This is a genomic window from Pantoea sp. AG702 (assembly GCF_003182295.1).
Lineage (GTDB): Bacteria > Pseudomonadota > Gammaproteobacteria > Enterobacterales > Enterobacteriaceae > Pantoea > Pantoea ananatis.
Genome location: NZ_QGTU01000001.1, coordinates 1,031,754 through 1,089,424, shown reverse-complemented (window position 1 = coordinate 1,089,424; position 57,671 = coordinate 1,031,754). Strand labels below are relative to the sequence as shown.

General features: G+C 55.0%; 53 protein-coding genes (2 of these 53 cut by a window edge). 28 read left to right on the top strand and 25 right to left on the bottom strand.

Annotated elements, in window-relative coordinates:
- The 3 genes from DFO57_RS05190 to DFO57_RS05185 all read left to right on the top strand — a co-directional run.
- On the top strand, nt 1-1,314 hold the 3' portion of the coding sequence (locus DFO57_RS05190) for a PTS transporter subunit EIIC (RefSeq protein WP_019105143.1). It extends 273 nt beyond the left edge of the window; the window shows 1,314 of its 1,587 coding nt (coding positions 274-1,587); its start codon lies off the left edge, out of view; its stop codon occupies nt 1,312-1,314.
- A gap of 256 nt (nt 1,315-1,570) precedes the next feature.
- On the top strand, nt 1,571-1,708 hold the full coding sequence (locus tag DFO57_RS22725; RefSeq protein ID WP_014605744.1) for a hypothetical protein: 138 nt from the start codon (nt 1,571-1,573) through the stop codon (nt 1,706-1,708).
- A gap of 271 nt (nt 1,709-1,979) precedes the next feature.
- Nucleotides 1,980-2,876: a LysR family transcriptional regulator gene (locus DFO57_RS05185; RefSeq protein WP_033765953.1), complete on the top strand. Its 897-nt coding sequence runs from the start codon at nt 1,980-1,982 to the stop codon at nt 2,874-2,876.
- Here DFO57_RS05185 and DFO57_RS05180 read toward each other — a convergent pair.
- The 7 genes from DFO57_RS05180 to sapA form a co-directional block, all read right to left on the bottom strand.
- On the bottom strand, nt 2,873-3,988 hold the full coding sequence (locus tag DFO57_RS05180; RefSeq protein WP_110015152.1) for an oxidoreductase: 1,116 nt from the start codon (nt 3,986-3,988) through the stop codon (nt 2,873-2,875). The two genes, DFO57_RS05185 and DFO57_RS05180, sit on opposite strands and share 4 nt — an antisense overlap.
- A 189-nt stretch (nt 3,989-4,177) precedes the next feature.
- On the bottom strand, nt 4,178-4,966 hold the full coding sequence (gene fabI / locus DFO57_RS05175) for an enoyl-ACP reductase FabI (RefSeq protein WP_014605755.1): 789 nt from the start codon (nt 4,964-4,966) through the stop codon (nt 4,178-4,180).
- 141 nt (nt 4,967-5,107) lie between these two features.
- Nucleotides 5,108-5,911: a putrescine export ABC transporter ATP-binding protein SapF gene (gene sapF, locus DFO57_RS05170; RefSeq protein ID WP_014605756.1), complete on the bottom strand. Its 804-nt coding sequence runs from the start codon at nt 5,909-5,911 to the stop codon at nt 5,108-5,110.
- Between the two features lies 1 nt (nt 5,912).
- Nucleotides 5,913-6,908, bottom strand: coding sequence for a putrescine export ABC transporter ATP-binding protein SapD (gene sapD, locus DFO57_RS05165; RefSeq protein WP_110015151.1), 996 nt, complete (start codon nt 6,906-6,908; stop codon nt 5,913-5,915).
- A complete protein-coding gene (sapC, locus tag DFO57_RS05160; RefSeq protein ID WP_072136807.1) occupies nt 6,908-7,798 on the bottom strand; it encodes a putrescine export ABC transporter permease SapC in 891 nt (296 codons plus the stop codon). Before sapC ends, sapD begins: the two co-directional genes overlap by 1 nt.
- On the bottom strand, nt 7,785-8,750 hold the full coding sequence (sapB, locus tag DFO57_RS05155) for a putrescine export ABC transporter permease SapB (RefSeq protein WP_014605757.1): 966 nt from the start codon (nt 8,748-8,750) through the stop codon (nt 7,785-7,787). Before sapB ends, sapC begins: the two co-directional genes overlap by 14 nt.
- A complete protein-coding gene (gene sapA, locus DFO57_RS05150; protein ID WP_110015150.1) occupies nt 8,751-10,379 on the bottom strand; it encodes an ABC transporter substrate-binding protein SapA in 1,629 nt (542 codons plus the stop codon).
- A gap of 188 nt (nt 10,380-10,567) precedes the next feature.
- Here sapA and DFO57_RS05145 point away from each other — a divergent pair, with 188 nt between their 5' ends.
- On the top strand, nt 10,568-11,017 hold the full coding sequence (locus DFO57_RS05145; protein WP_110015149.1) for a GNAT family N-acetyltransferase: 450 nt from the start codon (nt 10,568-10,570) through the stop codon (nt 11,015-11,017).
- A gap of 303 nt (nt 11,018-11,320) precedes the next feature.
- Here the strand turns inward: DFO57_RS05145 and pspF are convergent, their stop codons facing one another.
- Complete coding sequence (gene pspF / locus DFO57_RS05140) at nt 11,321-12,334, bottom strand: phage shock protein operon transcriptional activator (RefSeq protein WP_015700227.1); 1,014 nt, start codon at nt 12,332-12,334, stop codon at nt 11,321-11,323.
- A gap of 162 nt (nt 12,335-12,496) precedes the next feature.
- Here pspF and pspA point away from each other — a divergent pair, with 162 nt between their 5' ends.
- The 7 genes from pspA (at nt 12,497) to tyrR (ending at nt 18,339) form a co-directional block, all read left to right on the top strand.
- Nucleotides 12,497-13,162: a phage shock protein PspA gene (gene pspA / locus DFO57_RS05135; protein ID WP_014605758.1), complete on the top strand. Its 666-nt coding sequence runs from the start codon at nt 12,497-12,499 to the stop codon at nt 13,160-13,162.
- Between the two features lie 37 nt (nt 13,163-13,199).
- Entirely contained in the window at nt 13,200-13,427 is a 228-nt protein-coding gene (pspB, locus tag DFO57_RS05130; RefSeq protein WP_013025903.1) for an envelope stress response membrane protein PspB, read from the top strand.
- On the top strand, nt 13,424-13,774 hold the full coding sequence (gene pspC, locus DFO57_RS05125; RefSeq protein WP_014593793.1) for an envelope stress response membrane protein PspC: 351 nt from the start codon (nt 13,424-13,426) through the stop codon (nt 13,772-13,774). The genes pspB and pspC overlap by 4 nt, the downstream gene beginning before the upstream one ends.
- 57 nt (nt 13,775-13,831) lie before the next feature.
- Nucleotides 13,832-14,080: a phage shock protein PspD gene (gene pspD / locus DFO57_RS05120; protein ID WP_014605759.1), complete on the top strand. Its 249-nt coding sequence runs from the start codon at nt 13,832-13,834 to the stop codon at nt 14,078-14,080.
- Nucleotides 14,061-15,458 carry a YcjX family protein gene (locus DFO57_RS05115; RefSeq protein WP_110015148.1) on the top strand — a complete coding sequence of 466 codons (1,398 nt, stop codon included), beginning with the start codon at nt 14,061-14,063 and terminating at the stop codon, nt 15,456-15,458. The genes pspD and DFO57_RS05115 overlap by 20 nt, the downstream gene beginning before the upstream one ends.
- Nucleotides 15,455-16,522 carry a YcjF family protein gene (locus DFO57_RS05110; protein ID WP_013025899.1) on the top strand — a complete coding sequence of 356 codons (1,068 nt, stop codon included), beginning with the start codon at nt 15,455-15,457 and terminating at the stop codon, nt 16,520-16,522. Before DFO57_RS05115 ends, DFO57_RS05110 begins: the two co-directional genes overlap by 4 nt.
- A 251-nt stretch (nt 16,523-16,773) precedes the next feature.
- Nucleotides 16,774-18,339 (top strand): transcriptional regulator TyrR, encoded by a 1,566-nt coding sequence (gene tyrR / locus DFO57_RS05105; RefSeq protein ID WP_024471800.1) that lies wholly within the window; start codon nt 16,774-16,776, stop codon nt 18,337-18,339.
- A gap of 37 nt (nt 18,340-18,376) precedes the next feature.
- On the opposite strand, the gene tpx is transcribed toward tyrR, so the two are convergent.
- Entirely contained in the window at nt 18,377-18,880 is a 504-nt protein-coding gene (gene tpx / locus DFO57_RS05100; protein ID WP_013025896.1) for a thiol peroxidase, read from the bottom strand.
- Nucleotides 18,881-19,030: 150 nt separating this feature from the next.
- Between tpx and ycjG the strand changes: the two genes are divergently transcribed.
- Nucleotides 19,031-20,014: an L-Ala-D/L-Glu epimerase gene (gene ycjG / locus DFO57_RS05095; RefSeq protein WP_013025895.1), complete on the top strand. Its 984-nt coding sequence runs from the start codon at nt 19,031-19,033 to the stop codon at nt 20,012-20,014.
- On the opposite strand, the gene mpaA is transcribed toward ycjG, so the two are convergent.
- Nucleotides 19,965-20,696 carry a murein tripeptide amidase MpaA gene (mpaA, locus tag DFO57_RS05090; protein WP_013025894.1) on the bottom strand — a complete coding sequence of 244 codons (732 nt, stop codon included), beginning with the start codon at nt 20,694-20,696 and terminating at the stop codon, nt 19,965-19,967. The two genes, ycjG and mpaA, sit on opposite strands and share 50 nt — an antisense overlap.
- Nucleotides 20,697-20,848: 152 nt before the next feature.
- Here mpaA and DFO57_RS05085 point away from each other — a divergent pair, with 152 nt between their 5' ends.
- From DFO57_RS05085 to DFO57_RS22990, 3 genes are all read left to right on the top strand, one after another.
- Nucleotides 20,849-22,468, top strand: a complete 1,620-nt coding sequence (locus DFO57_RS05085) for an ABC transporter substrate-binding protein (RefSeq protein WP_110015147.1) — start codon at nt 20,849-20,851, stop codon at nt 22,466-22,468.
- Between the two features lie 117 nt (nt 22,469-22,585).
- The gene (gene zntB / locus DFO57_RS05080; protein WP_013025892.1) at nt 22,586-23,569 is read left to right on the top strand and encodes a zinc transporter ZntB; all 984 of its coding nucleotides are present in this window, start codon (nt 22,586-22,588) and stop codon (nt 23,567-23,569) included.
- A 290-nt stretch (nt 23,570-23,859) separates the two neighbouring features.
- On the top strand, nt 23,860-23,988 hold the full coding sequence (locus DFO57_RS22990; protein ID WP_022623200.1) for a hypothetical protein: 129 nt from the start codon (nt 23,860-23,862) through the stop codon (nt 23,986-23,988).
- 54 nt (nt 23,989-24,042) lie between these two features.
- On the opposite strand, the gene ttcA is transcribed toward DFO57_RS22990, so the two are convergent.
- Nucleotides 24,043-24,978: a tRNA 2-thiocytidine(32) synthetase TtcA gene (ttcA, locus tag DFO57_RS05075; protein ID WP_028715185.1), complete on the bottom strand. Its 936-nt coding sequence runs from the start codon at nt 24,976-24,978 to the stop codon at nt 24,043-24,045.
- A 440-nt stretch (nt 24,979-25,418) separates the two neighbouring features.
- Nucleotides 25,419-26,075, bottom strand: a complete 657-nt coding sequence (locus DFO57_RS05070; RefSeq protein WP_013025890.1) for an MgtC/SapB family protein — start codon at nt 26,073-26,075, stop codon at nt 25,419-25,421.
- Nucleotides 26,076-26,257: 182 nt separating this feature from the next.
- On the opposite strand from DFO57_RS05070, the gene DFO57_RS05065 reads away from it, so the two are divergent.
- Nucleotides 26,258-26,533: a DUF333 domain-containing protein gene (locus DFO57_RS05065; RefSeq protein WP_014605765.1), complete on the top strand. Its 276-nt coding sequence runs from the start codon at nt 26,258-26,260 to the stop codon at nt 26,531-26,533.
- A 33-nt stretch (nt 26,534-26,566) separates the two neighbouring features.
- Here the strand turns inward: DFO57_RS05065 and DFO57_RS05060 are convergent, their stop codons facing one another.
- Entirely contained in the window at nt 26,567-27,559 is a 993-nt protein-coding gene (locus DFO57_RS05060) for a 2-hydroxyacid dehydrogenase (protein WP_015700235.1), read from the bottom strand.
- A gap of 142 nt (nt 27,560-27,701) precedes the next feature.
- Here DFO57_RS05060 and DFO57_RS05055 point away from each other — a divergent pair, with 142 nt between their 5' ends.
- From DFO57_RS05055 to DFO57_RS05045, 3 genes are read left to right on the top strand one after another with little or no spacing between them, the layout of a single operon-like run.
- Complete coding sequence (locus DFO57_RS05055) at nt 27,702-30,335, top strand: YdbH family protein (RefSeq protein WP_110015146.1); 2,634 nt, start codon at nt 27,702-27,704, stop codon at nt 30,333-30,335.
- Complete coding sequence (locus DFO57_RS05050) at nt 30,332-30,520, top strand: YnbE family lipoprotein (RefSeq protein WP_014605768.1); 189 nt, start codon at nt 30,332-30,334, stop codon at nt 30,518-30,520. Before DFO57_RS05055 ends, DFO57_RS05050 begins: the two co-directional genes overlap by 4 nt.
- Nucleotides 30,521-30,531: 11 nt before the next feature.
- On the top strand, nt 30,532-30,852 hold the full coding sequence (locus tag DFO57_RS05045) for a YdbL family protein (protein WP_013025885.1): 321 nt from the start codon (nt 30,532-30,534) through the stop codon (nt 30,850-30,852).
- A gap of 71 nt (nt 30,853-30,923) precedes the next feature.
- On the opposite strand, the gene azoR is transcribed toward DFO57_RS05045, so the two are convergent.
- Nucleotides 30,924-31,523, bottom strand: a complete 600-nt coding sequence (gene azoR / locus DFO57_RS05040) for an FMN-dependent NADH-azoreductase (protein WP_013025884.1) — start codon at nt 31,521-31,523, stop codon at nt 30,924-30,926.
- Nucleotides 31,524-31,770: 247 nt separating this feature from the next.
- Between azoR and hrpA the strand changes: the two genes are divergently transcribed.
- A complete protein-coding gene (hrpA, locus tag DFO57_RS05035; RefSeq protein ID WP_110015145.1) occupies nt 31,771-35,670 on the top strand; it encodes an ATP-dependent RNA helicase HrpA in 3,900 nt (1,299 codons plus the stop codon).
- 89 nt (nt 35,671-35,759) lie between these two features.
- On the opposite strand, the gene DFO57_RS05030 is transcribed toward hrpA, so the two are convergent.
- The 5 genes from DFO57_RS05030 to rstA form a co-directional block, all read right to left on the bottom strand.
- A complete protein-coding gene (locus DFO57_RS05030) occupies nt 35,760-36,569 on the bottom strand; it encodes a serine protease (protein WP_013025882.1) in 810 nt (269 codons plus the stop codon).
- Nucleotides 36,570-36,847: 278 nt separating this feature from the next.
- A complete protein-coding gene (gene asr, locus DFO57_RS05025; RefSeq protein ID WP_013025879.1) occupies nt 36,848-37,345 on the bottom strand; it encodes an acid resistance repetitive basic protein Asr in 498 nt (165 codons plus the stop codon).
- A gap of 167 nt (nt 37,346-37,512) precedes the next feature.
- Nucleotides 37,513-39,000, bottom strand: a complete 1,488-nt coding sequence (locus tag DFO57_RS05020; protein WP_013025878.1) for a carboxypeptidase M32 — start codon at nt 38,998-39,000, stop codon at nt 37,513-37,515.
- Between the two features lie 18 nt (nt 39,001-39,018).
- Nucleotides 39,019-40,320, bottom strand: coding sequence for a two-component system sensor histidine kinase RstB (gene rstB / locus DFO57_RS05015; protein WP_013025877.1), 1,302 nt, complete (start codon nt 40,318-40,320; stop codon nt 39,019-39,021).
- Nucleotides 40,317-41,042 (bottom strand): two-component system response regulator RstA, encoded by a 726-nt coding sequence (gene rstA, locus DFO57_RS05010; RefSeq protein ID WP_022623195.1) that lies wholly within the window; start codon nt 41,040-41,042, stop codon nt 40,317-40,319. Before rstA ends, rstB begins: the two co-directional genes overlap by 4 nt.
- 174 nt (nt 41,043-41,216) lie before the next feature.
- On the opposite strand from rstA, the gene DFO57_RS05005 reads away from it, so the two are divergent.
- Complete coding sequence (locus DFO57_RS05005; RefSeq protein WP_013025875.1) at nt 41,217-41,627, top strand: hypothetical protein; 411 nt, start codon at nt 41,217-41,219, stop codon at nt 41,625-41,627.
- Here the strand turns inward: DFO57_RS05005 and DFO57_RS05000 are convergent.
- Nucleotides 41,624-43,012 (bottom strand): basic amino acid/polyamine antiporter, encoded by a 1,389-nt coding sequence (locus tag DFO57_RS05000; RefSeq protein WP_105076981.1) that lies wholly within the window; start codon nt 43,010-43,012, stop codon nt 41,624-41,626. The genes DFO57_RS05005 and DFO57_RS05000 overlap by 4 nt on opposite strands.
- A gap of 210 nt (nt 43,013-43,222) precedes the next feature.
- On the bottom strand, nt 43,223-44,176 hold the full coding sequence (ydgH, locus tag DFO57_RS04995) for a DUF1471 family protein YdgH (RefSeq protein ID WP_013025873.1): 954 nt from the start codon (nt 44,174-44,176) through the stop codon (nt 43,223-43,225).
- Nucleotides 44,177-44,709: 533 nt separating this feature from the next.
- Between ydgH and pntA the strand changes: the two genes are divergently transcribed.
- Both pntA and pntB read left to right on the top strand, forming a co-directional pair.
- Entirely contained in the window at nt 44,710-46,242 is a 1,533-nt protein-coding gene (pntA, locus tag DFO57_RS04990; RefSeq protein ID WP_028715180.1) for a Re/Si-specific NAD(P)(+) transhydrogenase subunit alpha, read from the top strand.
- A gap of 3 nt (nt 46,243-46,245) precedes the next feature.
- Nucleotides 46,246-47,634, top strand: a complete 1,389-nt coding sequence (pntB, locus tag DFO57_RS04985; protein ID WP_013025871.1) for a Re/Si-specific NAD(P)(+) transhydrogenase subunit beta — start codon at nt 46,246-46,248, stop codon at nt 47,632-47,634.
- A gap of 48 nt (nt 47,635-47,682) precedes the next feature.
- Here pntB and uspE read toward each other — a convergent pair whose 3' ends face one another.
- Both uspE and DFO57_RS04975 read right to left on the bottom strand, forming a co-directional pair.
- On the bottom strand, nt 47,683-48,636 hold the full coding sequence (gene uspE / locus DFO57_RS04980) for a universal stress protein UspE (protein WP_013025870.1): 954 nt from the start codon (nt 48,634-48,636) through the stop codon (nt 47,683-47,685).
- 119 nt (nt 48,637-48,755) lie between these two features.
- Nucleotides 48,756-49,496: an FNR family transcription factor gene (locus DFO57_RS04975; RefSeq protein WP_013025869.1), complete on the bottom strand. Its 741-nt coding sequence runs from the start codon at nt 49,494-49,496 to the stop codon at nt 48,756-48,758.
- Nucleotides 49,497-49,814: 318 nt separating this feature from the next.
- Here DFO57_RS04975 and smrA point away from each other — a divergent pair, with 318 nt between their 5' ends.
- The gene (gene smrA, locus DFO57_RS04970; protein WP_014593778.1) at nt 49,815-50,381 is read left to right on the top strand and encodes a DNA endonuclease SmrA; all 567 of its coding nucleotides are present in this window, start codon (nt 49,815-49,817) and stop codon (nt 50,379-50,381) included.
- Here the strand turns inward: smrA and DFO57_RS04965 are convergent.
- Complete coding sequence (locus DFO57_RS04965) at nt 50,378-51,298, bottom strand: LysR substrate-binding domain-containing protein (protein ID WP_013025867.1); 921 nt, start codon at nt 51,296-51,298, stop codon at nt 50,378-50,380. The two genes, smrA and DFO57_RS04965, sit on opposite strands and share 4 nt — an antisense overlap.
- Nucleotides 51,299-51,616: 318 nt before the next feature.
- Between DFO57_RS04965 and DFO57_RS04960 the strand changes: the two genes are divergently transcribed.
- Nucleotides 51,617-52,957: an aromatic acid/H+ symport family MFS transporter gene (locus DFO57_RS04960; RefSeq protein WP_013025866.1), complete on the top strand. Its 1,341-nt coding sequence runs from the start codon at nt 51,617-51,619 to the stop codon at nt 52,955-52,957.
- Nucleotides 52,958-53,024: 67 nt separating this feature from the next.
- On the top strand, nt 53,025-54,365 hold the full coding sequence (locus DFO57_RS04955; protein ID WP_029568809.1) for a VOC family protein: 1,341 nt from the start codon (nt 53,025-53,027) through the stop codon (nt 54,363-54,365).
- Nucleotides 54,366-54,398: 33 nt separating this feature from the next.
- Here the strand turns inward: DFO57_RS04955 and DFO57_RS04950 are convergent, their stop codons facing one another.
- Nucleotides 54,399-54,833, bottom strand: coding sequence for a DoxX family protein (locus DFO57_RS04950; RefSeq protein ID WP_014605776.1), 435 nt, complete (start codon nt 54,831-54,833; stop codon nt 54,399-54,401).
- 172 nt (nt 54,834-55,005) lie between these two features.
- Between DFO57_RS04950 and DFO57_RS04945 the strand changes: the two genes are divergently transcribed.
- Together DFO57_RS04945 and DFO57_RS04940 are read left to right on the top strand one after the other, a co-directional pair.
- Nucleotides 55,006-56,526: a carboxylesterase/lipase family protein gene (locus DFO57_RS04945; protein ID WP_110015144.1), complete on the top strand. Its 1,521-nt coding sequence runs from the start codon at nt 55,006-55,008 to the stop codon at nt 56,524-56,526.
- 196 nt (nt 56,527-56,722) lie between these two features.
- Nucleotides 56,723-57,671 carry the 5' portion of a methyl-accepting chemotaxis protein gene (locus DFO57_RS04940; RefSeq protein WP_013025862.1) on the top strand. It continues 722 nt past the right edge of the window, so the window shows 949 of its 1,671 coding nt (coding positions 1-949); its start codon is at nt 56,723-56,725; its stop codon lies beyond the right edge, outside the window.

Here is a 57,671-nt window from a genome sequence, read left to right as displayed (position 1 = left end):
GCCGCAGTTATCGGCTATATCGCCATGAATGTCGGCATTAACGCCACGCTGGCCGCCAGGGGCATTACCGCCGCCACGACCACACCTCAGGCGCTGCAGCAGGCCGGAATGGATCAAACCACGGCCATGATGACCTCGGCAGAATATATCCAGATGCTGGGCATCTTCACCTATAACATGAGCGTGCTGGGCGGCGTGATTGCCGGACTGCTTACCGTCATGTTGCATAACCGCTTTTATACGCAGCAACTCCCCACGGCGATCAGTTTCTTTGGCGGACGCCGTTTTGTGCCCATCGTGACGGTGGTTTTCCTGCCGCTGATCGGCGTGCTTCTGGCGCTCGTCTGGCCCACTATCGGTGAAGGTATTGCCTGGGTAGGACAGATGATCGGTCGGAGCGGGCAGTATGGTGCGTTCCTGCTGGGCGCTTCAGAACGTATTCTGATCCCGACGGGCCTGCATCACATCCTGAATGAAACCGTACGCTTTACGCCCATCGGCGGTATGGCCATCGTGGACGGGCAGACGATTGTTGGTGCGTTGAATATCTTCAATACCTCGCTGACCCATCCCGGGATGATTCCTGATGCGACGCTCCGCACCGCCACGCAGTTTCTGGCGCAGGGAAAAATACCGGTCATGATGTTTGGCCTGCCGGCCGCGGCCCTGGCGATCTATCACACCGCAAGGCCTGAGCATAAACAGCGCGTTAAGGCGCTGGTCATGGCCGGCGCGCTGACGTCCTTTACCACCGGGATCACCGAACCGCTGGAGTTCTGCTTTATTTTTGTTTCGCCGGTGCTCTATCTGCTGCATGCATTTCTAACGGGCCTGTCATTTATGCTGATGTCCATGCTACATCTGATGATTGGTAACGTGCAGGGCGGCATTATCGATCTGGTGGTCTTCGGCGTGCTGGGTGGCAGTAAAACCCACTGGTGGTGGACGCTGGTGCTTGGGGCAATCTACGCACCTGTTTATTACTACGCGTTTCGTTATGTGATTACGCGCATGCATGTCGAAACGCCCGGGCGGGAAACGGACGATGAAAAACCCCAGCTTGTTGAAGCCAGCGAGCGCACTAACGTGATCATCAGCGGACTGGGCGGGGCGGCCAATATAGAGGATGTCGATTGCTGCTTCACGCGTTTGCGGGTTCGCGTCAAAGACATGAAAGAAGTGGCGGATCAGACGTTAATGCGTACCGGCGCGAATGGTATTAACCGCGTGAGCGAACAGGATGTGCAGGTGATTTATGGCCCACAGGTTGAGAAAATCGCACAAGAGGTGAAATCAGCGTTGGGCGTCGGATAATCCCCCTTCACCCGGCAAAGGTGCGAGCACGGTGCCTTTGCCGTTTGTCACTCCTGTGCATTGCCCGCCTTCCTGCTCACTGTCCATTGTCCCCTTAAAGCGCGCCTCCGCGACAATCCGTACGCTTGTAACAAACTGGTCACAATATATAAGCATGGCTTTATGTTTCATTTTGTGAACGGGGCTTGTACTTTACCGGTAACACTCTAAGGTAAGAGGTGAAGGTCAAATACACGCAATCAAAAGGGGGTTATTAATGGCTAAACACAGTCTGATTAAAATCGTTGAAATATCAGCAATTATATTCTTTGCGTTGGTGGTGATTTATTTACTGGCTACCGGCGTCCTGTCTTCCACAGGGATTGATCACGCCTGGCCGTATCCCACGAAGTGAGTGTCGCAATACCAGGGAAACACCAATAAAAATTACAAATAATACAATGTTAAGATCAACAATAACCCCAATCTATTGCCCACATGGGGCGTTCTCCACTTGATTGTCTGATGTACCGCCGTCTTAATAGCGCTTCCACACTACGCCGCATGCACGAAACCGCAAGCGCCCGCGATCTCTTTACCACAATGCTATCTCCGACTGGCAATCTGTTAACCCATCGGCACATAATAGGTGTTCATTAGAACGGTGTGACGGCGGGTAAAAGAAAATCGATATCAAGCAACTCATCTATCTCTGCAATCTCGAACGCGAACGCCATTTTGGTCGTGCCGCCGAAGCCAGCTTTGTCAGCCAGCCAACCTTATCGATGCGGTTAAAAAACCTGGAGCGTGAACTGGGCCTGTCGCTGATCAACCGCAGTAACAACTTTGCCGGTTTCACGCCGGAGGGCGACAGGGTGCTGGCATGGGCACGGGAAATCGTTTCGGTTTATCAGGGGCTGAAGCTGGAGGTCGAGTCGTTAAAACACGGCGTGAACGGTACGCTTCGCCTCGGTGTGGTCCCGCAGTGCAGCGTTTCGTTGGCAGAGCTGTTAAAAGCGGTGCAGGCTCGCTATCCGCAGCTGGATTACCGCATTGCCGTGTTAAGTGCCGATCAACTGCTGGACGCGCTGAACAGCCACACGGTTGATGTCGGCATTGGCTTTTTTGAAATGGCGACGCTGCGGGAACTGCATTTTCAGGCATCGCTGCTGGCGGATAGCGGCGTTGAGGCGGTTTTTCATCCCGCCCATTTCCCCCCGTTATGCGCCCATGAAACGCTTGACCTGCCAACGCTGGCGCAGCAGCCGCTGTGTCTGGCGGAGCCAACCCGTTATTTTCGCCGCTATCTGGATATGACGTTTCGCGATGCTGCGCTGGTGCCGCGCGTGGTGGTTGAAAGCGCCTCTGTCATGCAGCTGTTGCAGTGTACCCAGGTCGGTCTGGGTGTTCTGATCTCGCCACGGGGCCATTTGCTGCCTGAATCCTTACACGGCCTGGAAAAGCGCACTATTTCGATGCCAAAAATGGCGCGTCAGGCCGCGCTGGTGATCGCAGAGCCTGGCCGGGCCACGCCGCTCGCACAGCATTTTTATGACGAAGCGCGAAGCTATCTGGCCAGCTAGCTGGCTTCACCACAGGCATAAAACAAACGGCTGTTCCAGTTGGCCAGCGCGATAGCCTGTATCACGCTGAACTGCCTGGCATGCGACCAGCCAGCTTGCGCCAGCGGTTGCAGATCGAGCGCACTGACGCGCTCTGGCTGGCGGGTGAGCTGAGCGGTTAGTGTAATGAGAGCCTGCTGCTCACTGTCGGTTTTCGCCTCGTCCGCCTGACTCATTCGCTTCTCTGCATCTGCAGCATGCTGCCAGACCCAGCGGCTGCCCAGTATCCGGGCGGCGGTCGCCTCCACGCTTGCGCTTGCGCCATCTTGCAGCTGTTGACGCAGGGCAAACCAGCTTTGCAGCAGCGCAGGCGCGTGAGCCAGCAGCCAGACTGTATCTTTGAGCACCGGCGCATGCTGACACGCGGCGACAGCGGCATGTTGCGCCTCGCTGGCATAGCGCGGCTCCAGCGGCGTCAGCACAGGCTGCCACGCGCAGGGCTGGGAAAACGTCGCCACATCGGCGTCAGGAGCCGGTGACATACCCGGCATCCAGCGCACCGGCCGTTCCAGCAGAGCATGAATCCCGGCGATGACGCGCGCCTGATAGCAGACAAAGCCCACCAGATGGTTAAGTGTGACGATATCGGCTTCGCTCAGCCCTACCGCATGCAGCGCGCGGATGCTCTCCGCCGTAATTAATGCGGGCTGCATCGCCAGCAGGCGGGCATATTGCGTAATTTGCGTCAGGCGATTGTTGCTTTCACGAGAGGAATCAGGACCCGGCAGGGGATTGAGGCGGGCGGAATAGTGGTTACACAGACGTTGAATGCCTGCCACCTGAGCCACCGTCAAGGCGGTGCTTAGCCGGTCATACAGCGTAAGCGTATGGGTCAGTGTGGTTTCAATCTGGTCGGGAAACAGCTGGTCAACAACGTGACGGGCGATCTGTATGGCGGGCTGGTCGGCCTGAAGTAAATGCTGAATAACAGAAGCGTCCTGTGCTAACCCCAGCAAAAACCGGTCATCGACATGTGCGGCTTCTGGAAAAAGCGGGGCAGCCTGTACGCTGCGCGGACTGGTCTGACTTTCATAAAACCAGTGGTCCTGGCCGGGATAGCGGCGTTGTTGCATCATCAGTCCTTTTGCAAAATCTGATGCGGCGCATGCGGTGATTCAGTCGCAGGCCGCAGGGCTGACTTATCGTCGCCCACGGGCAGGTCAGGGCAAAAGACCAATCGGTGATAATTAATAGCGATAAGGAATAACGCGGGGATCGGGCAGGGGGCGCGCAGGGCGAGCAACGCTCGCCCGTGAGGAAACTTATTTCAGTTCCAGTTCATTCATCGCAGCGATGCTGAAACCGCCGTCAACGTGAACGATTTCACCGGTGATCCCACCCGCAAGGTCGGAACACAGGAAGGCCGCAGAGTTACCCACGTCTTCAATGGTGACGGTACGACGAATCGGGGTAACCGCTTCACAGTGGGCCAGCATCTTACGGAAGTCTTTGATGCCCGATGCCGCCAGGGTACGAATCGGACCCGCAGACACGGCGTTAACACGCACGCCTTCAGGACCCATCGCGTTAGCCATGTAACGGACGTTTGCTTCAAGGGACGCTTTCGCCAGGCCCATCACGTTGTAGTTAGGGATAGCGCGCTCTGCACCCAGGTATGACAGCGTCAGCAGGGCGGAGTTAGGGTTCAGCATCGCACGGCACTCTTTTGCCATTGCAACAAAGCTGTAGGCGCTGATGTCATGTGCGATTTTGAAACCTTCGCGGGTTACGGCATTGACGTAATCGCCATCCAGCTGGTCGCCAGGGGCGAAGCCAATGGAGTGCACGAAACCGTCAAATTTCGGCCAGGTTTTTGCCAGCTCAACGAACAGGGATTTGATGCTTTCATCTTCTGCAACATCACATGGCAGCACAATGTCAGAACCCAAATCTTTGGCAAACTCTTCCACACGACCTTTCAGTTTGTCGTTTTGGTAGGTGAAAGCCAGTTCTGCGCCCTGTTTGCGCATCGCCTGTGCAATACCGTAGGCGATGGAAAGTTTACTGGCAACACCAGTAATCAGAATGCGCTTACCGGAAAGAAAACCCATAGCTGTAATCCTTATGGTCATGGTAGTTGGCGGTCGCGTTGTTTAAATAATAGACGACCGACGTTAATCGACGTGCGGATTCTAGCACGTCTGCTTGAAATCAGGAAAACCGCTCAGCGTTTTCCACAATATGCCGCAAAATCAACGCTCACGCCGCCAGGCTTCGGCGGTCAGCGCCTCGCCAAAATGGCTGTTGATCAGGCGTTTGGTCATCTCGTGCAGCGGCGAGGCGAGCACGTCTGCCGTTCCGCCGCGTTCCACCACTTCACCGTGATGCATGACGAGTACTTTATCGCTGATGTGCTTCATCATGCCAAGATGCTGGGTCACATAAATATAAGCAATGCCGTGTTTTTCCTGGAGTTCCAGCATCAGATTGACCAGTTGAGAGCGCATGGTCATATCCAGAGAGGCCAGCGCCTCGTCGGCCACAATCACTTTGGGCTGCAGGATCAAGGCCCGTGCCAGCCCAAGGCGCTGCTTTTGGCCCGGTGCCAGCATGTGGGGATAGTAACCCGCGTGATCGCGCAGCAATCCCACCTGACGCAGCGTTGCAATGATGCGTTTTTCCCGTTCCTCAGCATCCAGCCCGGTATTCAGGCGCAGCGGCAGATCCAGAATCTGGCTCACGCGCTGGCGCGGGTTGAGCGACGTTGACGGATCCTGAAAAATCATGCGAATGCGTTGGCTACGATAGCCGTAATCACCAAAGCTGAGCGGATGATCGTCAATGATGATCTCCCCGTCGCTGGGGGCAACGGTGCCGCTAAGCATTTTCGCCAGGGTCGATTTACCCGATCCGTTCTCGCCGATAATCGCCAGGGTCTGCTTTTCACGCAGCGTAAAGCTGACGGATTTAACGGCTTCAACGTGCTGGCGGCGAAACAGGCCGGTGCGGTAGCGAAAGGTTTTGCTGAGATTGCGGACTTCCAGCAACGTTTCCATGTTATTGGCCCTCAACGTTAAGCGGGAAGTGGCAGGCGTACAGGTGCGAGCGGGTGCCCGTCAGCCGCGGCGTTTCAATGCACTTACGCTGTGCGTAGGGACAACGTGGTCCCAGGCGACAGCCAATCGGCAGGCTCTCCAGCGACGGAATCGCGCCCGATAAGGTGTTCAGTCGGCTTTTGTGCGGCAGCGGACGACCAAAATCAGGCATGGCGCGAATCAAAGCCTGAGTATAGGGATGATGCGGGGTCGTCATCAGGTCTTCGCTTTGCGCCGTTTCGACCGTCTGGCCGCAGTACATGACGTTAATGCGGTCAGCCCACTGGCTCATCGTGCGCAGATCGTGGCTGATCAATAAAATGGTGGTGTTATTGTTCTGGTTAAGACGGCTCAGCAGGCGGAATATCTGCGCCTGGGTTGTAGGCTCCATCGCATTCGTTGGCTCATCCGCAATCAGCAGGCGGGGCTTATTCGCCAACGCGATGGCGATCATAACTTTCTGGCACTCGCCCTCGGTTAACTCATAGGGAAAGCTGCGCATAATGTCTTTATGATCCTTAATGCCCACCCGATGCAGCAGTTCAATCGCCCGGGTTTTACGCCAGAACCAAAAACGCTTCATCCACGGGCCTTTATAGGTCCAGCGCGGAATCGCCTGCATCAGCTGACGCCCGACACTTTCAGAGGGATCGAGACAGGATTGCGGCTCCTGAAAAATCATCGATACGTTATGACCCACGATGCGGCGGCGCTCACGGGCAGACAGACGCAGCAGATCAACGTCATCAAAGACCATGCGGTCTGCGGTAACGCGCCAGTTGTCGTTAGTCACGCCGCAAATCGCCTTGGCCACCAGGCTCTTGCCCGAACCGGACTCCCCGACCAGACCGCGAATTTCGCCTTCACTGAGGGACAAATTAACGCGATCGACCGCTTTAACCGGCCCGTCCGCGGTTATAAATTCAATCGTCAGATTACGAATATCCAGTAACGGCATTATTCCACTCCCGCCTCGACGGCCCGACGAATGCCATCACCGAGCAGGTTAACCACTAATACGCTTAGCATCAGCGCCGCACCGGGCAACATCACGGTCCAGGGGGCCACGTAGACCAGCTCCAGGGAATCGCCCAGCATCGCGCCCCATTCCGGAGAGGGCAACTGCGCGCCAAGGTCGAGAAATCCCAGGGCGGCAATATCAAGAATGGCCATGGAGAGCGCACGCGTAATTTCGCTGATCAGCATCGGTAACACGTTAGGGAGAATCGCATGCCACATAATATTAATGCTGGTCGCCCCATCGAGACGCGCCGCCACCACATACTCTTTTTCCAGTTCATCATGAACGGCGCTGTAAATTTCCCGCACCAGCCTTGGCATCAGCGCCAGCCAGACCGCCAGCAACGCATGTTCAAGGCGTGGGCCGAGAAAGGCCACCACGATGATGGCCAGCAGGAGAGAAGGAATTGACAGTAACGTGTCCAGCACGTGATTCAGCACGGCAGAGCGCACGCCGTGCGTCATGCCCGCCACGATACCGAGTACCAGTGCCCAGAAAGTGGCAAACAGCGTAACGACAATGGCTGAACCCACTGTCGGGGCCACGCCATTGAGCAGACGGCTGAGTAAATCACGCCCTAAATCGTCTGTTCCAAGGAAGAACGACACTTCACCGTAGCGTGACCAGGAGGGCGGTAACAGCTGGTAGCCCAAAAACTGCTGGTCGATGGGATAAGGTGCCAGGAAATGCCCAAACAGACAGAGCAGCAGCAGTGCGCCAAAGCCGTACAGGCCTATCATCGCAGGCATGTCGCTATAAAAATGGTGCCAGCTCTGACGAATTGCGCTCGGCAGGCGTTTTTCGGCGTAGATGTTATCGTAGGGCATACCATTCCTTATGTTTCAGCGGATTCAGCGCCGCACCGACAATGTCAGAGAGCACATTCACCACAATCACCACGCCGCCGGTCACCATCACACCGGCCGATATCGCCGCATAATCCTGCTGGCGGATAGCGTTAATCAGCCAGCGCCCCAGGCCGGGCCAGTTGAAGACCATTTCCGTGATCATCGCCAGCGTTAACATGCTGGAAAACTGCAGACCCAGGCGTGGAATGACGGGCGGAAGGGCATTATGCAGAACGTGACGGCGAATCACGGTAAAACGGGATAACCCACGGGTGGCGGCCGCCTTCACATAGCTTTTATCCACGACATCAATGGTGCTGATGCGCAATAAACGCACGATCTCGGTCGTTGGCGCCATGGCCAGAACGGTCACCGGCAAAATCAGATGCATCAGCACGCTAATCATCATTTCATGCCGCCACGGCGAGGGGCTGAGCCAGGCATCGATCAAGGCAAAGCCGGTAATGTTCTGGACCGGATAGAGCAAATCGTAGCGGCCGGAAACCGGCAGCCAGCCCAGCGTCAACGAAAAAAACAGCGTAAATAGCAGGGCAAGCCAGAACACAGGAATCGAGAACCCTAACAGGGCGAGAGCGCTGATCAGTTTATCCTGCCATTTATGCCGCATCGCACCGGCGCAAATGCCCAGCGGAATCCCGACGATCAGCGCTAAGCTAAAGGCCATCAGGCACAGCTCCATCGTAGCGGGAAACACCTCACGCAGCTGTACGCCAATTTCCTGCCCATTGGTGCTGGAAACCCCAAAGTCCAGCTGCAGCATGCCTTTAAACCAGAACCACCAGGCATCGAACAGCGATGCGCCTTCCAGCGGCGCGTTAGGGGTGAAATAGCTCAGGCTGAAACTCACCAGCGAAAGAAAAAACAAGGTAATCACCAGCAATACCAGGCGACGCAGGATATAGATGACCACTTAACGTTCCTCTCGCTCATCACGATACACGCCGGCAAATGATGCATTGCCAAACGGACTCAAAACCAGACCTTTAATATCATGCCGATAGGCTTGCAGACGCAAAGATGAAGCCAGCGGCAGAACGGGCAGCTCGCGCGCCAGAATCTGCTGGGCTTTATCATAATTTTCAATACGCCCCGACAGCTGCTGTGACAACAGGGCATTTTTCAGCGTGTCGTCAAACGTGGGTGAACACCAGTGAGCATAGTTGGTCTGCGAACTGATGGCGGCGCAGCTGAGCAGCGGACGAAAGAAGCTGTCGGGATCGTTACTGTCAGTTGCCCAGCCCGCCAGCGTCAGATCGTGGTTCATTGCCATCAGCTGTGCCTCCTGAAAACGCCCCTCAACCGGCACGATGGTGACCTGTACGCCAATTTGCGCAAGATCAGCCTGGATAAGCTCTGCCGTTTTCAGCGGTGCAGGGTTCCAGGACTGCGAGGCCGCGGGCACGACCAGGCGCAGATGAAGATCGTGGTCGCCAGCGGCTTCCAGCGCTTCTTTGGCCTTTTTGGGATCGTAAGGGGTAATGCTGGCATCGGTATCGTAAGCCCAGGACGCGCGAGGCAGTATGGATGCAGCCGTCTCGGCAGTGCCGTAATAGATAGATTCCATCAGACGCTCATTATTCATCGCCAGCGCCAGTGCGTGACGGACTTCCGGCCTGTCGAGCGGCGGTTTTCGGGTATTAAATGCTAAATAGGCGATGTTCATCCCGGGCCGCAGCGTCATGCGCAGTCGGGGATCGTCACGCAGAATGGATATTTGGCTGGCGGCAGGATAGGCGAGCACGTCGCATTCGCCCGTAAGCAGCTTCGATAAACGGCCTGTTCCGCCGGCTCCGAGGTCGATAACCACCTGCTGCAGGCGCGGCACGCCTTTCCAGTAATGCGGGTTACGCGCCAGACGAATATATTGCCCGCTGCGGTATTCGCTCAACTGGAAAGGACCGGTGCCGACAGGTAAACGATCCAGCTCTTCCTGGCGGCCCACTTTATCCAGGCTGTCAGCATACTCTTTCGACAAAACGGGCGCGTAGTGCGTCGCCAGGTGCCAGAGAAAAGAGGCGTCCGGACTATTCAGACGGAATTCGACGGTATCGTTATCGATTTTTTTAATGCTCTGAACGGAATCGGCGAACTGCAGGCTGTCGAAATAGGGGTAATAGCCACCGTTGACGTTATGCCAGGGATGTTTGCGATCGAACATGCGGGCAAAGCTGAATACCACGTCATCCGCATTCATGGCGCGGGTGGGTTTAAAGGTTGCGGTGTGCTGGAACTGCACCCCATGACGCAGGTGAAAACGGTAAGTGGCACCGTTATCACGCACGTCCCAACTGGCAGCCAGATCGGACTGCAACCGGTAGGTGTAAGGATCCACATCTAACAGGCGGTCGTACAGCTGCGCAGCCAGCGTATCCACCGTTAAACCACTGCTGGCCATCTGCGGATTGAAGGTATTCAGCGTGCCGTTAACGCAATAGACGAATCCGCTTTGACGGATATCACCCGCCAGCGTCGGCGCAGACCACACAGGCGCGCTCAACACGCTGAGACTCAGTAACAGCGAAGGAATTAGTTTTAACATAGAACTCAACGATTCTCAGGCATTAGGCAGAGTGTATCGCAAAGCGGGCCTGGCCCCAAATACGCATCAGCGATTGCCAGCTCTTTGCGCGCGCACCAGCGTAAAAGTGGGATTGGCTGGTGCCGATCGCGATCAGTTTTTACCCAGGCAGAACCTGTTTGTGTCGATGGCACAGGAGGAAAGCACCCATGACTATCGATGAAGTGACGGAAAATAAAAAAATCTACCTGCCGCTATTGCTGTTGGCCGATGAACAGGAAGATATGATTGACCGCTATCTTGCCAGCGGACGCATGTTCAGGCTGTGGGATAACGGAGTGAAGTGCATTGCCCTGGTGACGCGTTTAAACGAGACGGAATGCGAGCTTAAAAATATGGCGACCTGCCCGGCAGATCAGGGTAACTATGGCCGCGCGATGCTGGCTTATCTTGCAGAGACGTTTTTAAAAGCGTGTAAGACGATGTACGTCGGCACCGGGGACGTGCCAGGCATACTCCGTTTTTATCATAAAAGCGGTTTCCGCGAGTCACACCGGAAAAAGGATTTTTTCACGGACAATGATGACAAACCGATTATCGAAGAGGGCGTACAGTTACGTGACATGGTCTATTTACGCAGAGACACAAATGACGCGTAAGCACGCGGAGTTGCGTGAAAAATAAAGGCATAGCGTTGATGTGGAAATGAGAAAAGTTCTCAATAAGGCTTTACAGATGCGAACAGGAATGATTATTATTCAGTTGCGCTTCGACGGTGGCTCTACCGAAGAAGAGCACGACATTGCTCACATTGCTTCCAGTTGCCCGCTTCGGCGGGCCCTTTTTTAGGCTCCCGCCCGCTTTCTGTCTCACCCTCTTGTCTCAGTCGTATCGAAGAATCGCCCACGGCAAATGCCGCAGAAAAACAATGCCTTGCCACGTATCGGAACCGGCCAGATCCTTTATGCTTGTCCGTCTCGCGCCTGAATCCCGTGCTTTTTCATCATCGCTCTGAGCTGGTGGTAGGTCACACCCAGTAAGCTGGCGGCACGACGTTGATTGTACTTCGCCTGTTGTAAGCTGATTTCTACCACATCGTACTCCTGCTGATTCTGCCACTGACGCAGGTCAAGCGGTAAAGAAGGCAGGGCCGATGCCGCGTCCGGCACGTGGGCAGGCGGCGGGGCATCTTCGGGGGCGGTGCGTCGTTCAAACGGGTTGATAATGATGTTATCCAGAGGTTCATCGCTGGTGTTATGGCGATAGACCGACCGCTCAACGACGTTTTTTAGCTCACGCACGTTACCCGGCCACGGGTGTTCCAGTAAGGTTTGCTGAGCCTGCTGAGTAAAACCGGGAAACAGGGGCAAGGTCAACTCCCGGCACATCTGGATGGCGAAATGGTCCGCCATCACCAGAATATCGCTACGGCGCTCGCGGAGCGGCGGCAGTTGAACCACATCGAACGCCAGACGATCGAGCAGATCGGCACGAAACTTCCCGGCGGCGGCCAGCGCGGGCAGGTCTTCATTGGTGGCGCAAATCAGCCGCACATTCACCTGAAAAACGTGATTCCCGCCTACGCGTTCAAGCTGACCGTATTCAATAACCCGCAGGAGTTTTTCCTGAACCAGCATCGGGGCGGTTGCCAGCTCATCAAGGAACAGCGTGCCGCCGTCTGCCCGTTCAAAACGGCCCAGGTGACGCTTTTGCGCGCCGGTAAAGGCGCCTGCCTCATGTCCAAACAGCTCCGAATCCAGCAGGTTTTCATTCAGCGCGGCACAGTTGAGCGAGATAAAAGGGCCCTGCCAGCGATCGGACAGATAGTGCAGACGACTGGCGATCAGCTCTTTACCGGTACCGCGTTCGCCCACGACCAAAACCGGTTTTTCCAGCGGTGCGAGTTTCGATACCTGCTCCAGCACTTCCAGAAAGTTGTTCGATTCGCCCAGCAGGTTATCGTTGTTAGGAGACATGATGAATTTCGCCACTGATTAATCAATTTAACTATCTTAGAACAGATAAAAGAAACTGCAAAGCCAGCAATACAATAAAAATCAATAAGATAAAAGTTGGCACGCATCTTGAATTAATCCGTTCAGCAAGTTGAAACTATGACAATCAAGAGGAACATCATTATGGGTATTTTTTCGCGTTTCGCTGACATCGTTAATGCCAACATTAATTCCCTGCTGGAGCGTGCAGAAGATCCGCAGAAGCTGGTGCGCCTGATGATTCAGGAAATGGAAGATACGCTGGTTGAAGTCCGCTCCACCTCTGCGCGCGCCCTGGCAGAGAAGAAACAGCTGGCACGGCGGATTGAGCAGGCAGAGCTTCAGCAGGCCGAATGGCAGGACAAGGCTGAACTGGCTCTGCGTAAAGACAAAGAGGATCTGGCCCGCTCCGCGCTGATCGAAAAGCAGAAACTCACCGATCTGATCGCCACCCTGAAACAGGAAGTTGACCAGGTTGAAGAGACGCTGGCTCGAATGAAAGGCGAAATCACCGAGCTGGAGAAAAAGCTGAGCGAAACCCGCGCACGCCAGCAGGCTCTTACGCTGCGCCACCAGGCGGCATCGTCTTCACGCGATGTCCGCCGTCAGCTGGACGGCGGTAAAATTGATGAAGCGATGGCGCGTTTTGAATCCTTTGAGCGTCGCATCGATCACATGGAAGCAGAAGCAGAGAGCCACGGTTTTGGCAAACCGAAAACCCTGGATCAGCAGTTTACCGATCTGAAAGCGGATGACGAAATCAGTCAGCAACTGAACGCGCTGAAAGCCAAAATGAACCGCAGCGAATAAGACGCCGCTTTCTGCTGGACAGGATTAAGGAGAGTCAATGAGCGCATTATTTTTAGCCATTCCATTAACGATATTTGTGCTGTTTGTGGCACCCGTCTGGCTATGGCTACACTACAGTAACAAACGCAACGGGGGCACCGATCTGTCGCAGAGTCAGATGCAGCGTCTGCAACAGGTAACCAAAGATGCCCAGCGCATGCGGGAGCGCATTGAAGCGCTTGAAGCCATCCTCGATGCTGAACATCCTAACTGGAGGCAGCCATGATGAAAGGCCGCAAGTTATGGCGTAAGCCTGACGAAGGGAAGCTGATGGGCGTGTGTGCCGGTTTAGCCGAATACCTTGACGTTCCGGTACGACTGCTTCGCATCATCGTCGTCTTGTCACTGTTCTTTGGTCTGTTTGTGTTTACTGTGATCGCCTATTTCGTGTTGGGTTTTGTGCTGGACGTTAAACCGGCCGGCGTGGATAACGGAGAATACGCGCCCAGCGCCGGTGAACTGCTGGACCAACTGGAAACGACACTGCAACAGGATGAGCGTAATGTTCGGGATATTGAACGTTACGTCACCTCTGAAACCTTCAGCGTGCGCAGTCGTTTCCGTCAGATTTAATCGTTGTTCTGCAGCGGGCCAGTGTCTGGCCCGTTTGTGAACCGTTTGGAGGAAGTGATGACTGTTTCACGCACTGCGGCTTTTCGTCATCGTGCAACACCTGCGTTGAAGTCCGCCGCTAAATTTATCATTATCAATGCGATAACTTATGGTCCTGCGGGCGTGACCGGCTGGGCGGTGAAATCGGTGGCGCGTCGTCCGTTGCGTATTCTGTTAGGACTGGCGCTTGAGCCACTGCTGAAACGCGTGATGAACACTGTGGCATCACGCTTCATCAAGGAGAAAGATGAAAAGACTGCAAACTGAATTGCTGGCATTGATGAACCGCGGCGTCGATCGCCATCTTCGTCTGGCGGTAACCGGATTAAGCCGCAGTGGTAAAACGGCCTTTATTACCTCGCTGGTTAACCAGCTCCTGTCTGTTCACAGCGGTGCCCGACTGCCGCTGTTTTCCGTGGTGCGCGATGAGCGCCTGCTGGGCGTGAAACGCGTCCCCCAGCGGGACATGGGCACGGCGCGTTTTACCTACGATGAGGGGCTGGCGCAGCTTTACAACACACCGCCCGCCTGGCCAACCCCGACGCGAGGCGTGAGTGAAATGCGCCTGGCACTGCGTTATCGCCCCAACGATTCGTTACTCCGCCATCTCAAAGACACCGCCACGCTCTATCTTGAAATCGTCGATTACCCGGGTGAGTGGCTGCTCGATCTGCCTATGCTGGCACAGGATTACCTGACCTGGTCGCGGCAGATGAACGGCTTATTACAGGGCGATCGCGCCAACTGGGCCGCGCCATGGCGTGCACTGAGTCAAACACTTGATCCTTTTGCTCCGGCGGATGAGAACCGCCTGGCCGACATCGCTGCGGCCTGGACTGACTACCTGCATCGGTGTAAAGCGGAAGGGCTGCACTTCATTCAGCCGGGACGTTTTGTTCTGCCTGGCGATATGGCCGGTGCGCCAGCGCTACAGTTTTTTCCCTGGCCAGCTGACGATGAAGCCCAGGCGGCAAAGCTGGCGCAGGCCGATAAAGGCAGTAACTTTGCCATGCTGCAGCAGCGATTCAATTACTACTGCCAGCATGTCGTAAAAGACTTCTATAAAAATCATTTTCTGCGCTTTGATCGCCAGATCGTGCTGGTGGACTGCCTGCAACCGCTCAACAGCGGGCCGCAGGCGTTTAATGATATGCGGCTGGCATTAACGCAACTGATGCAGAGCTTTCATTACGGGCAGCGTACGCTGTTCCGACGACTGTTTTCACCCGTCATCGATAAGCTGTTATTTGCCGCGACCAAAGCCGATCACATCACCAGCGACCAGCACGGCAATATGGTCTCTCTGCTGCAGCAGCTTGTGCAGGACGCCTGGCAAAACGCCGCGTTCGAAGGCATCAGCATGGACTGTATTGGCCTGGCCTCGGTTCAGGCCACACAAAGCGGGCTGATCGATCACCGTGGCGAAAAGATCCCGGCACTTCGCGGTCATCGCCTGCAGGATGGCGAGGCATTAACCGTTTATCCGGGTGACGTTCCGCCCCGGCTACCGGGCCGCGCGTTCTGGCATCAGCAAGGCTTTCAGTTTGAGCAGTTTCGCCCACAGCAGCTGGATATCGATCGCCCACTGCCGCATATCCGCATGGATGCGGCGCTGGAATTTTTACTGGGAGATAAATTGCGATGAGCGATCCGTTAAAACCGCGTATCGATTTTGCCCACCCGCTGGAGGATAAGCCCGAAAGTGTGCTGCGGCCTGCTCAAACCTTTGAAGACGATGCCCAGGCCGCTTTTTTGGCTGTGCAAGACAGCGACGCGACGGTTGAAGAAGAAAGCGCAGGGGAAAGAGCCGTCGAGGCCGCGCTGAAACCTAAACGCAGCCTGTGGCGCAAAATGGTGGGCGCAGGCCTGGCGCTGTTTGGCGTCAGTGTTGTGGCGCAGGGCGTGCAGTGGAGCCACAATGCCTGGCTGGCGCAGGACTGGTTTGCGCTGGGCAGCGGCGTCGCCGGCGGACTGATTGTTCTGGCCGGTGTGGGCGCGCTGACCCAGGAATGGCGCCGCTTATATCAACTGCGGCAGCGTGCGGAAGAGCGCGATCGGGGCCGGGAACTGCTTAACAGCCACGGCGTGGGCCAGGGGCGGGCTTTTTGTGAAAAACTGGCGCGTCAGGCCGAACTGGATCAGGCTCATCCAGCGCTGCAACGCTGGCATGCCTCGCTTCACGAAACCCACAATGATGGTGAAACGGTCCGGCTCTATGCCCAACTGGTGCAGCCGGTTCTTGATCGCCAGGCCCGGCGGGAAATCAGCCGCCATGCTGCCGAATCGGCGCTGATGATCGCCGTCAGCCCGTTGGCACTGGTCGATATGGCCTTTATCGCCTGGCGTAACCTGCGGCTGGTCAACCGCATTGCGGCCATTTACGGTATTGAGCTGGGCTATTTTAGTCGACTGCGCCTGTTCCGACTGGTGCTGCTTAACATGGCGTTTGCCGGGGCCTCAGAGCTGGTGCGCGAGGTCGGAATGGACTGGATGTCGCAGGACATCGCGGCCCGCCTGTCGACGCGTGCCGCGCAGGGCATTGGTGCGGGGCTGCTCACCGCCCGGCTGGGTATCAAAGCGATGGAGCTGTGTCGGCCTTTACCCTGGCTGGAAAATGATAAACCTCGTCTCGGCGATTACCGCCGGGAGCTGTTAGGGCAATTGAAAGACGCGCTACAAAAGGGCGGGAATAAACATCCACAAAACTGACTTTAGATGGGGCCGTTATTTAACGTCCCCTGTTTAGCGCGCCAAATCTGCGGGGGACCGTTCCGGGATACTGGGAAGATTAACTGCGAAAGACGTCGAAAACTCAAGGTGTTATGGCGCGCTGCGCGCGACGGACGTTTAAAAAAAACGCGCTTGCGTTAACGCTGTCAACTTTTCCTGACAGCCCCCTTTCTGCGGACGGGCTGTTTAGCGTATTATCGCGACATATCAAACGGATTAAGGCCCACGCAATGCGTTTAGAAGTGTTTTGTCAGGACCGTATCGGACTGGCGCGTGAATTGCTCGACCTGTTGGTGGCGCGCAGTATCGATCTCCGCGGCATTGAAGTCGCCGCCTCAGGCCGTATCTATCTCAATTTCTCCACGCTTGAATTCGAACAGTTCAGTAATCTGATGGCGGAAATCCGTCGTACACCCGGCGTCACCGATGTCCGCACGGTCCCCTATATGCCGTCTGAACGTGAACATCGGGTACTCAGCGCCTTGCTGGTTGCCATGCCAGAGCCGGTATTTTCGGTTGATTTGAGAACGAAGGTTGAGCTGGCGAACCCGGCGGCGCAAAACCTGTTTAATCTTGATGAAAACAAGATCCGCAATTTTACCGCCGACCACCTGATTAACGGTTTTAATTTTGCGCGCTGGCTGGAGAGCGAACGCGTTCAGGCGCAGGCGCAACATGTGGTGATAGAAGGGCGCGACTTCCTGATGGAAGCACACCCGATTTACCTGTCAGAGGACAACGACCAGGCCGACCAGCTCGTCGGCGCAATGGTGATGCTGAAGTCTACTGCCCGTATGGGGCGACAACTGCAGAACCTGGTGGTGACTGATGAAACCGAGTTCGATCATATTGTCGCCGTTACGCCCAGGATGCGGCAGGTCGTGGAACAGGCGCGCAAGCTCGCGATGCACGATGCACCGCTGCTGATTATCGGCGACACCGGCACGGGCAAAGACATGCTGGCGCGGGCCTGTCATTTACGCAGCGCACGCGGAAAGATGCCTTTTCTTGCGCTTAACTGTGCATCGCTGCCGGATGACGTAGCGGAAAGTGAGCTTTTTGGTCACGCAGCCGGGGCCTATCCCAATGCGCTGGAGGGTAAAAAAGGCTTTTTCGAACAGGCAAACGGTGGCTCGGTGCTGCTGGATGAAATTGGCGAGATGTCACCCACCATGCAGACGAAGCTGCTGCGTTTTCTCAACGATGGCACTTTCCGCCGCGTCGGTGAGGAGCATGAGGTACACGTGAATGTCCGCGTGATCTGCGCCACCCAGAAGAACCTGTTTGAGCTGGTTCAGCGCGGCGAGTTCAGGGAAGACCTTTTCTATCGCCTGAATGTGCTTACGCTGAATCTGCCGCCGCTGCGCGAGCGCGTTCAGGACATTATGCCGCTGACGGAAATGTTCGTGGCGCGTTTCGCCGATGAACAGGGCATTCCACGGCCGCGTCTTTCCTCACAGCTGAATGCTTTTCTGATGCGCTATAACTGGCCCGGAAACGTGCGGCAGCTTAAAAATGCCTTGTATCGTGCATTAACCCAGTTGGAAGGCCATGAGTTACGGCCGCAGGATATCGTCTTGCCGGAACAGGCGCTGGATGTGTCACTGGGGGAAGAAGCGATGGAAGGCACGCTGGATCAGATCACCAGCCGCTTTGAACGATCTATTTTGACGCGGTTATATTTGTCTTATCCGAGCACGCGCAAACTGGCAAAACGACTGGGGGTTTCCCATACCGCCATTGCCAATAAACTGCGTGAGTACGGTCTGGGGCAGAAGCGCGGCGACAACGAATAAAACGCAGCGGATAAGTCTGGCTTATCCGCTGTGGCCATTATTTCAGCGCAGCGAGTGCGGCATCATAATCGGGTTCAGTGGTGATCTCATTCACCAGCTGGCTGTAAAGCACTTTGTCATGCTCATCCAGTACGATAACGGCACGGGCCGTCAGACCCTGAAGGGCACCATCAGCAATTTCCACGCCAAAATCTTTTTTGAATTCCCCGCCGCGCAGCGTTGACAGCGTAACCACGTTGTTGAGGTTGTCTGCGCCACAAAAACGCGATTGAGCAAAGGGCAGGTCGGCGGAAATACATAACACCACCGTGTTATTCAGTTCGCCCGCTAACTGGTTAAACTTGCGCACCGAAGAGGCGCACACGCCGGTATCGACGCTGGGAAAAATATTCAGAATCTTGCGTTTTCCTGCATACTCAGAGAGTGAAACGTTAGACAGGTTTTTCGCCACGAGGGTAAAAGCGTTAACGCTATCGCCCGGCTGCGGGAACTGACCTGCAACCGCTACAGGGTTGCCCTGAAAGTGAACAGTCTGAGACATAAGAATTCCTTCTAATGATGTTATCTGACAGAAAAGAAAGCGTCAGTACAGGTATAGCCATTGTTTATGACATAAATTTTAAGGGTTTACGAGAGCATTTGTTGCCTAAAGTTAAATGGCGATGATGAATCCCAGAGAAAAGGAGAGGTAATGAGAACGGTAAAATGTTATCCCGAAGCATGGCCGCTGCATACGCCGTTTGTCATTGCTCGTGGCAGTCGCACCGAAGCCAAGGTCGTTGTCGTCGAAATCGAAGAAGAGGGCGTGAAAGGGATCGGCGAGGCCACGCCTTACACGCGCTACGGCGAAAGCGAAGCCCTGGTGCTGGAACAAATTGCGACCGTTATGCCTCAACTGCAGCAAGGGCTGTCGCGTGAAGCCTTGCAGAGCCTGTTGCCTGCCGGTGCGGCAAGAAACGCCATCGACAGTGCTCTCTGGGACCTTGCCGCTCGCCAGCAGCATGTGACGCTGGAGCAGTTAGTGGGCGCGGAACCGACCCAGTCTGTTGTGACTGCACACACGGTGAGCATCGATACGCCGGAAGCGATGGCCAGCAGCGCGCAGGCGTTGTGGCAACATGGCGCAACCCTGCTCAAAATCAAAATGGACAATAACTTTATTACCGAGCGCCTGATGGCGATTCGCGCTGCTGTTCCCGACGCGACATTACTTGTGGATGCGAATGAATCCTGGCATGCCGAAGGGCTGGCAGCCCGTTGCCAGCTGTTAGCCGATCTGGACGTGGCCATGCTGGAACAGCCGTTACCGGCAGGTGAAGACGCGGCGCTGGCGAACTTTATCCATCCTCTTCCGATCTGCGCCGATGAAAGCTGCCACACGCGGGAAAGTTTGCCTGCCCTCCGTGGACGCTATGAGATGGTGAATATCAAGCTTGATAAAGCGGGCGGACTCACTGAAGCGCTTGCCCTGGCACATGCTGCGCTGCAGCAGGGCTTTACGCTGATGTCCGGCTGTATGATCTGTACCTCAAGAGCGATTCGCGCGGCGCTGCCGCTGGTGCCGCTGGTGCGTTTTGCCGATCTTGATGGCGCAACGTGGCTGGCCGTGGATGTTGAACCGGCGCTTAAGGTACATGACGGGGCGTTAATGACGGCTGCCAGCGCAGCAGAGTAAGCATCGTCTCCAGATACGTTTCTGTGGCTTCGTCCACCGAGATAGCCGGCATCTCGGCAGTGACGCAGGGCAGACTCAGGTCGTGGCACCAACTGCCAAAGGAGCCCGGCGTGGCATAGCCCACGCTGCTCACCCGCGGTAATTGGGTCTGCGCCGCCAGCCAGGCGCCTACGTCTGTCTGTTCGGGGTCATCAATGCAGGCCAGAGGCTCGTGCCACGAGACGACCCAGGCCGGTTTAAGCTGATGAATGAGCGCGCACAGCGCCTGGGTTTCCGGCTCCGATGCCGGATGTGTCCCCGTTGACAGCTTAACGTCCCGCGCGTCTGCCGCGCTGTTCCAGCGGTAAACCGTTTCGCCCGACTGCCAGTTGGCGGCCGGAAAGTTTCGGTTCAGATCCACGCCATTCGCATTGGCACGCAGGCCCAGCTGACAGCCGTCGGGGTTCATCGCCAACACCACATGATGCCGACGCTGTGCCTCCGGCAAGGTCCGCAGCGCAGCGGAAAGGGCGGCTATCGCCGCGTTTTCATCACCGTGAGTGCCGGCCAGAATCAGGCCACTGTCGCCGTCCGCCTGCACGGCGGGAAACCAGAGTAGCGGGGCGCCCAGAACAGAGCGGCCATACTGCTGCCAGGAAATAGCCAGTTTGCCGCGCAGCGGTCGCGGATGAATGGATGACATAGTGACGTTCTCCTGAGTTTATTTAAAAGTAGCGGAAAAGCCGGTCGGGGAAAATAGCTATTTATCAATCAGCAATTTGCGATAAAGTGGCCGTTAACAGGCTGAGTCAGTAATGCGCTGATCCAGCGCGTCTTTATTGCAAAGGGGTGATAATGGTAATCCGCTTTTCATTAACGCTAACGGCCCTGAGCCTGCTTAACGCGTTTGTGCCCGCGTTGGCCGCCGAGGTTCCTGCCGGTGCACAGCTCGCCGCGAAACAAGAGATTGTCCGCCATATCAAAGATGAACCCGCTTCCCTCGATCCGGCCAAAGCCGTGGGCCTGCCTGAAATCCAGGTGATGCGCGATTTGTATGAAGGGCTGACCAGTCAGGATGCCCACGGCAAAATTGTGCCCGGTGTCGCGCAGAGCTGGAGCAGCAGTGACAATAAGGTCTGGATACTTACTTTACGTAATAATGCCCGTTGGTCTGATGGCAAACCGGTGACCGCGCAGGATTTTGTATACAGCTGGCAGCGCGTTGTCGATCCTAAAACCTCATCGCCTCAGGCCTCCTTTATCGCACTGAGCGGCATGAGCAACGCGGGCGCGATTACCAAAGGCGAAATGACACCGGATAAGCTGGGCGTCACCGCCCTGGACAAGAATCGCCTGAAGATTACGCTGACCCGTCCGGTTCCCTGGTTTCCTGCGATGCTCTCTAACGTCGCGTTTTATCCAGTACCGCAGGGCGTGGTTGAAAACGCAGGTGCAGACTGGACCCAGCCGGGCAAACTGGTGGGCAATGGGGCTTATCAACTCAGCCAACGCGTCGTGAATGAAAAAATCGTTCTGGTGCGCAATCCCCATTACTGGGACAACGCCCACTCCGTTTTAACCAAAGTGACCTTTGTGCCCATCAACGAAGAATCGAGCGCAACTAAGCGCTACCGCGCTAACGATGTGGATATCACCGAATCTTTCCCCAAAAACATGTGCGCGCTGCTGAAGAAAACGCTGCCCGGCCAGGTTTATACGCCGGATCAGCTCGGCACCTACTATTACGCGTTTAATACCCAGAAAGGGCCAACGGCCGACGTACGCGTGCGCAAGGCGCTGTCGTGGAGTATCGATCGCGCCGTTATCGCCGAAAAAGTCCTGGGCACAGGGGAAAAACCGGCATGGCATTTTACCCCTGACGTCACGGCCGGGTTCACACCGCTGCCCGCCCTACAGCAACAGCACAATCAAAAAGAGATGGATGCGCAGGCCAGAGCCCTGTTGGCAGCCGCAGGTTACAGCCCCGCTAAGCCGTTAAAGCTGACGTTGCTGTACAACACTTCTGAAAGCCATCAGAAAATCGCGATTGCGGTGGCGTCGATGTGGAAGAAAAACCTTGGTGTGGATGTGAAACTGGAAAACCAGGAGTGGAAAACCTATATAGACAGCCGAAACAGTGGGAACTTTGACGTTATCCGCGCCTCCTGGGTAGGGGATTACAACGAACCCTCGACGTTCCTGAATCTGCTCACCTCAGGCAACAGCAGCAACATTCCGCGCTTCAGTAATGCCGAATACGATGCCGTCATTGCCAAGGCAAGTATGGAAACCAGCGATAAGGCGCGCAATGCGGATTATAACCGGGCAGAGCAGATTATCGCTGACCAGGTCCCAATCGCGCCCCTTTATCAGTACACCAATGGCCGGCTCATTAAGCCGTGGGTCAAAGGTTACCCGATTACTAACCCCGAAGACGTTGCCTACAGCCGGGAATTGTGGATTGAGAAACACTAAGTCACAGCGGCCTGACATCAGGCCGTCTTTTGACATCTTTGTACACAGGCTCAGGATTGCAACTCAACAGCGCCACGCTAGACTGTATCGTATTGATTTTGATAGCGGGGTAACGGTGTGGACGGTGTAAAAGGAAAAGCGCTTCAGGTGACAGATGCCATTATTTCCTGCCAGTTGGATGGCAAGGGTGGCATGATCCCCATTGATGAAACGCAGGTGCTGCACGACGAGCATCCCTGCTGGTTGCATCTTAATTATACCCATCCTCGTAGCGCCGAATGGCTGCAGTCTACGCCTCAAATTCCGGATGCCGTGCGCGATGCGCTGGCTGGTGAAAGCATGCGTCCCCGTGTTTCCCGGCTGGGGGACGGTTTTATGATTGTCCTGCGCAGCGTCAACCATAACAGCGATGCACGACCTGACCAGCTGGTGGCAATGCGGGTGTTCATTAACGATCAGCTCATTGTCTCCACCCGCCGACGCAAAGTGTTTGCCGTAGATGAAGTGCTGACCGATCTCGAAAACGGCAACGGTCCGGTGAACTGTGGCAGCTGGCTGGTTGAAGTCTGCGATGCCTTAACCGGGCACACCAGCGAATTTATCGAAGACCTACACGATAAAATCATTGAGCTGGAAGATGCCTTACTTGATCAACGTATTCCGCCGCGGGGTGAGCTGGGACTGTTACGCAAACAGCTGATCGTAATGCGCCGTTATATGGCACCGCAGCGCGATGTCTTCTCGCGCCTGGCGAGTGAAAAATTGCCGTGGATGGACGACAGCGAGCGCCGCCGTATGCAGGAAATTGCTGACAGACTGGGCCGCGGCCTGGACGATCTGGACGCCGGCGTAGCCAGAACCGCCGTGCTGGCAGACGAAGTGGCCTCGGTCATGGCGGAATCCATGAACCGCCGAACCTACACGATGTCGCTTATGGCCATGATCTTTCTGCCAGCGACCTTTTTGACTGGCCTGTTTGGCGTCAATCTGGGCGGGATCCCCGGCGGCGCATGGCGCTATGGCTTTAGCGTCTTTTGTCTTTTACTCGTGGTACTGGCGTTAGGCGTGGCTGGTTATCTGCGCAAGCGACGCTGGCTGTAAGGCATGGGAGAGGAGCAGGGCGTCAGTCAGGAAAATTCCATTAACAGGACTAAAGCTGATCGACGTCAATATCTTCCAGACGCAAACCGCGCAAAATCTCTCTCGCAGGTGAATGCAACGTCAAGCGATGGGCGTTGCGCTCCATATTGTCTTACTTCCTTTTTTGAATTATTGCATAGCATATTTAATTCGAAATACGCCGGCTAACTAGCCGGCTTTTTTTTTGCCCGCTGGCTGAGATGTCAATTCTTTCCTAAGCTTAAAATCCATTCGCATAAGAGGAGAACGGCATGATGGCGATTCACAACAGCGAGCCCATTCCAACGGATCCGCCCCCCATTCCGCAGCCGCAGCCCGATCCGCCACCGGAACCGGAGTTTCCGCCGGTAATGGATCCGCCCCCTCACCGCAACGTATAAAAAAAGGGCACGCGAGTTAATGCGTGCCCTTTACTTTCATCGAACAGATAAGCGTTACTTAATTTCCAGCACGTTAAGACGTTCGCTGAGGTCAGGCGTTTCTTCTTCCTCGGCGCGCCAGCCAACCGGTGTGACCGGCAGCGTTTCGCGATCAAAGGCCAGATCGCCGCCATCGACCACGGCATCACCGTGTTGAATACCTTTAAAATCAAAGAGTTTGATATCTGCCATGTGAGAGGGCACGACGTTTTGCATGGCGCTGAACATGGTTTCAATACGGCCAGGATAACGTTTATCCCAGTCGCGCAACATGTCTGCGACGACCTGACGTTGCAGATTCGGCTGAGAACCACACAGGTTGCACGGGATAATCGGAAACTGACGGGCTTCTGAGAAACGAATAATATCTTTCTCGCGGCAGTAAGCCAGAGGACGGATCACGATGTGTTTACCATCGTCACTCATCAGCTTGGGCGGCATGCCTTTCATCTTGCCACCGTAAAACATATTCAAAAACAACGTTTGCAGAATATCATCACGATGGTGGCCAAGGGCGATTTTCGTACAGCCCAGCTCCGTAGCGGTGCGATACAAAATTCCCCGACGCAGACGTGAGCACAGAGAGCAGGTCGTTTTACCTTCGGGAATTTTATCTTTAACGATTGAGTAGGTGTCTTCTTCAACGATTTTGTACTCAACACCCTGAGCATCAAGATATTCAGGCAGAATGTGTCCCGGGAATCCCGGCTGTTTCTGGTCAAGATTCACCGCCACCAGGCTGAATGACACCGGCGCGCTTTTTTGCAGGCTACGCAGGATTTCCAGCATGGTATAGCTGTCTTTGCCGCCTGACAGGCAAACCATAATGCGGTCGCCTTCCTCAATCATATTAAAATCGGCGATAGCCTCGCCAACGTTACGGCGTAAACGCTTCTGAAGCTTGTTGAGGTTGTACTGCTCTTTCTTGCTCGTTTCTTGATTTTGTTGCATTACGCGGTTTCTCAGTCATCAAAAGGGAAGTTCACAGAGTCAGTGTGCGGGTTAACCCGGCCCTGGCCCCGTGGGTCAATGCGCACAAACCTTTTACGCACTGCCGCGCCCCTTTGATTGGCTCTCTATGACGGCTTGTCGCCGGCAGTAAAAACCAGCGGACAAAAGTATGCCGCGTATGGTACGGATTACGCGTTCAATTTCCAATATCAATTTCTGCGTGCAGCAGAAAGTTCAAGGCTAACGATTCAGCCACGACAGGTCCGTTAGCCCTGTCTGGCGATAACGATAAACAGGAAGACCTGGCTATTCTGCCTGCAAAGGTCAGGCCACCATCCAGAGGTCTGTCAGGCCTCTGTCATTTTCGATGCTGGCGCGGTTCATCATTCGCCCGGCAGGGCATCTTTATTCCCATAGCGTCCCGTTTATTCAGGCCCTGATCACATCATTTCCAGCGACTGCACGCCTTTGACTTCCATGATTTTGTCATACAGGTGCGCATCGCTGGATTTGCGCGATAAGGTAACCTGCACGCTTAATTCACACTGGCCGCTTTCTTCATCCCGGTTAATCACCGAAATATTGCCGTAGCGGATGCCTTCACGTTGCATCACCAGTAACACCAGCGGCACGCTCTTGGCTTTGAGGTAAACAATCAGCGTATGATGTTTACCAATTAATAAATGGCTCAGGCGGCGGAACACCTCCAGCACCACCAGTGCCAGCACCGTGCCGTAAATCCCAATCTCATACATACCGCTCCCGATCACCAGCCCGATAGCGGCGGTAACCCAGAGTCCGGCCGCCGTGGTCAGGCCTTTTACCACCTGCTTTTGAATCAGGATGGTGCCGGCACCCAGAAAGCCCATGCCGCTTACCACCTGCGCCGCAACGCGGCTGGGATCGAGCGCCACATGATCTTTCATCAGCATGTCGGCAAAACCGTATTTCGAAACCAGCATAAACATGGCGCTGCCGATACCGACCAGGATATGGGTACGTAACCCGGCTTCTTTGGCACGCATCTGGCGTTCCAGGCCAATCAGCCCGCCTAAAATGCCGGCCAGCGCGATACGAATCAGCATATCCATTAACATTGTTTTTCTCCGGTAATCATCATGTTCAGATAAGTGCAGTTACGTGACAGTGTGATAACAGGATAATTCTGCTTGCAATTAGCTGTGAGGTTTTTTGTAAAAAGCTGTTTCTTCTATCGACCCCGCGTCAGGGCTGACATATTCTTGCTAAGCCTTTAACTCACCTTCCCGGAGTCTGATTGATGAAAGCCGCTACTTTTCTGCTGGCTGGTGCCGCGTTGATACTGTCTGCCTGCAGTAGCAACAGCGATGACAACGAGCCACCACAACAAGCTACTGCCGCCCATGTTCAGCCACACGTGGTGATGTCGTCAATGGCAGAGGCAAACTGTGCCAATGCAGGAGGGACACTGGCGTTCTCAAGTCAGCTGGACGGATCGCGCATCGGGATGTGCCAGTTAGTTAACGGCCGCCGCTGCAGCGAACAAGCGCTAATCGGCGGTAACTGCGCACGCTAACGGGTTCAGGCCGGATAACACCGGCCGGATACGTCAGGCGGTAACCCGATTTTGACAGGTTTCGCCGCGGTTTAGCTGGCTGAGGTTTTCCAGCGTGGTGTCTGATATCGCCGTCAGGGCTTCGGCGGTGAGAAACGCCTGATGACCGGTAAACAGCACGTTATGACAGGCTGACAGGCGGCGGAATACATCATCCTGAATCACATCATTAGATTTGTCTTCAAAGAACAGATCCCGCTCGTTTTCATAAACGTCCATGCCCAGCGCGCCTATTTTTTGCTGCTTCAACGCATCAATCGCAGCCTGAGAATCAATTAATCCGCCCCGACTGGTATTAATGATCATGACGCCGTCACGCATCTGCGAAAAAGCCTGTGCGTTGAGTAAATGATGGTTCTCCGCCGTCAGTGGACAGTGCAGACTGATGACGTGCGACTCGGCAAACAGGGTTTTCAGATCGACATACTCCGCGCCGAGCGCTAAAGCCTGCTCGCTGGGATAAGGATCAAACGCCAGTAAACGCATTCCGAACCCTTTTAATATGCGCAGCGTGGCGATGCCGATTTTGCCGGTGCCAATGATACCGGCCGTTTTGTTATGCATGTTAAAACCGGTCAGGCCGTCCAGCGAAAAATTGGCGTCGCGGGTGCGCTGGTAAGCGCGATGAATCCGGCGGTTCAGCGTCATCATCAGCCCCACCGCATGCTCGGCAACGGCCTCCGGGGAGTAGGCAGGCACGCGGACGACCTGAAGCCCCAGCTCGGCTGCCGCGTCGAGATCGACATTGTTAAATCCCGCACAGCGCAGGGCAATGTAGCGGACGCCCAGCCCCGCCAGCTCTTCGAGCACCGGGCGGCTGCCGTCATCATTCACAAAGATACATACCGCATCGCAGTCTACCGCCGTCTTCGCCGTGCTTTCGCTGAGTAAAAAATCAAAAAAGACCAGTTCGAAACCATACTGTTGGTTGACCTGTTCAAGGTACTTCTGGTCATAGTGTTTAGTACTGTATACGGCGATTTTCATCGTTGTGCTCCTGAAAAGGGAATGCAACAAGAATAACGTTTTCTGTTGCTTTTTGCTGGTCGCTGTTTACCTTTCGCGGTGAAACCTTCACCTTCCGGACGTTACGTGCCATCATTATTCTCAGGATAGTGAGAAAAAAAGGATGCTTGTTTTCATGCCGCGGATTTTCCGTCGACGTCTCGCCGCTGTTCTGGCGCTGATTTTATTGCTGCTGGGATTACTACTGACGATCACACAGTGGCTGCCGCGCCTGGTGGGCATTTGGCTGCCTGCAGGTACGCGCGTCGAGCTGGAGGGCGCGCCACGCTGGCGGAACGCGCAGGTGCTGTTTCCCAACATCCATTACCTGGCGGATGACTGTCGTCTGGCGAGTTTCAAAAACGCCGCGCTGGGTTGGCATCACGCGCGCTGGGCGCTCAATGCGGATCAGGTCACGCTGGAAACTGAATGTCTGCAACAGCTACCTGAAACGCAAAACGATACGGCCGCGCCCAAAACTCTGGCCCAGTGGCAGGCAATGTTGCCGGGCGCCGACATTCACATTGGTAAACTGACCGTTTCCCCCTGGCAGGATTATGCTGGCGGGCTGGATCTGACGCTGGATAAATCGCGACAGCAGTTACACTACCGCGGTGATAACCTGCAGCTCGACGCCACATTACAAGGACAGCAGCTCAATATTAGTCAACTGACGGTGACGCATCCCGCTTTACCCGAACCGCTCAGCCTTAATGGCCACTTCGAACTGCCCAAATATGCCAACGGCTTGCCGGTGAACGGTGAAATTACCGGCACGCTGGCGCTGGCGGCATTCCCGCAACCTGTGGACGCTGCGCTCAGTTGGGCGCATCAACGTGGTCTGCTTAATGTCACCACGGGGGGCAGCGATCGTCCTTTACTCCATCTTCCCTGGCAGGCCAGCCGAACCCGTATTGATATCGAAAAAGGTGAATATTACTGGCCACTGGCCTCGCAGCCGCTGTCGGGTTTCGTCAATCTGACGCTGAATAACTGGCAGGACGGGCTGGAGGCGACCCAAATCGTCGGTCGTCTCAATATGCTCACGCAGGGCCGGGGCGGTAAAGGTAACGTGGTGCTGGGGATGGGGCCGGGTCACCTCAGCCTTACGCAAAGCCAGCTGCCTTTGCAACTGACGGGCGAAAGCAAATTCGCGGCGATGCAGCTTTACGGCAGCATTCCCGGCGAGCTGAACGGCTCGTTGCTCAATCCGCAACTGACGATAAAACCCAAAGCACTTTTGCGCCTGCGCGGGCGTTTGCTCTCCACGCTGGAAGTCGATGAAGCGCGCTGGCCGCTGGCCGGCGTGCGCTTATCTTCGCAAGGCATCTCCGGACGCCTGCAGGCCATTCTCCGCGCTCACGATCCCAGCTTTGGCCGCTTTACGCTGCACCTGGATGGCGGCGCGCATAACTTCTGGCCGGATTCAGGCGTCTGGAACTGGCGTTACTGGGGCGAGGGAGAAATGCGTCCCTTACAGGCAAAGTGGGACGTCAATGGCACGGGCGGCTGGCGCGATACGCTGATTCATCTGGATAGCCTGTCTACAGGTTTCAATCAGCTGGAATACGGCAGCGTTCGGGTAGAGAAGCCGCGCTTAACGCTCACGGCGCCGGTGAACTGGCAGCGTGATGCGCACCACCCGTCATTTACCGGCCAATTCAAGATGCAGGCAGGAGAAACGCGCTTCAGCTACGGGGGCAGGCTGGCGGCCTCAACGCTGGACTTCGGTGCGACGGGCAGCGATCCCGGGCATTTCGTCTGGGGCGGACAGCTGAACGCGAGCAAGGTGGGGCCGGTACGTGTTAACGGCCGATGGGACGGCGAGCGTTTACGCGGACAGGCCTGGTGGCCAACGCAGTCGCTGACGGTATTCCAGCCGCTCCTCAGCCCTGAACTTAAAATGAAGATTCAGTCAGGTGAGTTACGCGCTCAGGTGGCTTTTTCTGCCGCCGCCAGACAGGGCTTTCAGGCTGGCGGTCACTGGACGGTGAAAAACGGCAGCGTCTGGACGCCGGACAGCCAGGTCAACGGGGTGGATTTTTCGCTGCCATTCCGACTGCAAAATCAACAGTGGCATTTCGGGTTACGCGGGCCGGTTTCGTTACGTATCGCCGAGATTAAAAATCAGTTTGCGATGCAGAACATTCGGGCCGACCTGCAGGGCGCTTATCCCTGGCGTGAAAACGATCCACTGTGGTTACAGGATGTCAGTCTGGATCTGCTGGGCGGACACATTACCCTGCCATCCCTGCGCCTGCCTCAGCACAGCCCGGCGCGCGTTTCGCTCCGTGACATAAGCCTCAGCAAGCTCGTCAGCGCCATTAAACCCAAACAGTTTGCAATGTCTGGAAACGTGAATGGCGAGTTACCGCTGTGGATCAGTAATCCCCACTGGATTATTGAAAATGGCTGGATTGCCAACAGCGGGCCGCTGACTTTCCGTATGGATAAAGATATGGCCGATGCCATTACCCGCAACAATGTCGCCGCCGGTGCGGCGATGGACTGGCTGCGCTACATGGAGATTTCGCGGTCATGGGCCACGCTTAATCTGGACAATCTCGGGGAGCTGACGATGGAAGCCCAGGTAAAAGGCACCAGCCGCTTCAGTAATCGTAATCAGACCGTTAATTTAAATTATCGTCATCAGGAAAACCTGTTCCAGCTGTGGCGCAGCCTGCGCTTTGGCGATAATTTGCAATCCTGGGTGGAGCAAAATGCCACCTTGCCGTCAAAAAAGGATCAATCACCATGAGCCTCAGGGCCTTACTGCTGATGGTAGCCTGGCTACCGCTGATGGGTTGTGTGCCACGCATCGAAGTGGCGGCGCCAAAAGACCCCATTACCATTAATATGAATGTGAAAATTGAGCATGAGATCCACATCAAAGTGGACAAGGATGTCGAAGCCTTACTGAAAAACCAGAGCGGCCTGTTCTGAGGAGAGCCAGCATGAAACGCATTGGTCTTGCACTTTTACTGGCGACGACGATGAGCCAGCCGGCCTGGGCTCTGACGCTTGATGAGGCCCGTCAGTCGGGCCGGGTCGGCGAAACCCTGTCCGGTTATATTGCCCCTCGATCAGACGACAGCGAAACTCTCGCACTGGTTAAACGCATTAATGACGGACGGCGCGCCGAGTACCAGCGTCTTGCCGGGCAGAACAACCTGAAAACCGATGAGGTGGCCCGCATCGCTGGACAAAAGCTGGTCACGCGGGCGGGGACGGGGGAATACGTTCAGGGCATTAACGGGCAGTGGTTGCAGAAATAGCCCGATCGAGCAGGGCGATGCAGGCATAAAAAAACCGGGCTGATGCCCGGTTCTCGCGTCAAACAGCATTATCACGCAGTAGCAATCTGCTTAATCGCGTCTTTGGCTTCGCTGGTTGCTTTCGTGGCTACTTCCGGGCCGTAAGCGATGCCTTCAGCCAACACGAACTCAACGTCGGTGATGCCGATAAAGCCCAGGAACAGCTTGACGTAAGGGGTCAGCAGGTCAGAAGGGCTGTCTTTATGAATGCCACCACGGCTCGACAGAATCACCGCACGTTTACCTTTCACCAGACCTTCCGGGCCCGCTTCGGTATAACGGAAGGTCACGCCAGCACGCGCGATCAGGTCGAAATAGTTCTTCAGCTGAGTCGGGATGTTGAAGTTGTACATTGGGGCCGCCATCACGATAACGTCGTGCGCCTGCAGCTCGGCAATCAGTTCATCAGACAGTGCCAGCGCTTCCTGCTGACGCGGTGACAGTGGCGCATCAGAAGGGCGCAGTGCGCCAACTAACTCACCGTCCAGTACCGGAACCGGGTTAGCAGCCAGATCGCGAACGGTGATCTGGTCGCCCTTAGCCTGTGCCTGCTCGATATAGAAGTCTGCCAGCTGGCTTGACTGAGAATAACCCGCAAGAATGCTTGATTTCAGAACGAGTACTTTGCTCATAGTAGTTTCCTGTCTGTTATGCGGAAGGCTTTCCGCTCAATGGTTTACACTTTACAAACATCGGCCTTAGGGTGAAAGCGCAATATTTCGAGAGCTATATTCGAATTAATTGAACAAGCCGGTTTTGCCGACCATCACGGCGTAAAAGGGAATGTGCTATGCTAGGCGCAATTATTAGAGTTAATCAGCGGGTTATCTTAGCACTGTACGCTGAATCCACACCGTCTGAGTAAGGTACGTCACTACTATGTCTTCTCCGGTTTCATCCCCATTAACGCCGCTCTGGTCGCGGCTTGATGCGTTAATGCTGCGTGACCGTCAACGCTTGCAGCGTCGGTTACATGGTGCCAAAAAAATCAAAAATCCCGACGCTCAGCAAAGCATCGCCGCCGAGCTTGAGCAGGATATCATTGTTGCAGAGCGCCGCGTTGCACAACGTGTTGCGGCGACGCCGCGCATCACGTTTCCGGAAAATCTGCCAGTCAGCCAGAAGCAGCAGGCCATCGCAGAGGCGATTCGTGAACACCAGGTGGTTATCGTCGCGGGCGAAACCGGATCGGGCAAAACCACCCAGTTGCCCAAAATTTGCCTGACGCTGGGACGCGGTATCACCGGTTTAATTGGTCATACCCAACCGCGTCGGCTGGCGGCGCGAACCGTTGCCAACCGCATCGCCGACGAGCTGGAAACTTCGCTCGGTGGCTGTGTGGGTTACAAAGTGCGGTTTAACGATCAGGTCAGCGAAACGACCCAGATTAAACTCATGACAGACGGAATTCTGCTGGCGGAAATCCAGCAGGACCGCATGCTAATGCAGTATGACACCATCATCATTGATGAGGCTCATGAACGCAGCCTGAATATCGACTTCCTGCTGGGCTATCTGCGGGAGCTACTGCCGCGTCGTCCCGATCTGAAAGTGATTATTACGTCAGCAACCATCGATCCCCAGCGCTTCTCTCGTCATTTCAACAACGCGCCGGTGATTGAGGTGTCGGGCCGCACCTATCCGGTAGAAGTGCGTTATCGTCCGGTGGTGGAAGAGGCGGAGGATGTTGACCGCGATCAACTGCAGGCCATCTTCGACGCGGTCGATGAGCTGGGGCGGGAAGGCCGGGGCGACATCCTGATTTTTATGAGCGGTGAGCGCGAAATTCGCGATACCGCCGACGCGCTGATGAAGCGCGATCTGCCCCATACCGAAGTGTTGCCGCTCTATGCCCGTCTGTCTAACAGCGAGCAGAACCGGGTATTTCAGTCGCACAGCGGGCGGCGTATCGTGCTGGCAACCAACGTCGCCGAAACGTCGCTGACCGTACCGGGCATCAAATACGTTATCGATCCCGGCACGGCGCGTATCAGCCGCTACAGCTATCGCACGAAAGTGCAGCGCCTGCCGATAGAGCCGATTTCGCAGGCCTCCGCGAATCAGCGTAAAGGACGTTGCGGGCGCGTGTCGGAAGGGATCTGCATACGGCTCTATGCCGAAGACGATTTCCTGAGCCGTCCTGCCTTTACCGATCCTGAAATCCTGCGTACCAATCTGGCCTCGGTTATTCTGCAGATGACCGCGCTGGGGCTGGGCGATATCGCGGCCTTCCCGTTCGTGGAAGCACCGGATAAACGTCACATTCAGGATGGCGTAAAGCTCCTGGAGGAGCTGGGGGCATTAACCCTCAATGACGACGGACATTACTCACTCACCGGCTCCGGCCGCCAGCTGGCGCAGTTGCCTGTCGATCCGCGCCTGGCGCGCATGGTGCTGGCAGCACAGCAGTACGGCTGCGTGCGGGAAGTGATGATCATCGCTGCCGGCTTATCGATTCAGGACCCGCGCGAACGTCCCGCCGACAAAAAGCAGGCCTCGGATGAAAAACACCGACGCTTTGCGGATAAAGAGTCAGATTTTGTGGCATTTGTGAACCTGTGGAACTACCTGGGCGAACAGCAGAAAGCGCTGTCCGGTAACCTGTTCCGCCGTCAGTGTAAAACAGACTATTTAAACTATCTGCGCGTGCGCGAATGGCAGGATATCTATACTCAGCTCCGTCAGGTGGTGCGCGAACTGGGCATTCCCGTTAACAGCGAGCCAGCGGAGTACAGAGAGATTCACTGTGCCTTGCTGACCGGCTTACTGTCACATATCGGTCAGAAAGACGCCGATAAACAAGAGTTTACCGGCGCACGCAACGCCCGTTTTGCTATCTTTCCCGGCTCTGGACTGTTTAAAAAGCCGCCTAAATGGACAATGGTCGCTGAACTGGTGGAAACCAGCCGGCTGTGGGGCCGCATGGCGGCGCGCATCGATCCCGAGTGGATTGAGCCGCTGGCGCAGCACCTGATCAAACGCAGCTACAGCGAACCGCACTGGGAGAAATCGCAGGGCGCGGTGATGGCCACCGAAAAGGTTACCCTGTACGGTTTGCCGATTGTGGCTGCGCGCAAGGTGAATTACGGCACCATCGATCCCACGCTCAGCCGCGAGCTGTTTATTCGCCATGCGCTGGTTGAGGGCGACTGGCAGACGCGTCATGCGTTTTTCCGCGCTAACCAGAAACTGCGCAGCGAAGTCGAAGATCTGGAACATAAATCCCGTCGCCGCGATATTCTCGTGGATGATGAAACGCTGTTTGCTTTCTACGATCGGCGCGTGGGCAAGGATGTCGTTTCAGCCCGCCATTTTGACACGTGGTGGAAGCAGGCCAGCAAAACCAATGCTGAACTGCTGAACTTTGATAAGCAGATGCTGATCAAAGAGGGCGCGGATAAGGTCAGCCAGCTCGACTATCCCAACGTCTGGCATCAGGGAAACCTTAAACTCAAGCTGAGTTATCAGTTTGAACCCGGTGCGGATGCCGATGGCGTGACGGTCCATATACCTTTACCGCTGCTTAACCAGGTGGAGGAAGCGGGTTTTGAATGGCAGATCCCCGGCGTGCGGCGCGAGCTGATCATCGCCCTCATCAAATCGTTACCAAAGCCACTGCGCCGCAACCTGGTGCCTGCACCCAACTATGCTGAGGCGTTTCTGGGCCGTGTTACCGCCATGGAGATGCCATTGCTGGATGCGCTGTCGCGGGAATTCCGCCGCATGACCGGCGTGACGCTGGAGCGAGACAACTGGCAGTGGGAACAGGTGCCCGATCATCTGAAAATGACGTTTCGGGTTGTCGATGAGCACAACCGCAAACTTCAGGAAGGCAAAGATCTTGCTGGGCTGAAACGCCTGTTAAAAGGAAAGGTGCAGGAAACGCTCTCTAACGTGGCGGACGATGGCCTGGAGCAGAGCGGTTTGCACCTCTGGAGCTTCGGCGATTTACCGCGCAGTTACCAGCAAAAACGCGGCAGCTATGAGGTAAAAGCCTGGCCTGCTCTGGTTGACGAGAAGGACAGCGTGGGCATCCGCTTGTTTGACAGCGAGCACGAGCAGCAGAAAATGATGTGGCGCGGTCAGCGCCGCCTGTTGTTGCTGAATATTCCGTCCCCCGTGAAGTATCTGCATGAAAAGTTGCCGAACAAAGCCAAGCTGGGGCTGTATTTTAACCCTTACGGCAAGGTCATGGAGCTGATTGATGACTGCATTGCCTGCGGCGTTGACAAGTTAATCGCGGAAGCCGGTGGCCCGGCATGGGAGCAAACGCAGTTTGAAGCGCTAAGGGAAAAAGTGCGCGCCGAACTCAATGATACCGTGGTAGAGATCGCAAAGCAGGTTGAGCAGATTCTGACAGCGGTATTTTCGATTAACAAACGTCTGAAAGGGCGGGTAGATATGACGCTGGCGCTGGCACTGGCGGATATCAAAGCGCAGATGAACGGCCTGGTTTACCGGGGTTTTGTCACCCAGAATGGCTGGCAGCATCTGGCAGATACGCTGCGTTATCTGCACGGCATTGAGCGACGGCTGGAGAAGTTGCCGGTCGATCCTCATAGCGATCGCGCCCGAATGCTCAAAGTGCAGGCCGTCGAGCAAGCGAGGCAGGCATGGTGGAATAAATTGCCGCCGCAGCGTCAGGATGACGCGGACGTGCAGCATATCCGCTGGATGATTGAAGAGCTACGAATCAGCCAGTTTGCGCAACAGCTGGGAACGCCTTATCCGATCTCGGATAAACGCATCCTGCAGGCGATGGAGCAAATCGCAGGCTAGTTGCCGAGACAGCTCGCGTAAAAAAAAGCCCGCACCTTGATGGATGCGGGCTTTTTTATGTGTTCAGATCGTGTAACCCCTCAGGCAACCTACTGGGCCAGCGCTTCAAGCCGGTCTTTAAAGGAGGTCACGGCAATCGCCCGGTTATCCGCAAGATAGCGATCTTTTGCGGCAGGTGCCGAACTCTGCACGGCAATCAGCTGCCAGCCTTTATCGCCTTTCAACAGTAGCGGCGAACCGCTGTCACCCGGCAGCGTATCACACTGGTGCGATAACACGGCACGCTGCGCCCAGCCGGTGATCAGGCAGTCGCTGTGTGAATACAGGCTGTCAAGATGATCGGCAGGGTAGCCAGCCTGAGTCACTTTACGTCCGGCTTCTTTAAGCGCGTCCGTTAAATCACTGCGTGAACCATCAAACAGCGGAATCGGCGTAATGGCAGAAGGGGGATTACGTAAAATAACCAGACCATAGTCGAACGGTGCTGCGCTGCTGGGGACGATCCATCCTTCGCCATCGGCTTTTAGCCTGTGGACCAGAGAAGGTTCAACGCGGGCATCAATGTCGTGGATCTCGTAGCGCCAGCCTTTTTTGGTCGACATAAAGCGCAGCGCGACCGGTTTATCAAACTTGCCCGGTGGCGTCAGTAAACAGTGGCCTGCGGTCAGTGCCAGATGTGGTGAAATAAGCGTTGCGGTGCACAGGTTACCACTTTCGGTTTCCAGTTGACCTATCGCATCCCAGGGCGCGTCGCTGACGTCGGTAATCGCCTGACGATGATCCTTACCAAAAAACAGCATTTTTATTTCGGCAGGCGTCGGTGAATCATCATTATCATCGGCATGAACAACGGCGGTGAAACTGAAAAGTCCAACGATTAACAGGGTAGCCAGGCGCATAGAACTCTCAATAGCGAGAAAAAGAAAACGTTTTTGTTATTACTGAAGTGACATAACTATAGTCAGTGAGCGGTAAAAAAGGGAGTCTTTTCAGTTAATCAGTACGCGACAGCGACTAAATAAAAAAACTGGCCGCGATAACGCCACATAAGATCATCACAATCAGAATAATTTCGAAGCGATAGCGACGGACCATATTAGCCACTCCAGTAAAGAAACACCCGGCAGAACCGGGTGTTTTAATTATTAACGCTTACTCGGAACCCTAAAGGGTGACCTTATTTTTTAGCGGCTTTTTTGTGGTGCTTTTTAGCAGCCTGGGCTTTCTGAGCTGGTTTAGCTTTGTGGTGTTTTTTAGCGGCCTGGGCTTTCTGGGCTGCTTTAGCTTTGTGGTGTTTTTTAGCAGCCTGAGCTTTCTGGGCTGGTTTAGCTTTGTGGTGTTTCTTAGCAGCCTGGGCTTTCTGGGCTGGTTTAGCTTTGTGATGCTTTTTAGCGGCCTGCGCTTTCTGAGCGGTATCTTTCTTAGCGACTTTCTTTTTAGCCGCCTGAGCTTTCTGCGCGGTGTCTTTCTTCACTGCTTTTTTCTTAGCAGCCTGAGCTTTCTGTGCAGCTTTATGGTGCTTCTTGTGAGCGGCAGCTTTGTGTTCGGTCTTAGCAGGTGCAGCGGTAGTAGTAGTGGTAGCAGCAGCGGCTGGAGCAGCAGTTGTCTCGGCAGCGAAAGCAACTGAAGACAGACCCATGGCAGCGGCGATTACCAGTGCAAATAATTTTTTCATTGCAAAACCCTCGGACTATTTTTTCATGTGTAGCCCACTGCGGGGCCGGTGAAATGACTATATGAGAAAATAACAGGCGCGTCCGTGGGTCATTGGTATCGCCGTGTAACCGATTGTACAAAGTGGGCGGGGGGAAGTGAAAGGCGGCCTTCAGACCGCCTGCTACCTTAACTGTTCAGGTAACGCTGCTCAAGATGTTTGCGGAAATAGTCCGGGTTCAGCGCCTCTCCCGTGGCATTAAGCATCAGCTGATCGGTAGAGAAACGGCTGCCGTGTTGCCAGATATTCTGTTGTAGCCAGTCAAAAACGGGCTGCAGTTCGCCATGCAAAATCAGCTCTGCCGACTGTGGAATCGCTTTTTGCAAAGCCTGGAACAACTGAGCCGCGTACATCGCGCCCAACGTATAGGTCGGGAAATAGCCGAACGCGCCATCGGTCCAGTGAATATCCTGCATGCAGCCGTTGCGGTAATTCCCGCGCGTATCGATGCCCAGAGACTGCTGCATTTTCTCATCCCAGAGTGCGGGGATATCCTCGACCTCAATCTCACCTTCGATGAGCGCACGTTCAATTTCATAACGCAGAATCACGTGGGCCGGATAGCTCAGCTCGTCGGCATCCACGCGAATCAATCCGGGTTTTACCTGCTGAGCTAAACGCACAAAGTTATCAGCCTGCAGTGCCGGTTGCGCCCCCATCTTAGCGATCACCTGCGGCAGGATGCGTTGCAGGAACTGCGCGCTGCGGCCCAACTGCATTTCCATAAACAGACTTTGTGATTCATGAATGGCGGTGGAGCGCGCCAGTGCCACCGGCTGGCCCCGCCACTGTTTGGGCAGGTTTTGCTCGTAACGGGCATGGCCGGTTTCATGGATCACGCCCATCATGGCACTCAGAAATTCATCCTGATTGTAACGGGTGGTGATGCGCACATCGTCGGGGACGCCGCCGCAGAAAGGATGCGCACTGATATCCAGCCGACCATGGTTAAAATCAAAGCCCAGCTCGGCCATAATGCTCAGCCCCAGCTCGCGCTGCGCCTCGATGGGGAATGGCCCCTGAGGGGTTAACTTGGGTTCTTGCGCCTGTTTTTCCACCACCTGTTGCAACAGCGCCGGTAGCCAGGTTTTTAACTGTCCAAACGTCTCATCCAGTCGGGCGCTGGTCATCCCCGGCTCAAAAACATCGAGCAGGGCATCGTACCGGGAACAGCCATTGGCTTGCGCGCGCAGTTGCGCTTCCTCACGACTTAAGCGCACCACCTCTTTCAAATTTGTGGCAAAGCCCTGCCAGTCATTGGCGGGACGCTGGCTGCGCCAGGCATGTTCACAGCGCGAACCCGCAATGGATTTTGCTTCGACCAGTTCGGCAGGCAGTAAGGTCGCCTGGGTCCAGGCGCGACGCATCTCGAGCAGGTTGGCGCGCTCTACATCATTGAGAGATTGCTGTTCTGCCTGCTCAAGCCAGTCACCCAGGCGCTTGTCTGTCAGGATCTGGTGCTGCAAAACACTCATCTCCGCCAGCGCTTCACCCCGCGCAGCACTGCCGCCTGGTGGCATCGTGGTCTGCATATCCCATCCGGCGATGGCGCTGACGTGGCTGAAACGCGACAGGCGCTGAAAAGTGGCACAAAGTTGTTGATAAGCTGAAGTCACATAATGCTCCTGAATGAGTTAACGTCGTGGCAGTTCCCGAAAGGGAAGATCCAGCGGCCAGCAAAAGCGAACGCTGGCCCCGCCAAGCGGGCTGGTTTCAATAGAAACCCGGCCACTTAATGCATGGGCAATAGAGTGAACGATGGCAAGGCCAAGCCCACAGCCCCCGGTGGCGCGGTCACGGCTTGGGTCGAGTCGTACAAAAGGTTCAAATACGCGTTCACGTTCATCAAGGGGAATGCCCGGGCCATCATCTTCGACCTGCAGGTTCCCCAGCGCACCATCAAACCACAGGCTAACCCGCAGGCGCTGACCGGCATAACGCAGTGCGTTATTGACCAGGTTATCCAGTACGCGCTCCATCAGTCGGGTATCTGAAATCCCGTAGTTTTCACGCTGGGGTAAATCAAGATCGATCTGTGTCTCCGGGTTTATCGCCCGGAAATCTTCCATGCGCTCACGTAACCAGTTCGCCAGATCCAGCGACTGCAAATTAAGATCGACGCGGGGCCGATCGAGACGGGCATAGGTCAGCAGCTCTTCAATCAGGCTTTCTAACTGGCTGACATCGCGGTTCAATGCCGCTGACTCCGCTTCGGTCAGATTGTCGCTCATCTCCAGACGATAGCGCAAACGTACCAGCGGCGTTCGCAGTTCGTGGGCGATGCCGTCAATCAGCTGTTTTTTACTGGCGACCAGCGTATTAATGTTTTCCGCCATTTGGTTAAAAGCCACGCCGACCCTGAACAGGCTAGAGGTGCTGTCGAAGTGCGTGCGGACATCAAGCTGTCCCTGACCAAAACGCTGAGCCGCGTGCTCCAGCCGCAGCATCTCTTTCCAGTGCGGACGTAGCCAGATAAAAACCGGCAACCCCAGCGACATCCCGATAAACACCACCAGGGCCATATCCAGCAGGCGCATCTGGTGCAGATAAAACAGGTAAGGGATTGGCCCAACGGTCAGAACGTAGTGGCTGCGGGGAATGTGCTGCAGGAAAGTGTATTTATCATCCAGCGCCACGATTTCGCCTGCGCGCAGCCGGCGCAGTTCATTTTCATCCAGTTCAAACTTACTCATTGGCTCAATATGCAGCTCAAACGACAAGCCGAGATCGAGACTCTTAATCGTCTTATTCCAGTCCCGTGGCGGGATCTCACGCAGTTCGCTGCGGATCAGATAGAGCGAACTGGCCATCAGGTCGTTCATTGACTGGCGACCGGCACGCTCGGCGGTAAATTTGTAAACCAGCCCGACCATTAGCGACATCACCAGGAAACAGACAAACAGCAGCAGGTAGAACTGAATAAAAAGTTTTTTCATACCGAACGCGTGTCCCAAGCCTGTGGCGCAAACAGATAGCCTTTATTACGGATGGTTTTAATACGAAATGGCTCGGTGGCGCTGTCGTGCAGCTTTTTGCGCAGGCGCGAAATCGCCACGTCAATGCTGCGATCCATCCCGTCGTAGCTGACGCCGCGCAGCGTTTTTAGTAGCGCGTCACGGTTCAGAATTTGCCCGGCATGGCTCGCCAGCACCCAGAGCAAATCGAAATCTGCGGTAGACAGGGCAATGTTTTCGTCAAACAGCACGACCTGACGATTGAGCGCATCAATCGTCAGAGAGCCAAAGCGTAACATGCGATTGTTTTTCGCTGGCGTCGGGGCTTCTTCGCTCTGGCCCTGCTGGGACTGGCGCAGATGCAGGCGCAGTCGGGCCAGCAACACCGCAGGGGGCGCCGTTTTCAGGATATAATCCTGGGCGCCCATCTCCAGCGCCAGAATATGGTTCATGTCGCTGTCGAGAGACGTGAGCAGGACAATCGGTCCCTGCCAGTTCGCGCGTAAGTCACGACAGATTGACATACCGTCTTTGCCTGGCAGCATGATATCCAGCATGACCAGGTCGGGCTGCTGCTCGACAATAGTGGCTTCCGCCCGATCGCCGCGCGTCTCCACAATCACTTCAATATCATGTCGTCCAAGGTAAGCGGCAATCAGCGAGCCCACTTCCGGTTCATCTTCAACGTAAACGATTTTGTGCATGATGCTTTCTAACGTAAAAAGGAGGGGTAAAGCATAACTTTTCCTGACGCAGAGCTCTATGCAATCACACGAAATATCCTTGAGTAACTGGGATATATTCCGCAAAATAGACAGTCATTAACCCTGCGTTTAACGTGTGTTCCGGATTCATTGTGATCACCTTGAGGAGCCAAAGTGTTTGATAAAGAGCTGGCATCAGCGGTATACCGCGATCGCATCTGCTTTAATTACAGTGATTTCCTGTCGGCATCCTGTAAAAAACGATGGAGCTTTGTGGATGCAATCTACGGCGTACTGCCTATATTTGGCATGGTGACACGCAAATCTGCGCACAGCTTACAGGCGAGTGAAGATCAGCTTAAAGAATTAGCATTACAAATCATTTCAACGCAGGTCAGCGATGAAATCAACATAGCCCGTTTGATCACGCTTGCCGAGCAGCAACACATTTCCCGCTTCGATATTCAGCTTCCGTACCCGCTGTCAGACAAGCAGCTTGAGGCTATTCATGAAGAATACCCTAAGCCTGTAGCACTGACACAGCAGGATGACCTGCTGTGTGTCGTACTGGATCAGGCGCACTAGGCAAGCAGTTCCCACATCGCAGGAAGGGTTGCCGCCACGATCAGCATCATGGCAACCCGTTCGACCGGCTTCAATGCCACCTCATGCCCGCGACGGCGCGCAAAAATAAACAGTAAAATACCCGGCGCATAGAGCACCACTGACGTAAACAGATGCAGCGGGCCTGACGCATACAACAGCCAGATGCCATACAGGCTGGCGCCCACACCGACGGCAAGCGCCCAAGGTTTTTGCTGTCCTTTCACCACTTTAATCAGATAAAGTCCGACCAGCAGATAGGGCACCAGAATCATTTCAGAGGCAATGATGAGCAGCGTGTTGTAATCTGCGCCGGTCAGGGCAATGAGGATCAAGCAAACCTGAATACTGCCGTTTGTCAGCCATAACGAGGCGGCAGGCGCGTTGCGGGCGTTCTGCCGGGCAATACTGCGTGGAAACGCACCCTGCTGTGCGGCAATAAAGGGCACTTCAGCCGCCATGATCGTCCAGCTCAGGTAAGCCCCGCACACGGAAATAATCAGGCCCACCACAATAATGGCGTTACCCCAGCTCCCCGTCAGGCGCGTCATCAGGCCCGCCATGGAAGGATTCCGCATTTCCGCCAGCTCCGCACGGGGAACGATGCCCAGTGACAGCAGCGTCACCAGCAAATAGACCAGCAGGGCAGCCAGCACCGCCAACAGCGTCGCGCGTCCGACATCCTTTTTATGCTTTGCACGAGAGGATACAACCACCGCGCCTTCCACGCCGATAAACACCCACAGCGTGATCAGCATGGTCTGCTTGACCTGTTCCCACAAGGGGACGCCCAAACTGAGTCCGGAAAAATCGAAGTGAAACCGGTCATAATTGAAGGCCAGTACGGCCAGCACAACAAACAGCAACAGTGGAACCAGTTTGCCAAGGGTTGCCAGCAGGTTGATGCTGGCAGCGGTTTGCACCCCGCGCAGCACCAGCCAGTGAACCAGCCACAGCAGCACCGATGCGCCCAGCATCGCCTGCCAGGTGTTACCGTTGCCAAAAATGATCCGATCAGGCGTATCCGTAAAGAAGCTCAGCGCAGAAAAAACGATAACCAGGTAGGAGACGTTAGCGATAACCGCACACAGCCAGTAACCCCACGCGGAACAAAATCCGGTCAGTTCGCCAAATCCGGCGCGGGCATAGGTAAAAATCCCGCCGTCCAGTTCAGGTTTCAGCCGCGTCAGTAACAGCATCGCCAGCGAGAGGAAGATAATCCCCGCGCCCGTGATCAGCCAGCCGATCAACAGCGCCGCCGGACCGGCGACCGCCGCCATATTTTGCGGCAAGCTGAAAACACCTGCGCCCAGCATAGAGCTGAGAACCAGCGCTGTCAGGGCACTGAGGCCTAATTTTTTCTCCAAAACGTTCTTCCTGCTAGCATAAGTGGCTGGATGACCAGCATAAACACAACGTTATATCGTCATTGTGTTACGTATAGCGCGTTAAATACTCTGAAAAACAGGCGGAGGATTTTACGGAGTGCGGTGAAGGATGGCAATGCGTGGCTATGCAAAATCGGGCAGGAATTATGCAAACAGACAACAGGGCGGCGGGCGCCGCCCTGCGGTATTTTATTTGAACAGATCGGCTGTCACGGTCAGGTTGCCACCGCTCTGGTTCTGCCACTGACGCGTCACATGGTAGAATTTAGCCCCTTTCTCGGCAGCGCGTTTCGCGGTTTCCTGTGAAACCTCGGTTGGCGTACCAAAATGTCCGCTAAAGGTTACGGTATCAAACGGCTGCATCTGTGCTGCCGTGACCGCATTCACTTCCTGGATCTCTTTGCCGTCCGGCAAGGTCACCGTATAGCGTTTACCGGTTGAGCTCTGCGTTTCAAAGAAGCGGCCTACCGTGTTGCTAGGGGTTTCTGAAGAGGCGACGCCGGGGATTTCCACTTTCTTAGCGGCTGCACCGCCTGCCGCCAGCGCTGCTTTGCCCGCCTGAGAGTCTGCCGGGATGGTGTCCGGACTCTGCACCACGCGCTGTTTCGCATCGGCCTTATAGATGTACGCGGTAATGAACTGGTTGCCGCCGGTATTGGCATCAACCTGACGCACGATAAAGAAGGAGGCTGCGCCTTTTTCTTTTGCGGCTTTGGAGATCGCGTCATTCACATCAGGCTGGCTCGGGAAGAAGCCGTTGACGGTCACGGTATCGAAGGGTTCCAGGCGATAAGCCTCTGCCTTGGGCAGCTCTTTCAGGCCATTGAACATCCGGTATTCAGTTTCCTGACTGGCTTTAGGCGCGTTGGCCTTGTACAGGTCTGCGGTCACGCGCCAGTTGCCGCTGTTACCGTTGCTGTCGTTAATGCCTTGAATGTAATAAGAATCTGCATTCAGTTCATCAGCACGTTTTGAAACGGCATCGGCCGCATCGCCAATTGCATTGAAACGACCGGTGATATTAATACGTTCGAATGGCTTCAACGCGGCCGCTTGTTCTGGCGTCAGCTCTTTAGCCGCAAATGCATTTGCCGCCAGCAGAGATAACAGGGTAGATGCCAGAATAGTGTTCTTCAGCTTCATAAAAATGATCCTTCGCCTTACGCAAAATGAGTACGAAAACGTGCTGGACTCTTGATGTATAACAGATTAGCCGCTGATTATTACATGTTATAAACACGCTGTCGCAGCCATTTTTTGCGATATATCTCTTGTTGTGAGCCAGATTATTCAATCCTGACCGCGCGCCGCGCGATTTTGCCTTACGCTTAAGACAATAAGATGAAATGCGCTGTGATAACAGTACGAAAATAGTTAATGCATTGTTAATTTTAGCTTTTTTTAAAAGGAATATCAGGGTGAAGCGCGCAACAGTCAGCAGATTGTTTGCTGCTAATGTCCCTATACAGTGAGGTTATGCGGAATTGTGTCACTCCGGCTGGATATTACGGCGAATGTGACATAACTGCGCCTGTGCAGTAGATCGTCCGTAACAATTTCAGTAGCTTTAGAAACGATTAGGTTATTGCTTTTTATCACATTGCCTGATGGTTGGTATCGGCACGGCAATGTGTACCGCAAGGATCATCCTCCTTTAATCGATGAAAGGGAAAACTATGTTAATTGGAATACCCAAAGAGCGATTGGCTAACGAGTCACGTGTGGCTGCAACGCCCAAGACCGTTGAACAGCTAATCAAGCTGGGTTTCAGCGTGGCTGTAGAGCATGATGCAGGTAAGCGCGCCAGCTTTGATGATGACAGCTATCTTGCCGCGGGTGCCTCGCTGACTGACCGCCAGCAGGTCTGGCAGGCCGATATCGTGCTGAAGGTGAACGCACCCGATGATGACGAGACAGGTCTGACCCGCGAGGGCAGCACGCTGGTGAGCTTTATCTGGCCCGCTCAGCATCCCGAACTGCTTGCAAAGCTCGCCGCGCGACATGTCACGGTGATGGCCATGGACGCCGTTCCCCGTATTTCCCGCGCCCAGTCGCTCGACGCGCTCAGTTCCATGGCGAACATTGCCGGTTATCGTGCGATCGTCGAGGCCGCACATGAGTTTGGCCGCTTCTTTACCGGGCAGATCACCGCGGCGGGTAAAGTGCCACCGGCAAAAGTCATGGTCATTGGTGCCGGCGTGGCTGGCCTGGCGGCGATTGGTGCAGCCGGCAGCCTTGGCGCCATTGTGCGCGCTTTTGATACGCGTCCTGAGGTCAAAGAGCAGGTCCAGAGTATGGGCGCGGAATTCCTTGAACTCGATTTTGCAGAGGACGCGGGCAGCGGCGATGGGTACGCCAAAGTGATGTCCGATGCCTTTATTCAAGCTGAAATGGCGCTGTTTGCTCAGCAGGCGCAAGAGGTCGATATCATCGTCACCACGGCGCTGATTCCGGGAAAACCCGCACCAACGCTCATCACCGAAGAGATGGTGGCCAGCATGAAGCCGGGCAGCGTTATTGTGGACCTCGCGGCGCAAACCGGCGGCAACTGTGCGCTGACGGTTGCCGATCAGGTTACCGTCACCGCCAACGGCGTGAAAATCATTGGCTACACCGATTTACCGAGCCGTTTACCCACCCAGTCTTCACAACTTTACGGCACTAACCTCGTTAATCTGATGAAGTTGCTGTGCAAAGAGAAAAACGGTGAAATTGCTATCGATTTCGCCGATGTTGTCATCCGTGGCGTTACCGTCGTGCGCGATGGCGAGGTGACCTGGCCTGCGCCACCGATTCAGGTCTCGGCTGCACCTAAAGCCACAACCACGTCTGCACCGGTGCAGAAAAAGAGTGAGGTTGCGACGGGATCGCCACGACGCAGCTATCTGCTGCTGGCGCTGGCCATCGTGCTTTTTGCCTGCCTGGCGAACGTCGCACCCCGTGAATTCCTGTCACATTTCACCGTCTTCGCGCTCGCCTGCGTAGTGGGTTACTACGTGGTGTGGAACGTGAGCCATGCGTTGCATACACCGCTGATGTCTGTCACCAATGCCATTTCCGGCATTATCGTGGTAGGCGCTGTGCTGCAAATGGGACATGGCGGTTGGGTCAGCTTCCTGTCTTTTATTGCCGTATTGATCGCCAGCATCAATATTTTCGGTGGCTTCACCGTCACGCAGCGCATGCTGAAAATGTTTCGTAAGGGGTAACACATGTCTGGCGGATTAGTGACAGCAGCATACATTGTTGCCGCAATACTTTTTATTATGAGCCTTGCCGGGCTTTCTAAACATGAAAGCTCAAGACAAGGGAATCTCTTTGGCATCAGCGGCATGGCAATTGCGCTCATCGCCTCCATTTTTGGTCCCGATAGTAGCAATGTCGTCTGGATTTTGCTGGCCATGGTGATCGGCGGGGCCATCGGCATCCGGTTAGCCAGACGGGTTGAAATGACAGAAATGCCCGAGCTGGTTGCCATTCTGCACAGCTTTGTCGGGCTGGCTGCGGTATTGGTGGGGATCAACAGCTATATCGATCATGCCCCCGGACTGCCCGCAGTCATGGAAAATATCCATCTCAGCGAAGTGTTTATCGGTATCTTTATTGGTGCGGTCACCTTTACAGGATCGCTGGTTGCGTTCGGTAAGCTGTGCGGGAAACTGTCGTCCAGACCGCTGATGTTGCCTCACCGGCATAAGCTGAATTTGCTGGCGCTGATCGTGTCATTCCTGCTGTTGCTGTGGTTCGTCAACACAGACAGTAGCGGCGCGCAGGGATTTGCCCTGTTTGTCATGATGGTCATTGCACTGGCTTTCGGCTGGCATCTGGTTGCCTCCATCGGCGGGGCAGACATGCCGGTCGTCGTTTCTATGCTGAACTCCTATTCAGGCTGGGCGGCGGCGGCGGCAGGCTTCATGCTCAGCAACGATCTGCTTATCGTAACCGGCGCGCTGGTGGGGTCATCGGGTGCCATCCTCTCCTACATTATGTGTAAGGCGATGAACCGTTCGTTTATCAGCGTCATTGCCGGCGGCTTTGGCAGCGACAGCAGCGCGGTAACGGACAGCGAAGAGGCTGGCGAACACCGCGAGATCAGTGCGGAAGACACCGCAGAAATGCTGAAGTCATCCACGAGCGTCATTATCACGCCCGGCTACGGGATGGCGGTGGCACAGGCACAGTATCCGGTGGCCGAGATCACCGAAAAACTGCGCGCCCGTGGCATCAAGGTACGCTTCGGTATTCATCCGGTCGCTGGGCGTTTACCCGGCCATATGAACGTCCTGCTGGCTGAGGCAAAAGTGCCTTATGACGTGGTACTGGAGATGGACGAAATTAACGATGACTTCAGCGACACGGATACGGTGCTGGTGATCGGTGCCAACGATACGGTCAATCCCGCCGCTCAGGACGATCCCGGCAGCCCGATAGCCGGTATGCCGGTGCTGGAAGTGTGGAAGGCGCAAAACGTGATTGTGTTTAAGCGGTCAATGAATACCGGCTATGCCGGTGTGCAAAACCCGCTGTTCTTCAAAGAAAACACCCAAATGCTGTTTGGTGATGCCAAAGCCAGCGTGGAAAATATTCTTAAAGCGCTGTAATAAACAAGGGCGACACAATGTGTCGCCCTTGTTGCGAACCTCGCCTGATTAGTCGTGCTCGTCATCCTCTTCAAGCGTAATCGGCGAAACAAAGTCATCCGGTTTTATCGCCAGCAGATCGCAGCGCAGGTGATCGATCACCTGTTCCGCCGTGTTGCCCAGGAAAGCGGCCGACAGTCCGGTTCGGCCAATAGTGCCTAGTACCACAATCCCCGCGCCCAGATGCCCTGAAAGTTCGGGTATGACTTCTTCCGGTAAACCTTTCTCGACATGAGTGAATTCTTCACTGATAGAGAACTTCTGCCGTAGCGCTTTCATCGCCACCAGGTGCTGGCCACGAATCGCGTCGTTGTACACACTGGGATCAAAGTCGGGCAGTTCAATGGCAATATTGATCGGTGTGATGGGATAGGCGCCCACCAGATGAACTTCGGTATGGTTTACGCTTTCTGCCAGTTTAACGGTTTCACGAATAAGTTTCTGATTCAGGGCATCGTGGTGAGGTTCTTCGCTGGCGAGGTTAACCGCCACCAGGGCTTTGCCACCTTCGGGCCAGGGCTGATCTTTGACCATCCATACCGGACAAGGACATTTACGCAACAGATGCCAGTCCGTCGGCGTAAAGATCACCGCTTCCAGCCGATCGTGCTGGTGCGCCATCTTAAGCACCAAATCATGCTGATGAGCCAGCACTTCCTGAATGATGGCTTCGTAAGGACGGTTATGCCAGATCACTTTGATATCGATATCCACGCCTGCATCCAGATAGGCCTGGGCCTGTTCGCGTATCCACTCTGAGCGCTGAGAGATCACGCCCTGACGCATTGAGGTGCGCTCATCCGGTGAGAGCAGGGTGGTCATCTCATATGAGAAGTCGTAGATAGGCAGAAAAGCTTTGATTTTGCCGCCGATAAGCTGGTTGAGATATACCGCACGTCGCAGCGCGGGCTGGTCATCCTGTTGAGGATCGATGGCGACCAGAATATTTTGATACTGGGACATAGGCTACTCTCCTTAAACCAAAGCGACTGGATTAAAGATAGCCTATGTTCAACGCAGTAAGAAAGTGAAAAAGATGTAGCCGGATCAATAAAATAACATTTATTAACCCGGCTTAACCATCAGGCTGCCTGATGGCTCTGGCCCGCCAGACCTTCCAGCATGGCGTGGTTCTCAATAGTGATGTATTTCCCTTTCACCGCCAGCATGCCTGATTTCTGAAAACGCCCCAGCAAACGGCTAATGGTTTCAACGGTTAATCCCAGATAGTTGCCGATGTCGCCACGCGTCATGGTCAAACGGAACTCACGCTGTGAGAACCCCCGCTGACCGTAACGGCGGGATAAGTTCCAGATAAAGGCCGCCAGCCGCTCTTCAGCGTTCTTCTTGGACAGCAACAGGATCATGTCCTGATCGCCTTTGATTTCGCCGCTCATCAGACGCATCATCTGCTGACGCAGGGCCGGCATTTTGCCCGATAAATCATCCAGCGTATCAAAGGGGATTTCACAGACCATCGCCGTTTCCAGCGCCTGGGCAAAGCTTGGATGGCTGGCATTCATGATGGCGTCAAAACCGACCAGATCACCCGCCAGATGGAACCCGGTAATTTGTTCATCGCCCTGTTCAGTGATGGTATAGCTTTTGATCGTGCCGGAACGGATAGCATAAAGGGAGCGGAGGTCGTCACCGGCTTTAAACAGCGTATGACCTTTCTGAATGGGTTTCTTTCGCTCAATAATGTTATCTAGCTGATCAAGCTCATGTTCGTTCAGTGTGAAAGGGATGCATAACTGGCTAATGCTGCAATCCTGGCAGTGAATCGCACAACCGCCTGACTGTATACGTTTTTCAGGGAACATAGTGGTTTGCTCGACGATAATTGACTGCGGTCAATTTTACCATTTTTCGCTCGCAAAGGAACTCATCCGAGCAGTTTTTAGGCATACAAAAAGTGTGGTCTGTTACACTTCGCTGAAGGCTGTTATTACTGGCTTTCTTGATGTCAAAGTGTAACGGCCGTCAATATATGTTTACGGTTTTATGATTTCAGACAGGATCTTTCTTTATCTTAAGACCGGGAATAAGGGTTAAAAACGGGGTTAGCGCAGACTTTCCCGATTTTGCTACTATTCGGGTTAAGCACTATTTTGCGTCATATCATTTTACAGGGGCGAGCGATGAACCTTGACGATGACAATCTGTTCCGTGACGCGATGAATGACGTTACGCCACTCAGAGATGCGGACAACACGCGGTGGAATCCTCTCTCCGCCAGTAAAAAAGCACGTCAACTGCCGCCAGAACAGGAAGATGAAAACATCTTAACGCGCGGTTATCTGGATATTATCCCGCTGGATCAGCCTCTGGAATACAAAGCAGAGGGCATTCAGCAGGGCGTGTTAGATAAGCTACGCAAGGGACAGTATACGCTGGACGCCAGCCTTAACTTACTGCGTCAGCCTGTAGAGGTCTGTCGCCAGAACCTGTTTAATTTCATTCGTGAGGTGCGGCAAGCCGGGTTTCGCAACCTGCTTATCATTCACGGTAAAGGGCGCGACAGTGAATCCCACGCCAACATCGTACGAAGTTATCTGGATCGTTGGCTACGGGAGCTGGATGAGGTGCAGACCTTCTGTGTGGCGCAAAAGCAGCACGGCGGGGCGGGCGCGCTTTACGTCGGATTACGCAAGACCGAGAAAGCGCGTCAGGACAACTGGGAGCGACATGCAAAACGCAGTCGCTAACTGTGAAATTTACGAATAGTACTCATCAGAACCTCAGCGCTCAGGCTTAAGGTATCGCCGGTCCGGGTGATAATACCGACCGGCTCGCCAGGGCCTGGAGAGGTAATGGGCAGCGAGAAGACGGCGTTGTGACTGAGATCTTCTTTAATGGCGCCTGAAGGCACAAACCAGATGTAGTCATAGCGTAGCGCCAGTTGGCGGGCCAGCGAGGTGGAAGAGGTTTCAACGCAATGTGGCGGTAAACAGCAGCCCTGCTCGTCAAGCATCTGCTGGGCCAGGCGGCGCGGAGCCGTTCCTTCGGGGGAAATCACTACCGGCCACTGCATGGCGCGGGATAAGGTGACGTTGTCACTTAACAGGGGATGTTCCGGCCTGACAACCAGTTTTAATGATTCGAGGAACAGCAGTTCATAGGTTAAGCCGGTCATCATCTCTTTATCAGCCATACGACCAATGCCGATATCAAATTCGCCCGCGCGCAGTCCGGCCAGCAAGACATTGTTGTGCAACGTGGCAACCTGAATGGTGGTGTTAGGACGCAGTTGATGAAAGCGATCGAGAATCTGTGGCAACATGCCCATCGCGGCAGTCGTAAGCGCGCCAAGCCGAATCACGGCAGGACGCTCGTTGATCTGTTCGTTAAAACTCTGACCGGCATGGTTTAGTGCATCCAGCACCTTTACCGCATGCGTCAGAAACTGCTCTCCCATGGTGGTGAGCTGTGCGCCCAGTCGGCCGCGTTCGAACAGCCTAACGCCCGTCAGTTCCTCGAGTTCGTTAAGGGTTTTAGAGAGTGCAGGCTGGCTAAGACTTAACGTCTCGGCTGCACGCCCCAGCGTTCCCTGCTGCGCAACGGCAACAAAGGCATGTAAATGACGCAAGCGAATGCGCTGATTGAAAAGGATATTTTTTTCCATTTCCCAAACTTAATGACATTGCCAGGTAACTGGCAACTATTTAAGCTGGATTTTGTTAACTTTGCTGCAAATTTTTATTAACAATGTGTACTTTTTATCGGGTTTTCATTTAAGTTACTGATAAATAATGCTTGAGGCGCTATCGTGGGATAACGCAGCCGCCAGTCGTGACTGAAAAATCATTAACTTAACTAACCATTTTTTGAATGATTATTATTCTCGTGTAAAATTCACGCGTTTTATCGTTAACGATCGGCTATCATAAGCGCCGTTTTTTTTACCAAAACTGATAGTTATTTCGTTAAGGAGAGTACGTCCGTGAGCAGCGTTGAGTCGGTAGACGTTCGCCGGTTAATCAATCAGGGTGCCCTGAGCGGTGGCCAAATTCGATTGATTGTACTCTGTTTTATCGTCGTGGCGCTTGATGGGATGGATATCGCCATCATGGGGTTTATCGCGCCCTCGCTGAAAGCGTCCTGGAACGTCACGAACCATCAGTTAGGCGTCGTCATCAGTGCGGCGCTTATTGGCCTGGCGCTGGGCGCCATGATCGCCGGTCCACTGGCCGACCGCTTTGGTCGTCGCTTAATGATTATATTCAGCGTGCTGTTTTTTGGCTTATGGACGCTGGTCACCGCGTTTTCGCACAGCATTGAGCAGATGATCCTGTTCCGCTTTTTGACCGGGCTCGGATTGGGCGCAGCCATGCCGAACGTCAGCACCCTGGTCGCAGAATATGCCCCCGAGCGCCGTCGCTCATTCATCATCACCGTGGTTTTCTGCGGCTTTACCTTTGGCGCAGCCAGCGGAGGCTTTGCGGCATCCTGGCTGTTACCGCGTTACGAATGGCATTCTGTTCTGTTGCTGGGCGGTATTTTACCGCTGCTGGTGCTCCCGGTGCTGATACGGCAACTGCCAGAATCAGTGCGTTTCTTAATTAGCCGTGGTGCGCCGGCAGAACGCATCCGAACCATTCTGGAGCGTATGATTCCGGGCAGTACGAACCCGCACAGTCAGTTTCAATCCTCCGAAGCGGACGCCACTCAGCCAGACAAAAACGCAATCGCCACGGTTATCTCTCCCCGCTACCGTACCGGCAGCCTGATGCTGTGGGGCGGCTATTTTATGGGGCTCTTTCTGGTTTATCTGATAGGTAGCTGGCTGCCTTCGCTGGTGAGTAAACAGGGGATGACCGTGACCCAGGCCGCCATTATCACCGCCATGTATCAGGCGGGCGGCACCCTAGGCTCGTTATTTGCCGGCTGGTTGATGGACAGATTTAATGCCAACCTGGCGTTGGCCGTCATCTATTTTTGTGGCGGGATTGCCATTGTGGCATTGGGTTTCTCACCGGCGCAGGTCACCGTCATGAGCAGCATAGCCTTCTGTAGCGGCTTTTGCTTTAACGGTGCTAATACCGGCATGAATGCCTTATCAGCCAGCTATTATCCTACCCATGCCCGCGCGACCGGCTCCAGTTGGATGCATGGCGTGGGCCGAATCGGTGCCATCCTCAGCGCGTTTGTGGGAGCAGAAATGCTGTCGCTCGGCTGGTCTTTTAACCTGATCTTTTTGCTTCTGGCGATTCCGGCCGTCCTCACGACAGCGATGCTGGTGATTAAAAACCGTTATGGTTTTAAGCCGATCACAAATTCATGATTTTTTCCGCTGACGGCAACGCGTTGGATTACAGTAGCTGCAACGCTCATGCTTTCAGGTGGTGATTATGGATAACGTTATCAGTGCGGATGCCATCCGTACGGGCTTTTCAAAGGCAATGTCGGACATGTATCAGCAGGAAGTGCCGCTGTACGGCACGTTGATGCAGTTGGTCAAAGACGTTAATCAGGCCTCGCTGGCGGCGGACAGCGCCCTGCAGCAGCGCCTGGCGCAAGCCGATGAGCTGAGCCGTTTAAGCCTGGAACGCCACGGTGCAATCCGCGTCGGCAGCGCCGAAGAGCTGGCCATGCTGCGTCAGATGTTCGCCGTTATGGGCATGTTCCCGGTCGGCTATTATGACCTTTCTCAGGCGGGCGTACCGGTACACTCAACCGCGTTTCGCCCTGTTGACGACGACGCGTTGCGTCGTAATCCGTTCCGTATTTTTACCTCATTACTGCGGCTTGAATTGATTGAAGACCCGGCGCTGCGCGATGAAGCTGCCGCAATCCTGGCCTCGCGGGACATTTTCACCGCAGGCTGTCGCGCATTAATTCAACAGCATCAACAGCAGGGCGGTCTGACTGAGACCCAAGCGCAGCGCTTTATTACCGAGGCGTTAGAAACCTTTCGCTGGCACTCGCATAGCCTCGTTGAAAGCCACACCTATCAGGCCCTTAATCAACAACATCGGCTAATTGCGGACGTCGTGTGTTTTCCTGCCTGTCATATCAACCACCTGACACCGAGAACCCTGGACATTGATCGCGTTCAGGCCTTAATGCCCGAACGTGGCATCGATCCCAAAAACGTTATTGAAGGCCCGCCTCGGCGCAAGGTGCCGATTTTATTACGCCAGACCAGTTTTAAAGCGCTGGAGGAACCTGTCGTTTTCAAAGATGGCTATCAGGGCACCCATACGGCAAGATTTGGTGAGATAGAACAGCGCGGCGCAGCCTTAACCCCAGAGGGGCGCGCGCTTTACGATCGGCTGCTGACTGAGGCCGGAAGCGGCGCAGACAATCAACAGCATCAGCAACGGTTGTCTGCTGTATTTCAGGCTTTTCCGGATAACGAAACCGATCTACGCCGGGAGGCTCTGGCCTGGTTTCATTATCGCCTGAGTGATAAAGGCCGGGCTGAACCGCCTCAGCCCGGTGAACCGCTGGACGCCCTGATCGAACAGGGCCGCATTCTGGCCGATCCCATTATTTATGAGGATTTTCTACCGGTCAGCGCGGCGGGGATTTTTCAGTCTAACCTCGGGGATCACACCCAGGCGCGCTCGTCAGGCCAGGCAAGCCGCAGCAGCTTTGAAGCCGCACTGGGCTGCGCAGTACTGGACGAAATGGCGCTGTATGCCCAGCGTCAGGAAGCCTCATTACAACGTTGCGGCCTGGCATGCTAACCCACCGGGGCGTGATTGCCCCGGATTGCGCGACTATTGCAGCCGTGAATCACGTATCAGCGTGAATCTTCCCGCGCCCAGCAGCATGATCACCAGCGCGCCCAGCAGAAACAGCGCTTCGGTCTCCAGCGACCAGGCGCCCACGCCGGTGCGATGCCATAGTGCCCCGGTTTTGACCAGCAGCGTTGCCACCACCATATTCACCGCCACAATGAACGCCGCAGGCCGCGTCATCAGCCCCACAATCAGCATCAGCGGGGCGATAATTTCCCCGATCCAGGCACCCCAGGCAAGAAATCCTGGCAGGCCGTGCTGGTGCAGCAGTTGGGCAATCCAGCCCACCCCGTGCACCAGCTTGAACTCACCGTGAAACAGCAGCAGTCCACCCAGTGTCAGACGCAATAACAGCTTGCCCAGGTCAGGATGATCGGTCATTCGAACAAAAAGTTGATTGATGCCACTGAACATTTTCTATTCCTCTCACGCTTTAAACGACATGCAGTACTAAAAACAGGTTCGCCGGGAGCGGTCAATCCCGGCGGACGTGCGCAGCACATTTTCGGTATTTTTACCCGCTGTGTTTCTGGACAAAGACAGATGGCCTGAAATAATGACCGCCTACGCAGACAAGGAATAATGCATGAAAAATGAGCACGGCCTGAAGATCGCTATCGCGGACGGTGAGCTGCAAGGCGGCATCGATGACGGGATCTTTGTGTTTAAAGGTATTCCTTACGCTGCGCCGCCTGTGGGGGACCAGCGCTGGCGCGCGCCCCAGCCCGTCATCCCCTGGCAGGGCGTGCGAAGCGCACTGCATTTTTCTGCCGCGAGCTGGCAGAACCGCGAATACTGCCTTGCGATTGGCGGCGGCGATCCCGGCGATTTCAGCGAGGACTGTCTTTATCTCAATGTCTGGACGCCTGAACTGCAGCCCGATAAGCCTCTGCCGGTGATGGTATGGCTGCACGGGGGCGGATTTACCCTCGGTTCCGGCGGGCTGGCTCCCTACAACGGTAAACCGCTGGCCTCACGCGGCGCGGTTATCGTCACGATTAACTATCGGCTGGGCCATCTTGGCTTTTTTGCCCATCCGGCCATGGAAAAAGAGCAGTCGGCGACCGGGACGCTTCACAATTTTGCCCTGCTGGATCAGATCGCGGCTTTACGCTGGGTTCAGCGCCATATTCACGCATTCGGCGGCGATGCCCGTAACGTTACGCTGTTTGGCGAGTCATCTGGCGCACGTAGCCTGTTATCGCTGTGCTGTTCGCCCCTGTCAGCCGGTTTGTTCCACAAGGGAATTGTGCAGAGTGCCTATAGTCTGCCAGACGTGACGCGGACCACGGCGCTTGAGAAAGGCGTGAAGGTGGCCAGCCGTTTAGGTTTGCCCGCTGATGCCAGCATGGAACAGCTGCGCGCGCTGCCTGCTGAGGCCTTTTGGTCACTGGACAGCAGCTACGGGCTGGGTCCTGTTGCCATCGCGGGCGATGCGGTCCTTCCCGCGCCGGTACTGGATACGTTTATGGCCGGACGTCAGCATCGTCTGCCGCTGATGGCCGGAAGCAACAGCGACGAAGCCAGCGTACTGGCGTATTTCGGTGTCGATGCCGCCACGGTGGTAGACCGGCTTCGTCGTCAAAACCGGTTCAGCTATCAGCTGTTGAAATGGATTTATCCGCTTGAGACGGATGCGTTGCTCGGACGTGCCGTGGCACGGGATATGACGTTTAGCCTGCTTCCCTGGCTGGTGATGCGGGCGCAGCAAAAAGTCGCTATGCCGGGCTGGCGCTACTGGTTTGATTACGTATCTGAACATTCGCGGGACCTTTTTCCGCACGGCACCTGGCACGGTAACGAAATCCCCTACGTCATGAATACGCTGCATAACCTGCCCGCTGTCAGCGACGATCGCCGCTTTACGGCCGCCGATTACGCGTTTGCGCAGCAGGTCAGTGACTACTGGTTTCTCTTTGCCCGCGACGTGGACACCAGCACGACGCAACTGGACGGGATCTTGCCCTGGCCTGCCTGGCAGGCGAATAATGACGTGACAATGTCACTCGGGTGCGAGGGAAAAGCGGGGCTCAGACTCATGCCGCGCTTTATGCGTCGGCGGCTGGCGCTGTTTCGTCTGATGATGTCGCGTATGGTTCGCTTGTAGTGCTCCCTTAGCCCTCAGCCCTCGAGCCGGGTGCCATCCTGCGCGCCCTCCAGGCTGATTTTTGCTGGAACGGTGATCTGTCGCGGAGGCAGTGCACCAGCATAAAAAAGTTTAACAGCGCTGTTACATTTTCGGCCTTTCTGCCGATATATCCCATACGCCCGGTGTCACGGGTTAACGTTTAAGGGATTTCAGTATGGGTATGCTTAAAAATTTCACAATTCGCGCGGTAATGCTGACAATACTCGGGCTGTTTTGCCTGCTGTGGAGCGGAATCGGGCTGTTCAGTATTCATTCGCTCAATTCGTTGAGTGACGGCAACGATGTCGATCGCCATATCGTGGAGCAGATGACCGCGTTGAGTAAGGGCAACGATCAGTACTTTCGTATGATTACGCGCCTGTCGCGCGTCATGGAGAAAAAAGCGGCAGGCACAGCGCAAAACGATGAGGCTTTCGCGCCCGTACAGCAGGCACTGGACAGTATGTCTCAGCAACTGACCCTGTTCAAACAGCTCTCTCCCGGCCCAATGGATGCAGCCGTTGCCAATGACGTTATTGATAAATGGCAAAAACTGCTCGACCAGGGCGTGACGGTTCAGCTTCAGCGTGCCCGCCAGGATTCGCTGGACAGCTATCGCCAACAGGCAAATGACGTCACCCCCGCGCTGAGCCGTGCCTTTGGTGCCAGTACTGAAAACTTCAATAAAGTGGCAAGTGTCAAACTGGGTCAAACGCGGGTTGAAGTCGATCGCATGACCGCGATGACCAAAACCCTGATTTCAGTCACCGTGGTGATTGGCTTGCTGATTCTGCTGTTTACCGACCGTTATCTGGTAAAAATGTTGGTTAAGCCGCTGGAAAAAATTCGCGAACATTTTTCAGTCATCGCCAAAGGCGATCTCAGCAAGCCGGTTGAAGATATGGGCCGTAACTGCGTCGGCAAACTGGTGCCCTTACTGAGCGCCATGCAGGACAGCCTGCGCGAAGCCGTCAGTGCGATTCGTAGCGGCACGGAAAACATTTCACGCGGAGCCGCTGAGATTTCGATTGGGAATAACGATCTGTCTTCACGCACGGAAGAGCAGGCTGCCGCGCTGGAGCAAACCGCAGCCAGTATGGAACAACTGACGGCGACCGTGAAAT

What these genes read in the sequence shown, in the direction of transcription:
- DFO57_RS22725 (WP_014605744.1), top strand. Translation starts at nt 1,571, where the DNA reads ATGGCTAAACACAGTCTGATTAAAATCGTTGAAATATCAGCAATTATA.
- DFO57_RS05180 (WP_110015152.1), bottom strand. Translation starts at nt 3,988, where the DNA reads ATGCAACAACGCCGCTATCCCGGCCAGGACCACTGGTTTTATGAAAGT.
- fabI (WP_014605755.1), bottom strand. Translation starts at nt 4,966, where the DNA reads ATGGGTTTTCTTTCCGGTAAGCGCATTCTGATTACTGGTGTTGCCAGT.
- sapF (WP_014605756.1), bottom strand. Translation starts at nt 5,911, where the DNA reads ATGGAAACGTTGCTGGAAGTCCGCAATCTCAGCAAAACCTTTCGCTAC.
- sapD (WP_110015151.1), bottom strand. Translation starts at nt 6,908, where the DNA reads ATGCCGTTACTGGATATTCGTAATCTGACGATTGAATTTATAACCGCG.
- sapC (WP_072136807.1), bottom strand. Translation starts at nt 7,798, where the DNA reads ATGCCCTACGATAACATCTACGCCGAAAAACGCCTGCCGAGCGCAATT.
- sapA (WP_110015150.1), bottom strand. Translation starts at nt 10,379, where the DNA reads ATGTTAAAACTAATTCCTTCGCTGTTACTGAGTCTCAGCGTGTTGAGC.
- DFO57_RS05145 (WP_110015149.1), top strand. Translation starts at nt 10,568, where the DNA reads ATGACTATCGATGAAGTGACGGAAAATAAAAAAATCTACCTGCCGCTA.
- pspF (WP_015700227.1), bottom strand. Translation starts at nt 12,334, where the DNA reads ATGTCTCCTAACAACGATAACCTGCTGGGCGAATCGAACAACTTTCTG.
- pspA (WP_014605758.1), top strand. Translation starts at nt 12,497, where the DNA reads ATGGGTATTTTTTCGCGTTTCGCTGACATCGTTAATGCCAACATTAAT.
- pspB (WP_013025903.1), top strand. Translation starts at nt 13,200, where the DNA reads ATGAGCGCATTATTTTTAGCCATTCCATTAACGATATTTGTGCTGTTT.
- pspC (WP_014593793.1), top strand. Translation starts at nt 13,424, where the DNA reads ATGATGAAAGGCCGCAAGTTATGGCGTAAGCCTGACGAAGGGAAGCTG.
- pspD (WP_014605759.1), top strand. Translation starts at nt 13,832, where the DNA reads ATGACTGTTTCACGCACTGCGGCTTTTCGTCATCGTGCAACACCTGCG.
- DFO57_RS05115 (WP_110015148.1), top strand. Translation starts at nt 14,061, where the DNA reads ATGAAAAGACTGCAAACTGAATTGCTGGCATTGATGAACCGCGGCGTC.
- DFO57_RS05110 (WP_013025899.1), top strand. Translation starts at nt 15,455, where the DNA reads ATGAGCGATCCGTTAAAACCGCGTATCGATTTTGCCCACCCGCTGGAG.
- tyrR (WP_024471800.1), top strand. Translation starts at nt 16,774, where the DNA reads ATGCGTTTAGAAGTGTTTTGTCAGGACCGTATCGGACTGGCGCGTGAA.
- tpx (WP_013025896.1), bottom strand. Translation starts at nt 18,880, where the DNA reads ATGTCTCAGACTGTTCACTTTCAGGGCAACCCTGTAGCGGTTGCAGGT.
- ycjG (WP_013025895.1), top strand. Translation starts at nt 19,031, where the DNA reads ATGAGAACGGTAAAATGTTATCCCGAAGCATGGCCGCTGCATACGCCG.
- mpaA (WP_013025894.1), bottom strand. Translation starts at nt 20,696, where the DNA reads ATGTCATCCATTCATCCGCGACCGCTGCGCGGCAAACTGGCTATTTCC.
- DFO57_RS05085 (WP_110015147.1), top strand. Translation starts at nt 20,849, where the DNA reads ATGGTAATCCGCTTTTCATTAACGCTAACGGCCCTGAGCCTGCTTAAC.
- DFO57_RS22990 (WP_022623200.1), top strand. Translation starts at nt 23,860, where the DNA reads ATGATGGCGATTCACAACAGCGAGCCCATTCCAACGGATCCGCCCCCC.
- ttcA (WP_028715185.1), bottom strand. Translation starts at nt 24,978, where the DNA reads ATGCAACAAAATCAAGAAACGAGCAAGAAAGAGCAGTACAACCTCAAC.
- DFO57_RS05070 (WP_013025890.1), bottom strand. Translation starts at nt 26,075, where the DNA reads ATGTTAATGGATATGCTGATTCGTATCGCGCTGGCCGGCATTTTAGGC.
- DFO57_RS05065 (WP_014605765.1), top strand. Translation starts at nt 26,258, where the DNA reads ATGAAAGCCGCTACTTTTCTGCTGGCTGGTGCCGCGTTGATACTGTCT.
- DFO57_RS05060 (WP_015700235.1), bottom strand. Translation starts at nt 27,559, where the DNA reads ATGAAAATCGCCGTATACAGTACTAAACACTATGACCAGAAGTACCTT.
- DFO57_RS05055 (WP_110015146.1), top strand. Translation starts at nt 27,702, where the DNA reads ATGCTTGTTTTCATGCCGCGGATTTTCCGTCGACGTCTCGCCGCTGTT.
- DFO57_RS05050 (WP_014605768.1), top strand. Translation starts at nt 30,332, where the DNA reads ATGAGCCTCAGGGCCTTACTGCTGATGGTAGCCTGGCTACCGCTGATG.
- DFO57_RS05045 (WP_013025885.1), top strand. Translation starts at nt 30,532, where the DNA reads ATGAAACGCATTGGTCTTGCACTTTTACTGGCGACGACGATGAGCCAG.
- azoR (WP_013025884.1), bottom strand. Translation starts at nt 31,523, where the DNA reads ATGAGCAAAGTACTCGTTCTGAAATCAAGCATTCTTGCGGGTTATTCT.
- hrpA (WP_110015145.1), top strand. Translation starts at nt 31,771, where the DNA reads ATGTCTTCTCCGGTTTCATCCCCATTAACGCCGCTCTGGTCGCGGCTT.
- DFO57_RS05030 (WP_013025882.1), bottom strand. Translation starts at nt 36,569, where the DNA reads ATGCGCCTGGCTACCCTGTTAATCGTTGGACTTTTCAGTTTCACCGCC.
- asr (WP_013025879.1), bottom strand. Translation starts at nt 37,345, where the DNA reads ATGAAAAAATTATTTGCACTGGTAATCGCCGCTGCCATGGGTCTGTCT.
- rstB (WP_013025877.1), bottom strand. Translation starts at nt 40,320, where the DNA reads ATGAAAAAACTTTTTATTCAGTTCTACCTGCTGCTGTTTGTCTGTTTC.
- rstA (WP_022623195.1), bottom strand. Translation starts at nt 41,042, where the DNA reads ATGCACAAAATCGTTTACGTTGAAGATGAACCGGAAGTGGGCTCGCTG.
- ydgH (WP_013025873.1), bottom strand. Translation starts at nt 44,176, where the DNA reads ATGAAGCTGAAGAACACTATTCTGGCATCTACCCTGTTATCTCTGCTG.
- pntA (WP_028715180.1), top strand. Translation starts at nt 44,710, where the DNA reads ATGTTAATTGGAATACCCAAAGAGCGATTGGCTAACGAGTCACGTGTG.
- pntB (WP_013025871.1), top strand. Translation starts at nt 46,246, where the DNA reads ATGTCTGGCGGATTAGTGACAGCAGCATACATTGTTGCCGCAATACTT.
- uspE (WP_013025870.1), bottom strand. Translation starts at nt 48,636, where the DNA reads ATGTCCCAGTATCAAAATATTCTGGTCGCCATCGATCCTCAACAGGAT.
- DFO57_RS04975 (WP_013025869.1), bottom strand. Translation starts at nt 49,496, where the DNA reads ATGTTCCCTGAAAAACGTATACAGTCAGGCGGTTGTGCGATTCACTGC.
- smrA (WP_014593778.1), top strand. Translation starts at nt 49,815, where the DNA reads ATGAACCTTGACGATGACAATCTGTTCCGTGACGCGATGAATGACGTT.
- DFO57_RS04965 (WP_013025867.1), bottom strand. Translation starts at nt 51,298, where the DNA reads ATGGAAAAAAATATCCTTTTCAATCAGCGCATTCGCTTGCGTCATTTA.
- DFO57_RS04955 (WP_029568809.1), top strand. Translation starts at nt 53,025, where the DNA reads ATGGATAACGTTATCAGTGCGGATGCCATCCGTACGGGCTTTTCAAAG.
- DFO57_RS04950 (WP_014605776.1), bottom strand. Translation starts at nt 54,833, where the DNA reads ATGTTCAGTGGCATCAATCAACTTTTTGTTCGAATGACCGATCATCCT.
- DFO57_RS04945 (WP_110015144.1), top strand. Translation starts at nt 55,006, where the DNA reads ATGAAAAATGAGCACGGCCTGAAGATCGCTATCGCGGACGGTGAGCTG.